This is a genomic window from Eupransor demetentiae (assembly GCF_963930865.1).
Taxonomy (GTDB): Bacteria; Bacillota; Bacilli; order Lactobacillales; family Lactobacillaceae; genus Eupransor; species Eupransor demetentiae.
The window spans coordinates 1-53,974 of record NZ_CAWVOH010000003.1; the positions used below are offsets into that span (position 1 = coordinate 1).

Annotated in this window: 67 protein-coding genes, 1 tRNA gene and 2 pseudogenes (1 of these 70 cut by a window edge); 58 read left to right on the plus strand and 12 right to left on the minus strand. The window is 46.3% G+C overall.

Annotated features, from left to right (window positions below):
* The first annotated feature begins 1 nt into the window (after position 1).
* From ABSY64_RS06200 to ABSY64_RS06220, 5 genes are all read left to right on the plus strand, one after another.
* Positions 2 to 75: transfer RNA gene (locus ABSY64_RS06200), tRNA-Ile, on the plus strand.
* A gap of 322 nt (positions 76 to 397) precedes the next feature.
* On the plus strand, positions 398 to 1,708 hold the full coding sequence (serS, locus tag ABSY64_RS06205; protein ID WP_349642222.1) for a serine--tRNA ligase: 1,311 nt from the start codon (positions 398 to 400) through the stop codon (positions 1,706 to 1,708).
* Positions 1,709 to 1,841: 133 nt separating this feature from the next.
* Positions 1,842 to 4,250 (plus strand): preprotein translocase subunit SecA, encoded by a 2,409-nt coding sequence (gene secA, locus ABSY64_RS06210; protein WP_349642223.1) that lies wholly within the window; start codon positions 1,842 to 1,844, stop codon positions 4,248 to 4,250.
* A gap of 50 nt (positions 4,251 to 4,300) precedes the next feature.
* Positions 4,301 to 5,419 carry a peptide chain release factor 2 gene (prfB, locus tag ABSY64_RS06215; protein ID WP_349642224.1) on the plus strand — a complete coding sequence of 373 codons (1,119 nt, stop codon included), beginning with the start codon at positions 4,301 to 4,303 and terminating at the stop codon, positions 5,417 to 5,419.
* A 119-nt stretch (positions 5,420 to 5,538) separates the two neighbouring features.
* Positions 5,539 to 7,998 (plus strand): ATP-dependent Clp protease ATP-binding subunit, encoded by a 2,460-nt coding sequence (locus ABSY64_RS06220; RefSeq protein WP_349642225.1) that lies wholly within the window; start codon positions 5,539 to 5,541, stop codon positions 7,996 to 7,998.
* A gap of 24 nt (positions 7,999 to 8,022) precedes the next feature.
* Here the strand turns inward: ABSY64_RS06220 and ABSY64_RS06225 are convergent, their stop codons facing one another.
* Positions 8,023 to 8,421: a hypothetical protein gene (locus tag ABSY64_RS06225; protein WP_349642226.1), complete on the minus strand. Its 399-nt coding sequence runs from the start codon at positions 8,419 to 8,421 to the stop codon at positions 8,023 to 8,025.
* 3 nt (positions 8,422 to 8,424) lie between these two features.
* A pseudogene (locus ABSY64_RS07615) lies at positions 8,425 to 8,667 on the minus strand (prepilin peptidase); the annotation flags it as partial.
* A 244-nt stretch (positions 8,668 to 8,911) separates the two neighbouring features.
* Between ABSY64_RS07615 and rpsL the strand changes: the two are divergent.
* The 35 genes from rpsL to rplQ all read left to right on the plus strand — a co-directional run bounded on the left by rpsL (position 8,912) and on the right by rplQ (position 30,137).
* A complete protein-coding gene (gene rpsL, locus ABSY64_RS06230; RefSeq protein WP_349642227.1) occupies positions 8,912 to 9,325 on the plus strand; it encodes a 30S ribosomal protein S12 in 414 nt (137 codons plus the stop codon).
* A 17-nt stretch (positions 9,326 to 9,342) separates the two neighbouring features.
* Complete coding sequence (gene rpsG / locus ABSY64_RS06235) at positions 9,343 to 9,813, plus strand: 30S ribosomal protein S7 (RefSeq protein WP_349642228.1); 471 nt, start codon at positions 9,343 to 9,345, stop codon at positions 9,811 to 9,813.
* Between the two features lie 117 nt (positions 9,814 to 9,930).
* Entirely contained in the window at positions 9,931 to 12,042 is a 2,112-nt protein-coding gene (gene fusA, locus ABSY64_RS06240) for an elongation factor G (RefSeq protein ID WP_349642229.1), read from the plus strand.
* 116 nt (positions 12,043 to 12,158) lie between these two features.
* A complete protein-coding gene (locus tag ABSY64_RS06245; RefSeq protein WP_349642230.1) occupies positions 12,159 to 13,274 on the plus strand; it encodes an ABC transporter ATP-binding protein in 1,116 nt (371 codons plus the stop codon).
* Positions 13,264 to 14,064 (plus strand): ABC transporter permease, encoded by an 801-nt coding sequence (locus ABSY64_RS06250; protein WP_349642341.1) that lies wholly within the window; start codon positions 13,264 to 13,266, stop codon positions 14,062 to 14,064. The genes ABSY64_RS06245 and ABSY64_RS06250 overlap by 11 nt, the downstream gene beginning before the upstream one ends.
* Before the next feature lie 10 nt (positions 14,065 to 14,074).
* Positions 14,075 to 14,899 (plus strand): ABC transporter permease, encoded by an 825-nt coding sequence (locus ABSY64_RS06255; RefSeq protein WP_349642231.1) that lies wholly within the window; start codon positions 14,075 to 14,077, stop codon positions 14,897 to 14,899.
* Positions 14,899 to 15,978 carry an ABC transporter substrate-binding protein gene (locus ABSY64_RS06260; RefSeq protein WP_349642232.1) on the plus strand — a complete coding sequence of 360 codons (1,080 nt, stop codon included), beginning with the start codon at positions 14,899 to 14,901 and terminating at the stop codon, positions 15,976 to 15,978. The genes ABSY64_RS06255 and ABSY64_RS06260 overlap by 1 nt, the downstream gene beginning before the upstream one ends.
* Positions 15,979 to 16,216: 238 nt before the next feature.
* Positions 16,217 to 16,525: a 30S ribosomal protein S10 gene (gene rpsJ, locus ABSY64_RS06265; RefSeq protein ID WP_349642233.1), complete on the plus strand. Its 309-nt coding sequence runs from the start codon at positions 16,217 to 16,219 to the stop codon at positions 16,523 to 16,525.
* A 50-nt stretch (positions 16,526 to 16,575) separates the two neighbouring features.
* Entirely contained in the window at positions 16,576 to 17,259 is a 684-nt protein-coding gene (rplC, locus tag ABSY64_RS06270; protein WP_349642234.1) for a 50S ribosomal protein L3, read from the plus strand.
* A gap of 27 nt (positions 17,260 to 17,286) precedes the next feature.
* A complete protein-coding gene (rplD, locus tag ABSY64_RS06275) occupies positions 17,287 to 17,910 on the plus strand; it encodes a 50S ribosomal protein L4 (protein ID WP_349642235.1) in 624 nt (207 codons plus the stop codon).
* Entirely contained in the window at positions 17,910 to 18,197 is a 288-nt protein-coding gene (gene rplW / locus ABSY64_RS06280) for a 50S ribosomal protein L23 (protein ID WP_349642236.1), read from the plus strand. Before rplD ends, rplW begins: the two co-directional genes overlap by 1 nt.
* 22 nt (positions 18,198 to 18,219) lie before the next feature.
* Positions 18,220 to 19,056: a 50S ribosomal protein L2 gene (gene rplB, locus ABSY64_RS06285; RefSeq protein WP_349642237.1), complete on the plus strand. Its 837-nt coding sequence runs from the start codon at positions 18,220 to 18,222 to the stop codon at positions 19,054 to 19,056.
* A 17-nt stretch (positions 19,057 to 19,073) separates the two neighbouring features.
* On the plus strand, positions 19,074 to 19,352 hold the full coding sequence (gene rpsS, locus ABSY64_RS06290; protein WP_349642238.1) for a 30S ribosomal protein S19: 279 nt from the start codon (positions 19,074 to 19,076) through the stop codon (positions 19,350 to 19,352).
* A 14-nt stretch (positions 19,353 to 19,366) separates the two neighbouring features.
* Complete coding sequence (gene rplV / locus ABSY64_RS06295) at positions 19,367 to 19,723, plus strand: 50S ribosomal protein L22 (protein ID WP_349642239.1); 357 nt, start codon at positions 19,367 to 19,369, stop codon at positions 19,721 to 19,723.
* Positions 19,723 to 20,391, plus strand: a complete 669-nt coding sequence (gene rpsC, locus ABSY64_RS06300; protein WP_349642240.1) for a 30S ribosomal protein S3 — start codon at positions 19,723 to 19,725, stop codon at positions 20,389 to 20,391. The genes rplV and rpsC overlap by 1 nt, the downstream gene beginning before the upstream one ends.
* 14 nt (positions 20,392 to 20,405) lie before the next feature.
* The gene (rplP, locus tag ABSY64_RS06305) at positions 20,406 to 20,819 is read left to right on the plus strand and encodes a 50S ribosomal protein L16 (RefSeq protein ID WP_349642241.1); all 414 of its coding nucleotides are present in this window, start codon (positions 20,406 to 20,408) and stop codon (positions 20,817 to 20,819) included.
* A complete protein-coding gene (gene rpmC / locus ABSY64_RS06310; RefSeq protein ID WP_010691189.1) occupies positions 20,819 to 21,025 on the plus strand; it encodes a 50S ribosomal protein L29 in 207 nt (68 codons plus the stop codon). The genes rplP and rpmC overlap by 1 nt, the downstream gene beginning before the upstream one ends.
* Positions 21,026 to 21,047: 22 nt before the next feature.
* Positions 21,048 to 21,314, plus strand: coding sequence for a 30S ribosomal protein S17 (gene rpsQ / locus ABSY64_RS06315; RefSeq protein WP_349642242.1), 267 nt, complete (start codon positions 21,048 to 21,050; stop codon positions 21,312 to 21,314).
* A 50-nt stretch (positions 21,315 to 21,364) separates the two neighbouring features.
* Positions 21,365 to 21,733 (plus strand): 50S ribosomal protein L14, encoded by a 369-nt coding sequence (gene rplN, locus ABSY64_RS06320; RefSeq protein WP_349642243.1) that lies wholly within the window; start codon positions 21,365 to 21,367, stop codon positions 21,731 to 21,733.
* A gap of 22 nt (positions 21,734 to 21,755) precedes the next feature.
* Positions 21,756 to 22,064 (plus strand): 50S ribosomal protein L24, encoded by a 309-nt coding sequence (rplX, locus tag ABSY64_RS06325; protein WP_349642244.1) that lies wholly within the window; start codon positions 21,756 to 21,758, stop codon positions 22,062 to 22,064.
* A gap of 25 nt (positions 22,065 to 22,089) precedes the next feature.
* On the plus strand, positions 22,090 to 22,632 hold the full coding sequence (gene rplE / locus ABSY64_RS06330) for a 50S ribosomal protein L5 (protein WP_349642245.1): 543 nt from the start codon (positions 22,090 to 22,092) through the stop codon (positions 22,630 to 22,632).
* A 130-nt stretch (positions 22,633 to 22,762) separates the two neighbouring features.
* Positions 22,763 to 23,161: a 30S ribosomal protein S8 gene (rpsH, locus tag ABSY64_RS06335; protein WP_349642246.1), complete on the plus strand. Its 399-nt coding sequence runs from the start codon at positions 22,763 to 22,765 to the stop codon at positions 23,159 to 23,161.
* 24 nt (positions 23,162 to 23,185) lie between these two features.
* Positions 23,186 to 23,722, plus strand: coding sequence for a 50S ribosomal protein L6 (rplF, locus tag ABSY64_RS06340; protein ID WP_349642247.1), 537 nt, complete (start codon positions 23,186 to 23,188; stop codon positions 23,720 to 23,722).
* Between the two features lie 78 nt (positions 23,723 to 23,800).
* The gene (rplR, locus tag ABSY64_RS06345; protein WP_349642248.1) at positions 23,801 to 24,154 is read left to right on the plus strand and encodes a 50S ribosomal protein L18; all 354 of its coding nucleotides are present in this window, start codon (positions 23,801 to 23,803) and stop codon (positions 24,152 to 24,154) included.
* Between the two features lie 20 nt (positions 24,155 to 24,174).
* Complete coding sequence (gene rpsE, locus ABSY64_RS06350; RefSeq protein ID WP_349642249.1) at positions 24,175 to 24,681, plus strand: 30S ribosomal protein S5; 507 nt, start codon at positions 24,175 to 24,177, stop codon at positions 24,679 to 24,681.
* 12 nt (positions 24,682 to 24,693) lie between these two features.
* Positions 24,694 to 24,876 (plus strand): 50S ribosomal protein L30, encoded by a 183-nt coding sequence (gene rpmD, locus ABSY64_RS06355; RefSeq protein WP_349642250.1) that lies wholly within the window; start codon positions 24,694 to 24,696, stop codon positions 24,874 to 24,876.
* A 25-nt stretch (positions 24,877 to 24,901) separates the two neighbouring features.
* Positions 24,902 to 25,336, plus strand: coding sequence for a 50S ribosomal protein L15 (gene rplO, locus ABSY64_RS06360; protein ID WP_349642251.1), 435 nt, complete (start codon positions 24,902 to 24,904; stop codon positions 25,334 to 25,336).
* Positions 25,336 to 26,634 carry a preprotein translocase subunit SecY gene (secY, locus tag ABSY64_RS06365; RefSeq protein WP_349642252.1) on the plus strand — a complete coding sequence of 433 codons (1,299 nt, stop codon included), beginning with the start codon at positions 25,336 to 25,338 and terminating at the stop codon, positions 26,632 to 26,634. Before rplO ends, secY begins: the two co-directional genes overlap by 1 nt.
* A gap of 26 nt (positions 26,635 to 26,660) precedes the next feature.
* Entirely contained in the window at positions 26,661 to 27,227 is a 567-nt protein-coding gene (locus ABSY64_RS06370) for an adenylate kinase (protein ID WP_349642253.1), read from the plus strand.
* Between the two features lie 97 nt (positions 27,228 to 27,324).
* The gene (gene infA, locus ABSY64_RS06375; RefSeq protein ID WP_349642254.1) at positions 27,325 to 27,540 is read left to right on the plus strand and encodes a translation initiation factor IF-1; all 216 of its coding nucleotides are present in this window, start codon (positions 27,325 to 27,327) and stop codon (positions 27,538 to 27,540) included.
* A gap of 51 nt (positions 27,541 to 27,591) precedes the next feature.
* On the plus strand, positions 27,592 to 27,711 hold the full coding sequence (gene rpmJ, locus ABSY64_RS06380) for a 50S ribosomal protein L36 (RefSeq protein WP_349642255.1): 120 nt from the start codon (positions 27,592 to 27,594) through the stop codon (positions 27,709 to 27,711).
* Positions 27,712 to 27,787: 76 nt separating this feature from the next.
* Positions 27,788 to 28,159, plus strand: a complete 372-nt coding sequence (rpsM, locus tag ABSY64_RS06385; protein ID WP_349642256.1) for a 30S ribosomal protein S13 — start codon at positions 27,788 to 27,790, stop codon at positions 28,157 to 28,159.
* Positions 28,160 to 28,345: 186 nt separating this feature from the next.
* The gene (gene rpsK, locus ABSY64_RS06390) at positions 28,346 to 28,723 is read left to right on the plus strand and encodes a 30S ribosomal protein S11 (protein WP_349642257.1); all 378 of its coding nucleotides are present in this window, start codon (positions 28,346 to 28,348) and stop codon (positions 28,721 to 28,723) included.
* Between the two features lie 46 nt (positions 28,724 to 28,769).
* Positions 28,770 to 29,714, plus strand: coding sequence for a DNA-directed RNA polymerase subunit alpha (locus ABSY64_RS06395; protein WP_349642258.1), 945 nt, complete (start codon positions 28,770 to 28,772; stop codon positions 29,712 to 29,714).
* 39 nt (positions 29,715 to 29,753) lie between these two features.
* Positions 29,754 to 30,137 carry a 50S ribosomal protein L17 gene (gene rplQ, locus ABSY64_RS06400; protein WP_349642259.1) on the plus strand — a complete coding sequence of 128 codons (384 nt, stop codon included), beginning with the start codon at positions 29,754 to 29,756 and terminating at the stop codon, positions 30,135 to 30,137.
* Positions 30,138 to 30,203: 66 nt separating this feature from the next.
* Here rplQ and ABSY64_RS06405 read toward each other — a convergent pair whose 3' ends face one another.
* Positions 30,204 to 31,223 carry a polyprenyl synthetase family protein gene (locus ABSY64_RS06405; protein WP_349642260.1) on the minus strand — a complete coding sequence of 340 codons (1,020 nt, stop codon included), beginning with the start codon at positions 31,221 to 31,223 and terminating at the stop codon, positions 30,204 to 30,206.
* 72 nt (positions 31,224 to 31,295) lie between these two features.
* A complete protein-coding gene (locus tag ABSY64_RS06410) occupies positions 31,296 to 32,972 on the minus strand; it encodes an FAD-dependent oxidoreductase (protein ID WP_349642261.1) in 1,677 nt (558 codons plus the stop codon).
* 185 nt (positions 32,973 to 33,157) lie between these two features.
* Between ABSY64_RS06410 and ABSY64_RS06415 the strand changes: the two genes are divergently transcribed.
* From ABSY64_RS06415 to ABSY64_RS06470, 12 genes are all read left to right on the plus strand, one after another.
* Positions 33,158 to 33,979 carry an energy-coupling factor transporter ATPase gene (locus ABSY64_RS06415; RefSeq protein WP_349642262.1) on the plus strand — a complete coding sequence of 274 codons (822 nt, stop codon included), beginning with the start codon at positions 33,158 to 33,160 and terminating at the stop codon, positions 33,977 to 33,979.
* On the plus strand, positions 33,955 to 34,812 hold the full coding sequence (locus tag ABSY64_RS06420; RefSeq protein WP_349642263.1) for an energy-coupling factor transporter ATPase: 858 nt from the start codon (positions 33,955 to 33,957) through the stop codon (positions 34,810 to 34,812). The genes ABSY64_RS06415 and ABSY64_RS06420 overlap by 25 nt, the downstream gene beginning before the upstream one ends.
* Positions 34,805 to 35,608 carry an energy-coupling factor transporter transmembrane component T family protein gene (locus tag ABSY64_RS06425; RefSeq protein WP_349642264.1) on the plus strand — a complete coding sequence of 268 codons (804 nt, stop codon included), beginning with the start codon at positions 34,805 to 34,807 and terminating at the stop codon, positions 35,606 to 35,608. Before ABSY64_RS06420 ends, ABSY64_RS06425 begins: the two co-directional genes overlap by 8 nt.
* Before the next feature lie 8 nt (positions 35,609 to 35,616).
* Positions 35,617 to 36,387, plus strand: coding sequence for a tRNA pseudouridine(38-40) synthase TruA (truA, locus tag ABSY64_RS06430; RefSeq protein WP_349642265.1), 771 nt, complete (start codon positions 35,617 to 35,619; stop codon positions 36,385 to 36,387).
* Between the two features lie 14 nt (positions 36,388 to 36,401).
* The gene (locus ABSY64_RS06435) at positions 36,402 to 36,806 is read left to right on the plus strand and encodes a pyridoxamine 5'-phosphate oxidase family protein (protein ID WP_349642266.1); all 405 of its coding nucleotides are present in this window, start codon (positions 36,402 to 36,404) and stop codon (positions 36,804 to 36,806) included.
* Between the two features lie 160 nt (positions 36,807 to 36,966).
* A complete protein-coding gene (locus ABSY64_RS06440) occupies positions 36,967 to 37,908 on the plus strand; it encodes a hypothetical protein (protein WP_349642267.1) in 942 nt (313 codons plus the stop codon).
* Between the two features lie 15 nt (positions 37,909 to 37,923).
* Positions 37,924 to 38,871 carry a hypothetical protein gene (locus tag ABSY64_RS06445; protein WP_349642268.1) on the plus strand — a complete coding sequence of 316 codons (948 nt, stop codon included), beginning with the start codon at positions 37,924 to 37,926 and terminating at the stop codon, positions 38,869 to 38,871.
* A gap of 137 nt (positions 38,872 to 39,008) precedes the next feature.
* Positions 39,009 to 39,947 carry a hypothetical protein gene (locus ABSY64_RS06450; RefSeq protein ID WP_349642269.1) on the plus strand — a complete coding sequence of 313 codons (939 nt, stop codon included), beginning with the start codon at positions 39,009 to 39,011 and terminating at the stop codon, positions 39,945 to 39,947.
* A gap of 269 nt (positions 39,948 to 40,216) precedes the next feature.
* Positions 40,217 to 40,660: a 50S ribosomal protein L13 gene (gene rplM, locus ABSY64_RS06455; RefSeq protein WP_349642270.1), complete on the plus strand. Its 444-nt coding sequence runs from the start codon at positions 40,217 to 40,219 to the stop codon at positions 40,658 to 40,660.
* Between the two features lie 18 nt (positions 40,661 to 40,678).
* Positions 40,679 to 41,074, plus strand: coding sequence for a 30S ribosomal protein S9 (rpsI, locus tag ABSY64_RS06460; RefSeq protein WP_349642271.1), 396 nt, complete (start codon positions 40,679 to 40,681; stop codon positions 41,072 to 41,074).
* Positions 41,075 to 41,219: 145 nt separating this feature from the next.
* Positions 41,220 to 41,585, plus strand: coding sequence for a hypothetical protein (locus ABSY64_RS06465; protein WP_349642272.1), 366 nt, complete (start codon positions 41,220 to 41,222; stop codon positions 41,583 to 41,585).
* Positions 41,575 to 42,228 carry a hypothetical protein gene (locus tag ABSY64_RS06470; protein ID WP_349642273.1) on the plus strand — a complete coding sequence of 218 codons (654 nt, stop codon included), beginning with the start codon at positions 41,575 to 41,577 and terminating at the stop codon, positions 42,226 to 42,228. Before ABSY64_RS06465 ends, ABSY64_RS06470 begins: the two co-directional genes overlap by 11 nt.
* 36 nt (positions 42,229 to 42,264) lie before the next feature.
* Here ABSY64_RS06470 and ABSY64_RS06475 read toward each other — a convergent pair whose 3' ends face one another.
* Positions 42,265 to 43,038 (minus strand): CPBP family intramembrane glutamic endopeptidase, encoded by a 774-nt coding sequence (locus tag ABSY64_RS06475; RefSeq protein ID WP_349642274.1) that lies wholly within the window; start codon positions 43,036 to 43,038, stop codon positions 42,265 to 42,267.
* A gap of 148 nt (positions 43,039 to 43,186) precedes the next feature.
* Between ABSY64_RS06475 and ABSY64_RS06480 the strand changes: the two genes are divergently transcribed.
* A complete protein-coding gene (locus ABSY64_RS06480; protein WP_349642275.1) occupies positions 43,187 to 43,828 on the plus strand; it encodes a YczE/YyaS/YitT family protein in 642 nt (213 codons plus the stop codon).
* 5 nt (positions 43,829 to 43,833) lie between these two features.
* Here the strand turns inward: ABSY64_RS06480 and ABSY64_RS06485 are convergent, their stop codons facing one another.
* The 7 genes from ABSY64_RS06485 to argF form a co-directional block, all read right to left on the minus strand.
* On the minus strand, positions 43,834 to 44,499 hold the full coding sequence (locus tag ABSY64_RS06485) for a type 1 glutamine amidotransferase (RefSeq protein ID WP_349642276.1): 666 nt from the start codon (positions 44,497 to 44,499) through the stop codon (positions 43,834 to 43,836).
* Between the two features lie 130 nt (positions 44,500 to 44,629).
* Entirely contained in the window at positions 44,630 to 44,803 is a 174-nt protein-coding gene (locus tag ABSY64_RS06490; RefSeq protein ID WP_349642277.1) for a hypothetical protein, read from the minus strand.
* 12 nt (positions 44,804 to 44,815) lie between these two features.
* Positions 44,816 to 45,961, minus strand: coding sequence for an acetylornithine transaminase (gene argD / locus ABSY64_RS06495; protein WP_349642278.1), 1,146 nt, complete (start codon positions 45,959 to 45,961; stop codon positions 44,816 to 44,818).
* 1 nt (position 45,962) lies between these two features.
* Positions 45,963 to 46,700 carry an acetylglutamate kinase gene (gene argB / locus ABSY64_RS06500; protein ID WP_349642279.1) on the minus strand — a complete coding sequence of 246 codons (738 nt, stop codon included), beginning with the start codon at positions 46,698 to 46,700 and terminating at the stop codon, positions 45,963 to 45,965.
* A 2-nt stretch (positions 46,701 to 46,702) separates the two neighbouring features.
* Positions 46,703 to 47,890 (minus strand): bifunctional glutamate N-acetyltransferase/amino-acid acetyltransferase ArgJ, encoded by a 1,188-nt coding sequence (gene argJ, locus ABSY64_RS06505; protein ID WP_349642280.1) that lies wholly within the window; start codon positions 47,888 to 47,890, stop codon positions 46,703 to 46,705.
* A gap of 12 nt (positions 47,891 to 47,902) precedes the next feature.
* Positions 47,903 to 48,931 carry an N-acetyl-gamma-glutamyl-phosphate reductase gene (gene argC / locus ABSY64_RS06510; protein WP_349642281.1) on the minus strand — a complete coding sequence of 343 codons (1,029 nt, stop codon included), beginning with the start codon at positions 48,929 to 48,931 and terminating at the stop codon, positions 47,903 to 47,905.
* Between the two features lie 10 nt (positions 48,932 to 48,941).
* Positions 48,942 to 49,973, minus strand: a complete 1,032-nt coding sequence (gene argF, locus ABSY64_RS06515; protein ID WP_349642282.1) for an ornithine carbamoyltransferase — start codon at positions 49,971 to 49,973, stop codon at positions 48,942 to 48,944.
* Between the two features lie 514 nt (positions 49,974 to 50,487).
* Here argF and ABSY64_RS06520 point away from each other — a divergent pair.
* From ABSY64_RS06520 to ABSY64_RS06540, 5 genes and pseudogenes are all read left to right on the plus strand, one after another.
* The gene (locus ABSY64_RS06520) at positions 50,488 to 50,757 is read left to right on the plus strand and encodes a hypothetical protein (RefSeq protein ID WP_349642283.1); all 270 of its coding nucleotides are present in this window, start codon (positions 50,488 to 50,490) and stop codon (positions 50,755 to 50,757) included.
* Positions 50,758 to 50,850: 93 nt separating this feature from the next.
* Positions 50,851 to 51,327, plus strand: a complete 477-nt coding sequence (locus ABSY64_RS06525) for a DUF805 domain-containing protein (protein ID WP_349642284.1) — start codon at positions 50,851 to 50,853, stop codon at positions 51,325 to 51,327.
* 191 nt (positions 51,328 to 51,518) lie between these two features.
* Complete coding sequence (locus tag ABSY64_RS06530; RefSeq protein WP_349642285.1) at positions 51,519 to 52,322, plus strand: efflux RND transporter periplasmic adaptor subunit; 804 nt, start codon at positions 51,519 to 51,521, stop codon at positions 52,320 to 52,322.
* Positions 52,323 to 52,328: 6 nt separating this feature from the next.
* A pseudogene (locus tag ABSY64_RS06535) lies at positions 52,329 to 52,994 on the plus strand (ABC transporter ATP-binding protein); the annotation flags it as partial.
* Between the two features lie 589 nt (positions 52,995 to 53,583).
* Positions 53,584 to 53,974, plus strand: partial view of an ABC transporter permease gene (locus tag ABSY64_RS06540; protein ID WP_349642286.1) — the 5' portion only. Its footprint extends 791 nt past the window's final position; 391 of the gene's 1,182 nt are visible here — the first part of the coding sequence; the start codon lies at positions 53,584 to 53,586; its stop codon lies off the right edge, out of view.

A 53,974-nucleotide genomic window follows, 5' to 3' on the forward strand; every position in this document is an offset into this window, starting at 1 on the left:
TGGGCCATTAGCTCAGTTGGTTAGAGCGCTGTGTTGATAACGCAGAGGTCCCAGGTTCGAGTCCTGGATGGCCCATAGGTGGGGGAGTGCAAGCTCCTCCTTTTTTGTGTCCTAAAATAAATTACTTGCCTTTTCTCAATGCATGGCATAAGATATAGGCAAGAGCTTATCATAAGTAGGTCATCAAAGAGAGATTGCGGTGCTGTAAGTAATCACGACTGAAACTCCAATAAGTCACGCTTAACAGGTAATGCTGTTCGGTTATCACCGTTACCGATAAATGAGAGCTGCCAATGGCAGAATCTGGGTGGTACCACGGAATGCGTTTTTCGTCCCTGTGTCTTAGTCAATAAGACCGGGCGAGAAACGTTTTTTGTTTGTATAAAGGAGAAATTAAATGTTAGATATGAAGTACCTTCGTAAGAATACGGAAGAAGCACGTCGTCGCTTGCAAGAACGCTATGTTGAACCTGAAAAACTCGATGAATTACTTAAGTTGGATGAAGATCGTCGTACGATTATTTCCGAAGTTGAAGGTTTGAAGGCTCAACGTAACGAAGTTTCTGACAAAATTGCTTTTGCAAAGCGCCAAAAGGAAGATGCTTCTGATGCCATTGCTGAAATGCAAAAGGTTGGGGCAAAGATTAAGGAATTGGATGCTAAGCAAGCTGAACTGGACGCCAAGGTTCAAGAACTTGCTGCGCATATGCCTAATTTGGCCGCAGCTGACGTACCGGTTGGTCCCGATGAAGATGCCAATGTCGAACAGCGCAAGTGGGCGCCCAAGGATTATGGAACTCGTCCTCATGCTCTAGAAAAGCAGCCGGATTGGATTAAGCCTCACTGGGAAATCGGTGAAAATCTTGGTATCTTGGATTTTGAGCGTGGTGCCAAAGTCTCAGGTGCTCGTTTCCTTTACTACATTGGTGATGGCGCTCGTTTGGAACGTGCTGTCTACAACTTCATGTTGGACGAACACCGCAAAGAAGGCTACACGGAAATGATTACGCCAATCGTTGTTAATGATTCGGCGATGTATGGAACGGGACAGTATCCAAAGTTCCAAGATGATGCTTACCGTGTCGAAGGTTTGGATCAGACCTATATTCCAACTGCCGAAGTACCTTTAACGAACTACTTCTCAGGGGAAACGATTCCGGCGGAAGATTTGCCAATTAAGTTTACGGCTTTGTCACCATCATTTCGTAAGGAAGCCGGTGCAGCCGGACGTGACACGCGTGGTTTGATTCGTTTGCACCAGTTCAACAAGGTGGAAATGGTTAAGTTTACCAAGCCTGAACAATCATATGACGAATTGGAAAAGATGACGGCCAACGCCGAAAACATCCTTCAAAAGTTGGAGATTCCTTACCACGTCATCATGCTTTCAACCGGGGACATGGGCTTCTCAGCCGCAAAGACTTATGATGTCGAAGTTTGGTTGCCAGCTCAAAACGTTTACCGTGAAATTTCATCATGTTCAAATACCGAGGATTTCCAGGCCCGTCGTATGCACATCACTTACCGTGATGATGAGGGTAAGTTGCAGTTGGTTAACACCTTGAATGGATCTGGTTTGGCTGTCGGACGTACCGTTGCAGCTATCTTGGAAAACTATCAAAACGAAGATGGTTCCGTGACGATTCCTGAAGTTTTGCGCCCTTACATGGGTGGCGAAGAAAAGTTGCAAGCAACCCCACACTTCTAAAGAATAAAAGCTTGAGAATCTATATTTTTCAAGCTTTTTTTGATATAATTACAATTAGTTTACTGTAAAAAAATTGAGTGAAATTATTTTGAAGGGAGTGCCTCTACCGTAAGGTTTAGGCATTATACACAGCATGGCTAATCCAGTTCGTAAATTACTTGATAATTCGAAGCGACAACTTAAAAAAATTGATAAAATTGCTGACCAAGTCGAGAGCTATGCCGATACCATGTCGGTTATGTCTGACGAGGCCCTACAAGCAAAAACTGCAGAATTTAAGCAACGTATTAAAGAAGCAACAGCTAACTCTAAGGATAAGGAAGCTGAACTTAAGGACTTGAACAAGATCTTGAGTGACATTCTTCCAGAAGCTTTCGCGGTTTCTCGTGAAGCGGCTAAGCGTGTTTTGGGCTTGTACCCCTTCCACGTTCAGATCATGGGTGCCATCGTCTTGAACGAAGGTAATTTGGCTGAAATGAAGACTGGTGAAGGTAAGACTTTGACGGCCACGATGGCGGTTTACCTAAACGCCTTGGCTGGTCGCGGCGTGCACGTTGTCACGGTTAACGATTACTTGTCAAAGCGAGATGCTGAACAAATGGGTCAGCTTTATAACTGGCTTGGTTTGACGGTCGGTGTTAACGTTGGTGACGATTCACCAGAAGATAAGCGCGCTGCTTATGACGCCGATATCACTTATTCAACCAACTTCAACATTGGTTTCGATTACCTTCGCGATAACATGGTTACCCGTGCTGAAGACCGTGTCATGCAACGTGGCCTGAACTTTGCCCTAATCGATGAAGCGGATTCAATTTTGATTGATACGGCTCGTACGCCTTTGATTATTTCTGGACCTGGGTCAGGAATTTCACCACTGTACGAACAAGCCGACCGTTTTGTTAAGACTTTGACTCGCGATGACGATTACAAGGTCGACGAAGAAGCCAAGAACACGACTTTGACTAGTGAAGGGATTAAGAATGCGGAAGTGTTCTTCAACCTTGATAACCTTTACGATGCTGAAAACACTGCTTTGACTCACCACATTGATCAAGCTTTGCGCGCCAACTTTAACTACTTGCGCGATAAGGATTATGTGGTCCAAGATGGTGAAATCAAGTTAATCGACCAGTCAACTGGTCGTATTTCTGACGGAACTCGTCTTTCAGATGGTTTGCACCAAGCCATTGAAGCTAAGGAAGGCGTAGAAATCCGCGAAGAAAACAAGTCGATGGCTCAGATCACTTACCAGAACCTCTTCCGTATGTACAAGAAGTTGTCTGGTATGACTGGTACCGCCAAGACCGAAGAAGAAGAATTGCGTGAAATCTACAACATGGATGTTGTTCAGATTCCTACTAACAAGCCGGTTCTTCGTGTTGATGAAGCCGACGTTTTGTACCCATCGTTGGAGTCAAAGTACAACGCCGTGATTAAAGAAGTTACGGAATTACATGCCAAGGGACAGCCAGTCCTTTTGGGTACTGGTTCTGTTGAATCATCTGAATTGGTTTCTAAGCTTTTGACGGCTCACCACATTCCACATAATGTTTTGAACGCCAAGAACAACGAAAAGGAAGCCGAAATTATCGCCAACGCTGGTCAGCGTGGGGCCGTTACGGTTGCCACCAACATGGCTGGTCGTGGAACCGATATCAAATTGGGACCGGGCGTTAACGAATTAGGCGGTTTGGCCGTGATTGCGACGGAGCGTCACGAATCACGTCGTATTGATAATCAGTTGCGTGGACGTGCTGGACGTCAGGGAGACAACGGTTTCTCAAAGTTCTTCTTGTCCTTGCAAGATGATTTGATGATTCGTTTCGGTGCCGAACGTGTTCGTATGCTCTTGCAACGCATGAACATGGACGAAGAAGACACTGTGATTACTTCGCGTTGGATTACTCGTTCTGTTGAATCAGCACAAAAGCGTGTTGAAGGTAACAACTACGATACTCGTAAGAATGTCTTGCAATACGATGATGTTGTTCGTGAACAGCGTGAATTGATTTACCGCGAACGTGATGAAGTTTTGGATGAAAAGAAGTCCTTGGATGAAGTTTTGATGCCAATGGTTAAGCGCACAATCGACCGTGTCGTTGACGCCCAGACTGAAGAAACTGATCCAGCCAAGTGGCATTTGGATGAAATCACGAACTTCGTTGACAATGCTTTGTCAGTTGGAAGCAATGGTATGGTTCGTTTGCAGAACATGTCCCGTCAAGAAATGAAGGACAAGCTCTTCAGCGTGGCTCAGCAGAGCTTCAACGAAAAGAAGAAGGTTTTGAACGAAGACGACCAAATGTTGGCTTTCGAACGAATCGTTATCTTGCGTGCTGTTGACCAACACTGGACGGATCACATTGATTCACTTGACCGTTTGCGTCAAGGTGTTGGTTTGCGTGGTTATGGTCAGTTGAACCCATTGATTGAATACCAAAACGAAGCATTTGCAAACTTTAATAAGATGATTGAAGATATTGAGTATGATGCGACTCGGACATTTATGAAGTCTGAAATCCGTCAACGAATTGCTTAATAGAAGTTAGGCGAACCGCGTGTTCGCTTTTCTTTTGAGAAAGGAACCAGATGGATCAAGTTGATGTTAAGCATAGCCTTGAAGAAATGCAGGAGAACATTGACCGTTTTCGCGGATCTCTTGACCTCGAGGCGTTAACTGAAGAAATCGCTGATTATGAAAACCAAATGACTGAACCGGCCTTTTGGGATGATCACGAACACGCTCAAGAAATTATTGACGCCAACAACGTTTTGAAAAAGCGTCGTGACTCATTTTTGAACGTGGTTGGTCAGGTAGAAGACTTGCAAGTTTTGGCAGAAATGTATGCTGAAGATCCTGAGGATACGGATACCGCCACAGAATTAGAAGAAGGAATTGCCAAGGCCAAGAAGGACATTGAAGCCTATAACTTGGAGCAATTGTTGACGGGTGAATACGATGCCAACAATGCTATCTTGGAAATTCACCCCGGATCTGGTGGAACGGAATCAACGGATTGGGGCGAAAAGCTCTACCGGATGTATACGCGTTGGGCCCAGCAGCACGATTTCCAAATCGATGTTTTGGATTACAACCCGGGCGATGAAGCCGGAATTGATTCGGCTGCTATTAAGGTGACGGGGCACAATGCCTACGGCTTCTTGCGTAGTGAAAAGGGTGTGCACCGTTTTGTGCGTATTTCACCTTTTGATTCGGCTGGCCGTCGACACACTTCTTTCGTTTCGGTTGATGTCATGCCTGAATTAGATGACTCAATCGAAGTCGATGTGCGTCCTGAAGATATCAAGATGGACGTCTTTCGTTCCGGTGGAGCCGGGGGACAGAACGTCAACAAGGTTTCGACCGGTGTGCGTTTGACCCACGTTCCAACTGGAATTGTCGTGGCTTCAACGGTTGACCGTACGCAGTATGGTAACCGTGATTACGCCATGCGCCTTTTGAAATCAAAGCTCTACCAGCGTGAATTGGAAAAGAAGGAAGCTGAACGTGCTGCCATTGCGGGCGAAAAGCTTGAAAACGGTTGGGGTTCACAAATCCGTTCTTACGTTTTGCACCCTTATCAAATGGTGAAGGATCACCGTACTGGCTACGAAACGAACCAGCCACAAGATGTCTTGGACGGGGACTTGGATCCCTTTATCAACGCCTATCTGCAGTGGCAACTTTCACTTAAAAATCCTGACTAAAAAAGTCGAAACTTAGTTTCGACTTTTTCTGCTTTTTTAGATATTTCTATAAAAGCGTTAATTGCGTTATAATGTATATCAATCTTTCAGCTTTTCCTGCCGAACGTAAGGAGGCTTATATGGAAAATAGTTACACGAACGCTGCACAAAACGTCTTGGTCCTTGCTCAAGAGCAAGCCAAGTATTTCAAGCACCAAGCGGTTGGAACCGAACACCTTCTTTTGGCTTTGGCCATCGAAAAGAACGGTATTGCCAGCCAAGTGCTTTCACAATTTGATATTCAGGCCGATGATATCAAGGCCGAAATTGAACATTTTACTGGCTATGGTATGACGGATTCTTACGAAGCCGGGCTCTACCTACCATATTCACCCAAGGCTGGGGAAATTTTGCGTCAGGCCCAGGAGCAAGCCCATTTGTTAGGACAAAGCGACACTGGGACTGAGCATATTTTACTTGCCCTCTTGCAAGATTCAAGTATCCTTTCATCGCGGATTCTTGCTGCCTTGGATGGCAACTTGAAGGAAATGAATCGTGCTATTTTGCGTAAGCTGGGCATCACCGACCTTCGTAAGCAAATGAAGCAACAGCGTGATAAGGCACCGCAAGGAACACCAACGCTGGATAAGTTGTCACGTGATTTGACTCATTTGGCAAAAGAAAAAGGTTTGGATCCAGTTATTGGGCGTGACGAAGAAGTTCGCCGCGTCATCCAAATCCTGTCTCGTCGCACGAAGAACAATCCGGTCTTGGTCGGGGAACCCGGTGTTGGTAAGACAGCGATTGCCGAAGGTCTTGCACAAAAAATTGTCTTGGGCCAAGTACCAGATAATCTGAAGCAAAAGCGTTTGATGGCCCTTGATATGGGTTCACTTGTTGCGGGAACAAAGTACCGTGGCGAGTTTGAAAACCGCTTGAAGCAGGTGATTGAAGAAATCGAAAAAGATGGGCAAGTTATTGTTTTTGTTGACGAATTGCACACCTTGATTGGCGCTGGTGGTGCCGAAGGGGCCATCGATGCCGCCAACATTTTGAAGCCTGCCTTAGCTCGTGGTGAGCTGCAAATGCTTGGGGCAACTACTTTCGATGAATACCAGCAGTACATCGAATCCGATGCTGCTTTGGAACGTCGTTTTGCTCAAGTAACCGTTAAGGAACCTTCAGTCGAAGAAGCCATCCAAATTCTGCAGGGCCTACGTCCTAGTTTTGAAAAGTACCACCAGGTACGGATTTCAGACGAAGCCATTGATGCGGCTGTTAAACTATCATCTCGTTATATTACGGGTCGTTTTTTGCCGGATAAAGCCATCGATTTGATGGATGAAGCTGCAGCTAAGGTGCGTATTGATGCCGTTGACTCAAAGACGCCATTGATGAAAAATCAAGCGCGCTTGGTTGAAGTCCAAAAGCAAAAGGATGATGCCATTACGGCCCTTAAGTTCGAGGAAGCCGCTCAGTATCGTCAAGAAGAGATGGACCTTCGCAAGAAGATTGACCGTTCATTGGCTCGTAAGCAAAAGGCAGCAGAAAAGGGTGAACAGTACCGCTTGCAAGTGCAAACAGAAAATATCGCCCAGGTTGTTTCCCAGCAAACTGGCGTGCCTTTAACCCAGTTGGAACGCAACGAAAAGCAGCGCTTGGTTAACTTGGAAAAGGTTTTGGGCGACCGCGTGGTTGGTCAACCCAAAGCAGTTTCTGCAGTTGCTAAGGCCATCCGCCGTGCCCGTTCTGGATTAAAAGATCCTAACCGTCCAATCGGTTCCTTCATGTTCTTGGGGCCCACTGGCGTTGGTAAGACTGAATTGGCGAAGGCTTTAGCTGAAACCATGTTTGGTAGTGAAGATAACTTGATTCGTGTCGACATGTCCGAATTCCAGGAAAGTTACTCCGCCAGTCGTTTGATTGGTTCGGCACCGGGCTACGTTGGCTATGACCAGGGTGGACAGTTGACCGAACAGGTCCGCAACCATCCTTACTCCGTTGTTTTGCTTGATGAAGTGGAAAAGGCCCATCGCGACATCTTCAATTTGATGTTGCAGGTCTTTGATGATGGTTATCTCAGTGATTCAAAGGGTCGTAAGGTTGATTTCCGTAATACGGTTATCATCATGACTTCAAACTTGGGTGCTACCCGTTTGCGCGATGAAAAGTCAGTTGGTTTTGGTGCTGTTGATTTGTCAACGGACCACAAGGCTATGGCGGCTAAGATGCGTGAAACCTTGAAGGAAAGCTTCCGTCCAGAATTTATTAACCGTTTGGACGAAATCGTTGTCTTCAATTCTCTTGACCGCCCAGAACTTCACCAAATCGTGAAGTTGATGAGCCGTCGTGTTCTCCAACGTTTGGCTGAACAAGGCGTGAAGGTCAAGATGACACCTGCCGCTGTTGATGCCATCGCTAAGGCTGGTTTTGATCCTGAATACGGGGCTCGTCCAATTCGTCGAGTTCTTCAGTCACAGGTGGAAGATCAACTTTCAGAAAGCTTGCTTTCCGGTGAGATCATGGTTGGCGACACCGTTACAATTGGTGCTAAGCAAGGTAAAATCAAACTATCGGTTAAAAAAGCAGTTACTGCGTAATCTAAACAGGCTTCGGCCTGTTTTTTATTGGCATAAATAACTACAAAAATATCCTAAAGTTAAAAAGGGGATGAAGGGGATGGCTGGTCGTTTCGAAAGATAAATGTAAATTAAGGCCGAACAGGCTGCTGCCAGTGTCGCTGACGCAAACTGGACCACTGTTCCCAAACCGAGGAGCAGGAGGACGGGCAAATCGCCAGCGCCCAGAGCTTTTCGGACATAAATAAAGTAAAGTGAAAGGCAGAAAATACCCAGCACTAGCAGAGGTTCGAATTGCGACCAATTATGCCAGGCCTGCCAGAAGAAGAGGGCCCATAATGGCCAGATGTCAACCTCCCCATTTTGCCAATCCTGGTAAGAGGCTAACAATAGAACAAAGGCGGTCAAGAGGCCCGAACTATCCGTCCCGAGACAGTAAGCCAAGAGAAAGCCGGACAACTCCCAATAAAAATAACGCCAGCCGTATTTTGTCCGGCAAAAGAAACAACGTCCTCGAAGTATTAAAGCTGATAAAATAGGGATTAGTTGCCATGCACGCAAAACCCGTCCGCAGTGAAAACAGTGTGATCGCTTGGCCTTTGAATAGGTGCCGCACCCCTGGCGATCAAGCCGACAAAGGCCAGCTGAAATTAAAATGGTAAAAATCGAAGCAATCAATATTTTTGTCATACTTAATTAGACGAAATTGCCAGACATTTGTCACAAAATTCCTGGGTAAAAGCGCTTGACACCGGCCCAGAATCTGCTATTATATTTGACGTGCTTTTAAGTAATCTGTTTTGTGACTCGGTCACAGAGTGCTGAACGGCGCTGTAAAGGCAATTCACAGCAGATTTCAGGTGAGCACTTTTGTTTAATCGACAAAATGGCACACCTGGAACTGTGTAAAAACAACAATTAAGGAGATCGTAGGATGCCTACAATTAACCAATTGGTTCGTAAGTCACGTAAGTCTCAAGCTACTAAGTCTAACTCACCTGCCTTGAACTTCGGCTACAACTCAATGAAGAAGAAGACGACAAAGAATGTTGCCCCACAAAAGCGTGGCGTTGCAACTCGTGTCGGAACGATGACCCCTAAGAAGCCTAACTCAGCTTTGCGTAAGTACGCCCGTGTGCGTCTTTCAAACTTGTTTGAAGTTACTGCTTATATCCCAGGTATCGGTCACAACTTGCAAGAACACTCGGTTGTTTTGATCCGTGGTGGTCGTGTTAAGGATTTGCCTGGTGTTCGTTACCACATTATCCGTGGTGCATTGGATACTGCTGGTGTTGATGGCCGTATGACTTCCCGTTCAAAGTACGGAACTAAGGCCCCTAAGAAGTAAGAAGGAGAAACTGACTCATGCCACGTAAAGGTTATACTAAGCGTCAGGAAGTTTTGCCTGACCCAATTTACAATTCAAAGTTGGTATCCCGCTTGATCAACAAGTTGATGGTTGATGGTAAGCGTGGAACCGCTTCTACTATCTTGTACGATGCTTTCGATCGTATCAAGGAAGCTACTGGTAACGAACCATTGGAAGTTTTCCAACAAGCAATGGAAAACATCATGCCTGTATTGGAAGTTAAGGCCCGCCGTGTTGGTGGTTCTAACTACCAGGTGCCAATCGAAGTTCGCCCTGACCGTCGTACTACTCTTGGTTTGCGTTGGTTGGTTAACTATGCTCGTTTGCGTAACGAACACACAATGGACGAACGTCTTGCTAAGGAAATCATGGATGCTGCTAACGATACTGGTGCATCTGTTAAGAAGCGCGAAGATACGCACAAGATGGCTGAAGCCAACCGTGCCTTCGCTCACTACCGTTGGTAAGATGACCAAGGTCGCTTAAGACCAAGGTTTGTCCACTATATAACCATAATTAAAAAAGCGCACAATTACTGTGTCGCTTTTTGTTGCAAATAGAAGAAAATCAGGAGAAACTCACAAATGGCAAAACGTGAATACCCGCTTGATCATACTCGTAATATTGGTATCATGGCCCACATCGATGCCGGTAAGACGACGACCACGGAACGTATCTTGTACTATACAGGAAAGATTCACAAGATTGGTGAAACCCACGATGGTGCTTCACAAATGGATTTCATGGACCAGGAAAAGGAACGTGGAATCACGATCCAGTCTGCCGCTACTACTGCGGTTTGGCGTGGATTCTTTGACCAATACGAAAACGACCCATACCGTGTCAACATCATTGATACCCCAGGTCACGTGGACTTTACTATCGAAGTTGAACGTGCCCTCCGTGTTTTGGATGGTGCCGTAGCCGTATTGGATGGTGCCGCTGGGGTTGAACCTCAGACCGAAACTGTTTGGCACCAAGCTACTACTTACAACGTTCCCCGTATTGTTTTCGTTAACAAGATGGATAAGTTGGGTGCCGACTTTGAAATGTCAGTTAACTCAATCCACGATCGTTTGCAGGTTAACTCAGAAGCTATCCAATGGCCAATTGGTGCCGAAGATGACTTCGCCGCTCTTATCGACTTGGTTGGCATGAAGGCCTACTACCCTGATGATGAATTGGGAACTAAGTGGGAAGAACGTGAAATCCCTGAAGATTACAAGGAATTGTCAGCTAAGAAGCGCGAAACTTTGATTGAAGCCGTTGCTGATGTTGATGAAGACTTGATGAACAAGTACCTTGAAGGGGAAGAAATTTCAAAGGACGAATTGAAGGCTGCGATCCGTCGCGCTACTTTGAACCTTGAATTTTACCCAGTTCTTGCAGGTTCTGCCTACAAGGATAAGGGTGTTCAGATGGTCCTTGATGCGGTCGTTGACTACTTGCCAGGACCTTTGGAAGTGCGCCCATACGTTGCCACTGATCCAAAGACTGATGAAGAAGTTGACTTGGTTGCCGATGACTCAAAGCCATTTGCTGCCTTGGCCTTCAAGATCATGACTGATCCTTTCGTTGGTCGTTTGACCTTCATGCGTGTGTACACTGGTACTTTGAAGTCTGGTTCATACGTACAAAACACTTCTTCAGATACTCGTGAACGTGTTGGTCGTTTGCTACAAATGCACGCCACTTCACGTACTGAAATCGAAGAAGTCTTCTCTGGTGATATCGCCGCTGCCATCGGTTTGAAGAACACTACTACTGGTGATTCTTTGACTGCCGTTGACCACCCACTTGTTCTGGAATCAATGGAATTCCCAGAACCAGTTATCGAATTGGCCATCGAACCTAAGACTAAGGCTGATCAAGATAAGTTGGCTACTGCTTTGCAGAAGCTTGCTGAAGAAGATCCTTCATTCCGTGCAACGACTAACCAGGAAACTGGTGATACTTTGATTGCCGGAATGGGTGAATTGCAGTTGGACATCATGGTTGATCGTATGAAGCGTGAATTCAACGTTGAAGCCCAAGTTGGTGCCCCTCAAGTTGCTTACCGTGAAGCCTTCACGAAGACTGTTCAAGCTCGTGGATTCTTCAAGCGTCAGTCTGGTGGTAAGGGACAGTATGGTGATGTTTGGATCGAATTCTCACCAAACGAAGAAGGAGCAGGCTTCGAATTCGAAGACGCCATCGTCGGTGGTGTTGTTCCTCGTGAATACATTCCATCAGTTGAAGCTGGTTTGAAGGAAGCTATGCAAGCTGGCCCATTGGCTGGTTTCCCATTGGTTGACTTGAAGGCCAAGTTGTACGATGGTTCTTACCACGATGTCGATTCTTCTGAAGCTGCCTTTAAGATTGCCGCTTCATTGGCTTTGAAGGAAGCTGCTAAGACTGCCGGTGCCGTTATTTTGGAACCAATCATGGCTGTCGACATTGTTGTTCCTGAAGAAAACTTGGGTGATGTTATGGGACACGTCTCAGCTCGCCGTGGTTTGATTGAAGGACAAGAAAACCGTGGACCTGTTTTGGCCGTTAAGGCTCAGGTGCCATTGTCAGAAATGTTCGGTTATGCAACGACTTTGCGTTCAGCTACGCAAGGACGTGGAACTTTCCAGATGGTCTTCGACCACTACCAGGCAGTTCCAAAGAACGTTCAAGAAGAAATCATCAAGGAACACGGCTCAGAAGCTTAATTCCGATTTCTTTAAAAAGCACTGCGAAAGCAGTGCTTTTTTGCTGCAATAAATTAAACGAAAAGGCCGACATTTGTTGTAAAATGGAAAGCATTGAATAGCTTGAGGTAATGAATGTGACTGCTAAAGAAACACCAATAATTGAGTTTAAGGGCGTGGATTTGTCCTTTGGCGATACCCATGTCTTGGACCACATTGATTTAGAAATTGATGCTGGGAAATTTTATACTTTGCTAGGCCCATCTGGCTCTGGAAAATCAACCATCTTGAAGCTGATTTCTGGTCAGTTGACGGCCGATTCAGGCGACATCCTTTTTGAAGGCCAACGAATTAACAATATGCCAGCCGAAAAGCGCCGAGTCAACACGGTTTTCCAGAATTACGCGCTTTTTCCCAACATGAATGTCTTCGATAATGTGGCGTTTGGTCCTAAGTTAAAGGGCTGGCCTAAAGCCAAAATTAAAGCGCAAGTCGAACACATGCTCGACTTGGTGAAGTTGGGGGCTTATGCCAATCGTGAAATTTCGGAACTCTCTGGTGGCCAACAGCAGCGAGTGGCCATCGCCCGCGCCTTAGCCAATGATCCGGAAGTGCTTTTGCTTGACGAACCATTGTCCGCCCTGGACTACAAGTTGCGTAAGGCTATGCAGCACGAGTTGCGCCAAATTCAAAAAGAACTGGGCATCACCTTTATCTTTATCACGCACGATCAGGAAGAAGCGCTGGCCATGTCGGATTGGATTTTCGTCATGAATGACGGTGTTATCCAGCAAAACGGCACGCCGGAAGATATTTACGACGAGCCAATTAATCACTTTGTTGCGGACTTCATCGGCGAAAGTAACATCATCAAGGGCATTATGAAGAGCGATTATGTCGTGCACTTCGATGGTAAGGATTTCGAAAATGTTGATGCCGGCATGCGCCCGAATGAACGCGTTGAAGTTGTTTTGCGTCCGGAAGACCTTGACCTTACGACGGTTGAACAGGGGAAGTTGGTTGTCACAATTGAAGATCAGTCCTTCCGTGGTGATTTTTATGAAATTGCGGCCATCGATGATGATGGTAACCACTGGCAAATTCAGGTTACGAACCCCGGCAAAATCGGAGAACGTGTTGGCCTGACATTTGATCCGGAAGATATCCATATCATGCGTTACGACGAATCAGAAGATGACTTTGATGCTCGCTTGGACAGTTACGACGATGAAGGTGACCACAATGCGGACTAAGGGACAATTTTCGCAAGGGCTTCTCTACGCAACCTACGGTTTCTGGTTGCTCTTCTTCGTCATGGCACCGTTGGCGCTTTTGCTTTGGCAATCATTGATGAGTATCGATGGGCATTTCACACTGTCCAATTATGCCACCTTCTTTACTTCGGGCACTTACCTAACGATGGCCTTCAATTCGGTTTTTTATGCCGCTTTGATTACCTTGGCAACGCTTTTGATTTCCTACCCAACGGCCTATCTGATTAACCAGCTCAAGTACAAACAATTCTGGCTCTTGCTGGTGATTTTGCCAACTTGGATTAACCTCTTGCTTAAGACTTATGCCTTTATTGGTTTGCTGGGGCACAACGGCATCATTAACCAGGGTTTGGCGATTTTTAACATTGCCCCCAAGCAGCTGCTCTTTTCGGATTGGTCCTTTATGCTGGTTGCGGCCTACATCGAAATTCCCTTTATGATTTTGCCAATTTACAATGCCTTGGCTGAGATTGATCCCGTTTTGTCGGCGGCTAGTCAGGATTTGGGTGCTTCCCGCTGGCAAACTTTGCGCCGGGTCATTTGGCCGCTATCGATGCCGGGTGTAAAGTCGGGCGTTCAAGCCGTCTTCATTCCCAGTCTTTCCCTCTTCATGATTACTCGCTTGATTGGTGGAAACCGGGTGATTACGTTGGGAACAGCCATTGAAGAACATTTCCTCGTGACGCAGAACTGGCAGTTTGGTGCTACTATCGGGATGGTCCTCATCCTAGCGATGGTAATTACCATGCTGCTAACGCGTGAAAAGTAAGGAGGTTAGAATGAAAAAATTTAATAGTGCTAACCTCTATCTCTGGGCGGTCTTTATTCTGCTCTACTTCCCAATCATTTACTTGGTCGTCTACTCCTTTAATGCTGGTGACAGCATGCAGGGCTGGCAGGGCTTTTCCTGGGTGCATTACCAGGAACTCTTCGAAGATAGTCACATCTTGGTCGTTTTCCTGGATACCCTGATTTTGGCTTTGTCTTCAGCCTTGATTGCGACGATTGTCGGTACGATGGGGGCTTTGCTGATTACAAACCAGCGCAAGACGATTGTTAAAAACGTTTTGCTATCCCTCAACAACGTCCTCTTGGTTTCACCGGACGTTATTATCGGGGCATCGTTTTTGATTCTTTTCACTATGATTGGGTTTTCACTGGGCTTTGTGTCTGTCTTACTGGCCCACGTTGCTTTTTCAATTCCGATTGTGGTCTTGATGGTCCTACCGCGCCTGCGAGAAATCGGTTCAACGCTGGTACCCGCTGCTCAAGATCTCGGTGCAAACGGCTGGCAGGTCCTTAGCCGAGTGATTTTGCCGGTTATTTCCCCGGGAATTATGGCGGGCTTCTTCATGGCTTTTACCTACTCGCTAGATGACTTTGCGGTTACCTTCTTTGTTACTGGAAACGGCTTTACCACTTTGGCAGTGGAAATTTATTCCCGTGCCCGCCAAGGGGTTAGCCTTGAAATCAACGCGCTATCAGCTTTGATGTTCGCCATTTCGCTGGTTCTGGTCTTGGTTTATTATGTGATTTCTTCTCGGCCAGCAAATCGCAAGATTGCTAAGAAGGCCGACATGCTTGTACCAAAGGAGCATGGCTAATGAAAAAGATTTTAATTGCTGCGACAAGTCTGCTGGTTATCATTGCTGCGCTTTTTGCTTTTCGGACTTCCTTGAACTGGTCCAGTGACCAGGGGCAAAAGGATGGTAAGATCTTAAACCTTTATAACTGGGGAGATTACATCGATCCCGAGCTTTTGACGAAGTTTACCAAGGAAACCGGTTATCAGGTTAACTATCTAACCTTTGACTCCAACGAAGCGATGTACACGAAAATCAAGCAGGGTGGGACCTCCTACGATTTGACGGTTCCATCGGACTACACGGTCCAAAAGATGATTAAGAACAACTTGGTCGAACCCTTGGATAAGAGCCGTTTGACGGGGATGTCCAACTATGACGCCAACTTCTTAAACCGTTCCTTTGATCCAGGGAACCGCTATTCTGTTCCATATTTCTGGGGAACGCTTGGCATTCTCTACAATAGTAAAAAAATTCAAGCTAGCCAGGTCAGCCACTGGGACGACCTCTGGTCGCCAAACTTGCGCAAACAAATCATGTTGGTTGATTCAGCCCGTGACATCATGGGGATGACCCTGATTTCGCAGGGTAAGTCCGTCAATGACACCTCCCAAAGCGACCTAGCTGCTGCGCAAGGGAAGTTAACTTCTTTGATGCCAAACGTGAAGGCCATTGTTGCTGATGAATTGAAGATGTACATGATTCAGGGCGAAGCCAACGTTGGCGTCACATATTCCGGTGAAGCGGCGCAGGCCATGGCTAAAAATAAGGATTTGCGTTACTTGGTACCGTCTGAAGGATCCAACGAATGGTTCGATAACTTGGTTATTCCAAAGAATGCCAAGCACAAGGCCGCTGCCTATGCTTTTATCAACTTTATGAGCAAGCCAGAAAATGCTGCCCAAAATGCGAACTACATCGGTTATGCCACACCAAACAAAAAGGCTTACCAGTTATTGCCAGCTGATGTTCGAAATAATCAGGCCTTTTATCCAAAGCAAAAGGTCTTGAATCACTTGCAGGTTTACAATAATTTGAATCAAAAAGAAACAGAAGAATATAATGATGCCTTTTTGGCTTTCAAAATGACTCGTCGATAAGACCAAGAAAAAGCCTAAAAACCCTTGCTATGCAAGGGTTTTTTTGATAATATAATCAGGTACGCCTTTCGAGGGGATGGGTTAATAACCCTCCGAAAGACTGGTGTATCAATGTTTAGCGATGATGATTAAGGTTGCGACACGCGCGGCCGCGTTGCCATGGGCGCGCAAACACAACATGTGTTGTCGGTTTTTGATCGGAGTTAGCTGATTTACAAAATCAACGAGGAGGCACAAAATGGCACAAAAGAAGATCCGTATCCGTTTGAAGGCATACGAACACCGCATCTTGGACCAATCAGCAGATAAGATTGTTGAAACGGCCAAGCGTACGGGCGCAGAAATTGCAGGTCCAATTCCTTTGCCAACTGAACGCACACTTTATACAGTGTTGAGTTCACCACACAAGTACAAGGATGCCCGCGAGCAATTCGAAATGCGCACGCACAAGCGTTTGATCGACATTGTGAACCCAACTGACAAGACTGTTGACGCATTGCGTAAGCTTGAATTGCCAGCTGGTGTTGCAATTGAAATCAAGTTGTAATTAAAAATACTAACTCGCTAAGTTTTAGCGACAAATGAAGGAGAATAGTCATGACTAAAGGTATCTTAGGCCGCAAAGTCGGTATGACTCAGGTTTTCACAGAATCTGGCGAATTGATTGCCGTGACTGCTGTTGAAGCTACTCCAAACGTTGTTTTGCAAGTTAAGACTGCTGCAACTGATGGATACAACGCTCTTCAACTCGGTTACCAAGACAAGCGCGAAGTTTTGTCAAACAAACCTGAACAAGGTCACGTTGCGAAAGCAAAGACGGCCCCTAAGCGCTACATTCGTGAAGTCCGTGATGCGGAAGGCGAATTTAACGTAGGGGACAAGATTGCTGTGGACACGTTCCAAGCAGGCGATTACGTTGATGTAACTGGTATCACGAAGGGACACGGTTTCCAAGGTGCTATTAAGAAGCTTGGACAATCACGTGGACCTATGACGCACGGTTCTCGTTACCACCGTCGTCCTGGATCAATGGGAGCTATCATTAACCGAGTATTCCCCGGTAAGCTCTTGCCAGGTCGCATGGGTAACAACAAGCGTACTATGCAAAACATCGCCGTTGTTCACGTTGATGTAGAAAATAACTTGATCTTGCTTAAGGGTAACGTCCCTGGCGCAAACAAGTCATTGTTGACAATCAAGTCAACTGTTAAGACGAACGCAAAGCACCCTGAAATCAAGATGGCCGGCGCAAAGCCAGCTGCTGAATCAGAAGAAGCTTAATATTAATAGAAAGGAGAACAATCAATCATGACGAAAGTTGCTGTACTTAAGCAAGATGGTAGCAAGTCTGCTGACATCGATTTGAACGATGCAGTCTTTGCCATCGAACCAAACAACGCCGTTATTACTGACGCCGTTTTGATGCAACGTGCTTCAATGCGCCAAGGTACTCACGCCGTTAAGAACCGTTCAGCGGTTTCTGGTGGTGGTAAGAAGCCATGGAAGCAAAAGGGAACTGGTCGTGCCCGTCAAGGTTCAATCCGTTCACCACAATGGCGTGGCGGTGGAATCGTCTTCGGACCTACTCCACGTTCATACGCTTACCGTATTAACCGTAAGGCTTACCAATTGGCATTGCGCTCTGCATTGTCACAAAAGGTTGCGGACGGTAAGTTGATCCTTGTTGACGCTTTGTCATTTGACAAGCCAAAGACACAGGACTTCAAGAAGATTTTGGGTAACCTTTCAGTTGACTCAAAGGCTTTGATTATCGTTGACGAAAACAACGAAAACGCAATCCGTTCTGCTCGCAACTTGGACAACGTTCAAGTTATGGATGTTAAGGGATTGAACGTGCTTGACGTAGTCAATGCCGATCAGCTGGTGGTTGTTCAATCAGCAATCGAAGAAATCCAAGGAGGTCTTGCCTAATGGATGCACGCGATATTATCCGTCGCCCAATCATCACCGAAGCTTCAATGGCGCAAACTGAAAACAAGCGTTATGTCTTCGAAGTTGATACTCGGGCCACTAAGCCGGAAATCAAAAAAGCAATCGAAAAGATCTTTGATGTACAAGTTGCTGGTTTAAACACTGCAAACGTACGTGGTAAGAAGAAGCGTCAAGGACGTTACGTTGGCTACACTCGTAAGATGAAGAAGGCCACTGTTACTCTTGCCCAAGATTCAAAAGATATTCAAATCTTTAACGAAGGTTAATTAATAATAGGAGGATAAGACATTGGCTATCAAGAAATACAAGCCAACCTCGAACGGACGTCGTAACATGACTTCTTCTGATTTCGCTGAAATCACGAAGTCAACGCCCGAAAAGAGCTTGTTGGCTAAGAAGTCAAAGACTGGTGCCCGTAACTCAGCCGGTCACATGACTGTTCGTCACCATGGTGGTGGACATAAGCAAGCCTACCGTATTATTGACTTCAAGCGTATGAAGGACGATAAGACGGCTACTGTTAAGGCAATCGAGTACGATCCAAACCGTACTGCTAACATCGCTTTGTTGGTATATGAAGATGGTGTTAAGGCTTACATCTTGGCGCCTAAGGGACTTAAGGTTGGCGATAAGGTTCAATCTGGTCCTGATGCCGACATCAAGGTCGGTAATGCCTTGCCATTGAGTGCTATTCCTGAAGGTACTTTGATTCACAACATTGAATTGAAGAACGGTAAGGGTGGCCAATTGGCACGTTCAGCCGGCGCTTCAGCCCAGATCCTTGGACGTGATGGTAAGTACACTATCGTACGTTTGACTTCTGGCGAAGTTCGTTTGGTACTTAGCGCTAACCGCGCCACAATTGGTGAAGTGGGTAACTCAGAACACTCATTGATCAATTGGGGTAAGGCTGGTCGTAACCGTTGGCGTGGAAAGCGTCCACACGTTCGTGGTTCTGTAATGAACCCTAACGATCACCCACACGGTGGTGGAGAAGGAAAGGCCCCAGTTGGTCGTCCAAGTCCATTGTCACCATGGGGTAAGAAGACTGTTGGTAAGAAGACTCGCGATAAGAAGAAGGCTTCAACGAAGTTTATCATCCGCGGTCGTAAGAAGAGTAAGTAAGGGAAAGGAGACGAATAATGGCTCGTAGTTTGAAAAAGGGACCATTTGCGGACCCACACTTGCTTAAGAAGATTGAAGCGCAAGCTGACAGCGAAAAGAAGTCAGTGATCAAGACTTGGTCACGCCGCTCAACCATCTTCCCAAGTTTTATTGGATATACCATCGCTGTTTATGATGGACGCAAGCACGTTCCAGTTTATGTTCAAGACGATATGGTTGGACATAAGTTGGGTGAATTTGTGCCAACTCGTACGTTCAAGGGTCACAAGACCGACGACAAAAAGACGGCAAAGTAAGGAGGAAATGAAAAATGGCTGAACAAGTTACATCAGCTCGCGCGACTGCCAAGATCGTTCGCGTAGCCCCTCGTAAGGCTCGCTTAGTTCTTGACACTATCCGCCGCAAGAATGTTAACGAAGCATACGCAATTTTGAAGTTCCTACCTAATACTTCGACTGAAGATATTTACAAGGTTTTGAACTCAGCAGTTGCAAATGCTGAAAACAATTTTTCACTTGATCGTGAAGATCTAATCGTAAAAGAAGCTTATGCCAACGAAGGACCAACGCTTAAGCGTTTCCGTCCTCGTGCAAAGGGATCTGCTTCACCAATTAACAAGCGCACTAGCCACATCACGATTGTGGTTGCTGAGAAGGAGGAAAAGTAATGGGTCAAAAGATTAACCCTACTGGCTTCCGTGTCGGCGTTATTCGCGACTGGGATGCCAAGTGGTTCGCTGACAAGGCTGATTTTTCTAACCAACTTCTCGAAGATTTGCGTATTCGTAAGTTTATCGAAAAGAACTTAGCAGATGCGTCAGTTGACCGCGTTGAAATCGAACGTAGCACTAAGTCACGTATTGATCTTGTCATTCACACTGCCAAGCCTGGTATGGTGATTGGTAAGGGTGGTTCAGAAGTTGAAAAGCTTCGTACCCAATTGTCAAAGTTGACTGATAAGGATGACCGTGGCCGCTCAAAGCGCGTGTTCATCAACATCGTTGAAATTAAGAAGCCTGATTTGTCTGCCCACCTAGTTGGTATGCAAGTTGCAGGTGATTTGGAACGCCGTATTGCCTTCCGTCGTGCAATGCGTGGTGCTATGCAACGCGCCCGCCGTGCCGGTGCTAAGGGAATCAAGGTTATGGTTTCTGGTCGTTTGAACGGGGCAGATATGTCACGTGTTGAACAGTACACTGAAGGAACTGTTCCGTTGCACACATTGCGTGCTGATATCGATTACTCATGGGATGAAGCTAAGACTGCCTATGGTAACTTGGGTATCAAGACTTGGATCTACCGCGGTGATGTGTTGCCAAAGAAGAAGAACAAGTAAGGAGGGAAGCAAACATGTTAGTACCAAAGCGTGTTAAGTTCCGTCGTGTCCACCGTGGTAAGATGCGTGGCGAAGCCAAAGGTGGTAAGACGGTAGCGTTCGGTGATTACGGCTTGCAAGCAGTGACTTCAAGCTGGATTACTAACCGCCAAATTGAAGCTGCCCGTATCGCAATGACCCGTTATATGAAGCGTGGTGGTAAGGTTTGGATCAAAATCTTCCCTCACAAGTCATATACTTCTAAGGGTGTCGGTGTTCGAATGGGTAACGGTAAGGGTGCTCCCGAAGGTTGGGTAGCCCCAGTTAAGCGTGGTAAGGTAATGTTCGAAGTTGGTGGCGTGGCTAAGCCTGTTGCCCTTGAAGCATTGCGTCTTGCCTCAAACAAGTTGCCTGTTAAGACGAAGATTATTGCTCGGGAGGCTGAATAATGGCGAAAGCAAATGAATTAAAAGCTTTGTCACTTGCGGATTTGCAAAAGCGCGAAGCCGAATTCAAGGAAGAATTATTCAACCTTCGTTTCCAATTGGCTACTGGTCAATTAGAAAACACGGCCCGCATTTCAAAAGTTCGTAAGGACATTGCACGAGTTAAGACTGTAATTCGTGCGCAACAGTTGGCAGAAGCTAACAAATAAGACGAAAGGAAGAAGCTGAAAAATGAGTGAAGAACGTAATGCTCGTAAGGTTTTGCGTGGACGCGTTGTTTCAGATAAGATGGATAAGACTATTACGGTCGCAATCGAAACTTATGTGAACCACCCCGTTTATGGAAAGCGAGTTCGCTACACGAAGAAGTTCAAGGCCCATGATGAAAAGAACGTTGCCAAGCAAGGTGACCTTGTCGAAATCATGGAAACCCGCGCTTTGTCTGCAACTAAGCACTTCCGTTTGGTAAAGGTTGTTGAAGAGGCTGTTATTCTTTAATCGCTAACCAACCATTCGTCGTAATTAATTGCTTACAAGGAGGATGAACCATGATTCAACAAGAGAGTCGTTTGAAAGTGGCTGATAACTCTGGCGCACGTGAGATCTTGACGATTAAAGTGCTCGGTGGTTCTGGCCGTAAGTTTGCTGGTATCGGTGACATGATTGTTGCTACTGTTAAGCAAGCTATTCCTGGTGGTAACGTTAAGAAGGGTGATGTTGTGAAGGCTGTTATCGTACGTACGGTATCAGACGTTCGTCGTGCAGACGGTTCATACATCAACTTTGATGAAAACGCTGCTGTTATCGTTAAGGATGACAAGTCACCAGTTGGTACGCGTATCTTTGGTCCTGTTGCTCGTGAATTGCGTGACAACAACTACATGCGTATCGTTTCATTAGCACCAGAAGTGCTCTAATACTGACAAGGAGGAGCCTATCATGTTTGTAAAAACAGGTGATAAGGTTCGCGTCATTGCTGGTAAGGACAAGGGAAAGGAAGGAACGGTTACTAAGACTGTTGCTGCCAAGGACCGTGTTGTTGTCGAAGGCGTGAACATCGTTAAGAAGCATCAAAAGCCTTCTAACGAATATCCACAGGGTGGTGTTATCGATGTCGAAGCACCTATCCATGTATCAAACGTGCAATTGCTTGACCCTTCAAACAACCAACCTACTCGTGTTGGTTTCAAGATTGAAGACGGCAAGAAGGTACGTGTTTCAAAGAAGTCTGGTAAGGAACTAGGCTAATTTCTGAAAGGTAGAAATCATTATCATGGCAACTGAATTAAAAGAACAATATGTTAATGAAGTTCAACCTGCTCTAATCAAGAAGTTTGATTACAAGTCATCAATGCAAGCCCCAAAGATCGAAAAGATCGTTTTGAACATGGGTGTTGGTGATGCCGTATCAAACTCAAAGAACTTAGATGAAGCGGTTGAAGAATTGAAGTTGATTGCTGGTCAACAGCCAGTTATCACTCGTGCAAAGAAGTCAATCGCCGGATTCCGTTTGCGTGAAGGTATGGCAATTGGAACTAAGGTAACTTTGCGTGGGGATCGTATGTATGACTTCTTGGAAAAGTTGATCAACATCGCCCTTCCACGTGTTCGTGATTTCCACGGTGTATCATCAAAGGCCTTCGATGGTCGTGGTAACTACACTTTGGGTATCCGCGAACAATTGATTTTCCCTGAAATCGATTTCGATCAGGTTAACCGCGTACGTGGTTTGGACATCGTTATTGTAACGACTGCCAACACTGATGAAGAAGGTCGCGAATTGTTGACACTCTTCGGAATGCCATTTACAAAGTAATCAATTTAAAAATGTTGTCGCTCATATGAGTGACACGTTTTTAACTGTTAAGGACTTCGGTCACTAACAGTTAAGAGCGTGTCATGTTTTTTCATGAATACGTTCAAAATAAAAAGGAGGATATCGATAGATGTCTATGACTGATCCAATTGCTGATTTGTTGACTCGTATCCGTAACGCCAACTTGGCGCGTAAGGATTCAGTTGAGATTCCAGCATCAAAAATTAAGAAGAGCATCGCCGAAATCTTGAAGCAAGAAGGTTTCATCCGCGATGTCGAATACCAAGATGATAACAAGCAAGGTGTTATCCGCGTATTTTTGAAGTACGGGGAAGATCGCTCACGCGTTATCACTGGTATTAAGCGTGTTTCAAAGCCAGGTTTGCGTAAGTATGCCAAGGCCGAAGATATGCCAAAGGTATTGAACGGTTTGGGTATCGCAATCGTGTCAACTTCTCAGGGTGTTATCACTGATAAGGACGCACGTTCTAAGCAAGTCGGCGGCGAAGTGCTGGCTTACGTTTGGTAATATATCTAAGAAAGGAGACTTACCATGAGCCGTATTGGAAATAAGGTAATCACTGTCCCAGCTGGCGTTGAAGTTAAGCAAGACGGTCAACACGTGACTGTTAAGGGACCTAAGGGTGAATTGAACTACTTGATCAACCCTGAAATCACCATGCACATGGATGGTACTGAAGTATCATTTACTCGTGCCGCTGATGACAAGAAGCACCGCGCATTGCACGGTACTACGACTGCCAACTTCGCTAACATGATCGAAGGTGTTACGAACGGATTCTCAAAGACCTTGAAGATGGTCGGTGTTGGATACCGTGCCGCTAAGAAGGGTTCAACTTTGAACCTTAGCGTTGGTATGTCACACCCCGTTGACTTTGAAGACCGCGAAGGTTTGACTGTTGAAGTACCAGATTCTTTGACAATCAAGATTTCAGGAATCTCAAAGCAACGCGTTGGTGATTTTGCAGCCGAAATTCGTGGCGTACGTCCACCAGAACCCTACAAGGGTAAGGGTATTCGTTACGAAGGTGAAGTTGTTCGTCGTAAGGAAGGTAAGACTGGTAAGTAAAATTACCCGTTTTAACCCCGTTAATTTAATTTGTAATTTAAGACTATTATTAGTCGTTAAGAAAAGGAAAGCACAGCTATGATTTCAAAACCAGATAAGAACAAGCTCCGTGTAAAGCGCCACAAGCGCGTTCGCGGAAAGATTTCTGGTACTGCTGCTCGCCCACGTTTGAACGTTTTCCGTTCTAATGTAAACATCTACGCTCAATTGATTGATGACGTAGCGGGTGTAACGCTAGCAAGTGCCTCATCACAAAGTGCCGATGTTACCGGTACTAAGACTGAACAAGCCGTTAAAGTTGGCGAATTGATCGCTAAGAATGCTAAGGCTGCTAACATTGAAGAAGTTGTCTTCGATCGTGGCGGTTATGTTTATCACGGACGTGTTAAGGCTTTGGCCGATGCAGCTCGTGAAAACGGCTTGAAGTTCTAAGGAAAGGAGGAATAAATAAAATGGTTGAATTCGTTAATCCTAAAGCACTTGGTGAATTAGAAGAAAACGTTGTTGCAATTAACCGTGTTACCAAGGTTGTTAAGGGTGGACGTCGTTTGCGTTTCGCAGCATTGGTTGTTGTTGGAGACAAGAACGGACACGTTGGCTTTGGTACTGGAAAAGCTCAAGAAGTTCCAGAAGCAATCCGTAAGGGTGTTGAAGACGCAAAGCGTAACTTGATTACTGTACCTATGGTTGGTACCACTATTCCTCACGATGTCCTTGGACAATGGGCCGGTGGAAAGATTCTTGTTAAGCCTGCCAAGGAAGGTGCTGGAGTTGCCGCCGGTGGTTCTACCCGTTCCGTAATGGAATTGGCTGGTATCAACGATGTGACTGCTAAGTCACTTGGTTCATCAACCCCAGTTAACGTTGTTCGCGCAACTTTCGATGCCTTGACTAAGCTTAAGTCAGCTGAAGGCGTATCATTGAAGCGCGGTGTTTCTATCGAACACTTGGTTGATTAAGGAGCGATAAAAATGGCAGATTTGAAGATCACTTTGATTCGAAGTGCGGCTCATCGCTTGCCTAAGCAACGCGCAATTGTTAAGTCACTTGGACTTAACCGTGTGTCAAGCTCAGTGGTGAAGCCAGATAACGAAGCTACTCGTGGTGCAATTTTCCATATTGCTCACTTGGTTAGCGTTGAAGAAGTAAAGTAAAAAATAAAAAAAGGAGGGACCAAAGATGAATTTGAACGAATTGCAACCAGCTGAAGGCTCACGCTTCGTACGTAACCGTGTTGGTCGTGGTACATCATCTGGAAATGGTAAGACCTCAGGACGTGGTCAAAAGGGTCAAAAGGCTCGTGGTAAGACGCGTCTAGGTTTTGAAGGTGGACAGATGCCATTGTATCGTCGTATTCCTAAGCGTGGATTTACTAACATTTCACGCAAGGAATTCGCCATCGTTAACTTGGAAGCATTGAACCGCTTCGACAATGGTGCAGAAGTTACTCCTGCCCTTTTGATTGAATCTGGTTTGGTAAAGAACCAAAAGTCAGGTATCAAGATTCTTGGTGAAGGCCAACTTGACAAGAAGTTGACTGTTAAGGCAAATAAGTTCTCTGCCACTGCAGCAAAGGCTATTGAACAAGCTGGTGGTTCAACCGAGGTGATTTAATGCTTAGCACGTTATTTAATGCAGTACGTGAAAAAGATATTCGCAAAAAGCTAGGCTGGACATTGCTCATTCTTTTCGTTTATCGAATTGGAATTCATATCACGGTTCCTGGTGTTAACCCATCAGCCCTGACGAGCATGTCAAACTCTGGTTTGATGAACATCTTAAACATCTTTTCCGGTGGTGGCTTGATGAACTTCTCATTGTTCGCAATGGGGGTTTCACCATACGTTACCGCTCAGATTGTTGTCCAACTTTTGCAATTAGATATCGTGCCTCGCTTTGTTGAATGGAGTAAGCAGGGTGAAGTTGGTCGACGCAAGTTAAACAACGCAACGCGATGGATGACCATCATCTTTGCGTTCTTGCAGTCCATCGGTATCACAGCTGGGTTCAACTCACTATCTGCTTACGGATTAGTTAAGCAAACCAATGACGTCACTTCCTTCCTTATGATTGGGTCGGTTATGACGATTGGTACTTTCTTTGCGGTTTGGTTGGGTGAAATGATTACCGAAAAGGGTCTTGGAAACGGTGTTTCTATGATTATCTTTGCTGGTATTATTTCCCAAGCTCCGAGCGGATTTTACGATCTTATCAAAGAAAACATTTTGCAAGCAGATAGCAACCAAATCGTGACGGGTTGGGTCTTCATGGCCGTGCTTGTTGCCGCTATCATCTTGGTAGTCGGTATCACGACTTGGTTTTATGAAGCAACTCGTCGTCTACAGATTCAATACACCCGTTCGGCGTCAACTTATGGAAGTGAAGCTTACCTACCCCTACGACTTAACGTTTCAGGAGTTATTCCGGTTATCTTCGCTTCATCCTTCATTAGTACACCGCAAACAATTTTGTTTGCTTTCCAAAATAAGTATGGTGATGCCCAGTGGTTCCAAGTGCTAAAGCAAGTCTTTAGTCTTCAAACTGCCACTGGTGCCATCTTCTATACCTTTCTAATTATCGTGTTTACTTACTTCTACGCCTTTGTTCAGGTTAACCCTGAAAAATTGGCTGAGAACTTGCAAAAGCAGGGTGCTTACATCATTGATGTTCGCCCTGGTATTGAAACGCAAAAGTTTATCACGTCCATGCTTTTGCACCTTTCCTTCGTGGGAGCGCTCTTCCTTGGTTTCGTCGCCTTGGTACCATTGGTTGCATCCGATGTATGGGGCTTGAACGAAAAGATTGGTTTGGGCGGTACAAGTTTGCTGATCACGATTGGTGTCACCCTTGATTTGATTCGTCAGATTGATGGTTTGATGCAAAAGAAAAATTATGTTGGATTTATTCGCTAAACCTTTAGCTAAATAGGAGGCTATGAATGGCAATGAACTTAATTCTGTTAGGACTGCCCGGTGCCGGTAAGGGAACGCAGGCTGAAAAGATCGTCAAAGATTTTCCTGTAATCCACATTTCTACTGGTGATATTTTCCGTGCGAACATGGCTGAAAAGACAGCGCTTGGAGAAAAGGCAAAGTCCTTCATGGATGCCGGTGAATTGGTACCTGATGAGATTACCAATGCGATGGTTGCCGATCGTTTGCAAGAAGCAGACGTTCAAGAACACGGCTTTATGCTTGACGGTTACCCACGTAACGAAGATCAAGCTCGTTTCTTGGACAGCTTCTTGGCCGATCACAATAGCAAGGTATCCGCTACCTTGTATTTCGAAGTTTCCGATGATATTTTGCGCCAACGCCTACTAGGCCGTGGCCGTGCTGACGATACACCGGAAGTTATTGACAAGCGTATGGAAGTTAACAAGGCTGCTAACTTGCCATTGGTGGATTACTACAAGAAGGAAAACGTCTTGCACACCATCAACGGTAACGGGGACCTTGATGACATTTATGCAAATGTTAAAAAGGTTTTGGAAAGCTTGGCCTAAAGCGGTTAAGCTTGTGAAACATAGTAATTTCTGGTATAATTTGATAGGTTAAGCACTTATCGATTATGTTGTTTACACGGTACATGGAGGTATCTGCGTGGCCAATGATGTCATTGAAATTGAAGGCAAAGTAAAGGAAACTATGCCGAATGCAATGTTCCAAGTGGAACTTGAAAATGGTGCGGTTATCTTGGCGCACGTTTCTGGTAAGATTCGTAAGAATTTTATCCGAATCTTGCCGGGTGATCGTGTCACGGTGGAAATGTCACCATACGACCTTACTAAAGGTCGTATCACTTACCGTTTCCGCTAAAAAGTTTAGAGACGGAACAATAATCAGTTAACCGAATAGGAGGAATAGATTATGAAGGTACGTCCATCTGTTAAGAAGATGTGTGATTCTTGCCGTATCATCAAGCGTAATGGCCGCACTATGGTCATTTGCCCGGCAAGTCCAAAGCACAAGCAACGCGCTGGTAAGTAATTACTAGCAACATTAAGATTGATTGAAAAATAAACATAAATGTTATTTTCAAAATACTAGAAGGAGGTAAATTGTTATGGCTCGTATTGAAGGTATCGATTTGCCCCGTGACAAGCGTATTGTCATTGGGCTAACATACATCTACGGAATCGGTTCAGCCACTGCACAAAAGATTTTGGCAGATGCAGGCGTTTCAGAAGACGTCCGCGTGCGTGATCTTAGCATCGATCAAGAAGATGCTATTCGTAACGCAATTGCCAAGTTGAACTTGCAGTTGGAAGGTGATTTGCGTCGTAAGGTGTCACTTGACATCAAGGGATTGCAAGAAATCGCTGCATACCGTGGTATTCGTCACCGTAAGGGCTTGCCCGTTCGTGGACAACACACGAAGAACAACGCTCGTACTCGTAAAGGCCCAGCTACAGCAATTGCTGGTAAGAAGAAGTAATCACTCCTTCTTTTGCAGTATTCGTTTTTGGAGAATAGCATTTGTAGCAAGAGCTTGCCTTTCGTTATAAGCGTTCGATCCTAATCGATGCGGCACATGATTATCACAACCATAGTTGTGTAATGTTGGTTAGGTTGCACCTAACCCGAGAAATTATAAAAAAGTATTGAAAAGGAGGCAAACATTATGGCAACACGCAAGCGTCGTGTAAAAAAGAATATTGAAAATGGTGTGGCCCATATCCACGCAACTTTCAACAACACTATTGTCATGATCACTGATGCCCAAGGTAACGCCGTTGCCTGGTCATCAGCCGGTGCACTTGGCTTCAAGGGAAGTCGTAAGTCAACACCATTCGCTGCTCAAATGGCAGCCGAAGCTGCAGCAAAGACCGCCATGGATATGAACATGCGTTCAGTTGCAGTTACTGTTAAGGGTCCTGGTTCAGGTCGTGAATCAGCAATTCGTGCTTTGGCAGCAGCTGGTCTAGAAGTAACTTCAATCAAGGATGTTACCCCAGTTCCCCATAACGGATCACGCCCACCAAAGCGTCGTCGTGTTTAATTGAATTTCATTGCGCTTGCTTTGAAAGAGGGGGTCAGAATTACTGATGATTGAATTTGAAAAGCCAGATATTCACAACATCGAAGAGGATGCCAACTACGGTAAGTTCATCGTAGAGCCTCTTGAGCGAGGTTATGGTACTACGCTTGGTAATTCCTTGCGTCGTGTCATGCTATCATCGCTTCCTGGCGTAGCTATCAACACGGTTCAAATCGATGGTGTTGTTCATGAATTTTCAACAGTTGATGGTGTCGTAGAAGATGTTACTCAGTTGATCTTGAATTTGAAGAAGGTTGTTTTGGCAACTGATTCAGAAGAAGAACACAGTCTTGAGATTGATGTTCAAGGACCAAAGGATGTAACTGCTGCCGACTTGCAAGGTAGCTCCGATATCGAAGTCCTTAATCCCGACTTGCACATTGCAACCTTGGCAGCAGGAAAGTCATTACACATGACGGTTACTGCTGTAAAGGGTCGTGGTTATTCTTCAGCTGATGAGAATAAAAAGTTACGCGATGAAATGCCAATTGGTGTTTTGACCGTTGATTCAATTTACACACCAATTGACCGCGTTAACTTCCACGTCGAAAACAAGCGCGTTGGCTCTCGTGATGATTACGATAAGCTAACGATGGAAGTTTGGACAAATGGTTCAATCAAACCCAGTGATGCTTTAAGTCTTGGTTCAAAAATTCTAACCGAACATTTGAACTTGTTTACGGATATTTCACCCGTCGCTTCAAACACGAACGTGATGGTCGAATCCGAACCAGTTGTGGCTAGTTCAAGTGACTCAGCTCCAATCGAAGATTTGGATTTGTCAGTTCGTTCATACAACTGCTTGAAGCGAGCAGGTATTAATACCATTACCGAGTTAACTGATCGTACTGAACCTGATATGATGAAGGTTCGTAACTTGGGTCGTAAGTCATTAGACGAAATCCAAGAGAAGTTGACCGAAATGGGCTTAGGCTTCCGTAAAGAAGATTAATTGATTTCTGAAAACTATTGAAAAAAGGAGGATTCACCGATGTCATACCGTAAGTTGGGTCGTACATCTTCACAGCGTCGTGCAATGTTGCGTGATTTGACTACTGATCTTTTGATCAATGGCCGTATCACGACTACTGAAGCGCGTGCGAAGGAAATTCGTAAGACCGCTGATAAGATGATTACGCTCGGTAAGCATGGCGACTTGGCCTCACGTCGTAAGGCAGCTACTTTCGTTCGTAACGAAATTGCTGACGTTAAGGAAGATGGCGATAACATCAAAGTTCAAACTGCTTTGCAAAAGTTGTTTGAGGATGTTGCTCCCCGTTTTGCAGAACGTAATGGTGGTTACACCCGCATTCTTAAGACTGTGCAACGCCGTGGCGATGCCGCACAAATGGTTATCTTGGAGCTTGTCGACTAATTCGACGAGTTGCAGTAATTGAAAAAGCCAAGGACGAAAGTCCTTGGCTTTTTTGTATGCTTTAAATTAATTTTGGCGATTCATCAAAAGCTTAGCAAGCTGTTGAAGATCATCCTGTAGTTCTTTTGATGGTAATTGATTGAGCAAGTCGTTTAATTGCTGCTGATAGTCAGCCAGCAAGTCGGAGAGGGATTGCATCCCACCAGCTTCAATGATTAGTGCATGTAACTTTTGCATGTCATCGTTGCTAATCTCATCACGTTTTTCAAGATAGCTGCGAATTTGAGGGCTGTAACCGGGCTGCTCTAGAGCAAACATCACAGGAGCAGTATAGATACCGTTGCGAATGTCCTGGCCTACTGGCTTACCTAACTGAACCTCTTGGCTGATGCTTTCAAAGTCCAAGTAGTCATCGAGTAACTGGAAGGTTACGCCAAGGATACCGGCAAAGCGGTCAACAGTGGTGGCAAGGCCTTCATCAACAGCTTCGTGACCAGATGCAATTCCGAACTTGGCAGCCAACTGGAAGAGGGCGCCAGTCTTACCCTTAATTCGTTTTAAATAACCGTTAAAATCATCATCAATGACGTAGCGTTCTTGCTTTTGGGCTAACTCGCCATAAAGGATGGCTTGTAGCGCAGTAATTACGTCAGAACTTAGCTTAGGACGGTCTGCCTGGGTAATTAAGGAAAACATACCCGTCAGAAGATAGTCACCAGCATACACGGCAGTGTCTTTGCCAAATGCAGCCTGAATGGAGCTAGTACCGCGGCGTAGCTTGGATTCGTCGATCACATCGTCGTGAATTAAAGTGGCCAAGTGTAAGAGCTCGACTGAAGCAGCCAGCTTAATCATGCTGTCGTGACTCTCAGCGTCATTACCCTTTGCTAAACGGGAAAAAATAATGGTTAGGGCAGGGCGAACAAGCTTGCCTGCGTTTAGTTGCGACCTGATCGCGTGATCAATATCAGTGAAACCAATCTGCCAACTTTCATTGATGGCGACTAACACTTCCTGTAAGTCAGCCTTTACTCGGGGAAAATCGTCCCAAATTGTTGGCAAGGATTGGGTCTTGGACTGGTCCATGTAAATTCAAGTCTCGTTTCATTCTATGTACAAAAGTGCGGATTCGAACAATCCGCACTTTTTTATTATAACTTATTTTTTAAGATCATCGTATTGTGATTTAGCTTTACCGTACCAAGCCAAACCAAAGACCTTTTCCATCAAAGGAACAAGGGCGATATCGACACCAAAGTTACGTCCAGCACCGTTCATCAAGGCGATTGAACCGAAGATGACGAAGAGTTGGGTAATGTCGAAGCCGTTGAAAATCCAGGCGAAGATTGCGAGGATAATCGACAAGGCAGCGGCTGGCCAAGTAAAGATTCCAACCAAGAGGAAGGCACCCGTCAAAATTGAAAGGAATGGCATCAAACCACCTTGCCAGTAAGCAGCGTCGTGGACACCTAAGCCGCCCAAGGCCGTCATCATCCAGAAGACACCGAGGAAGATACGCAATGGCAAGGCCCACAAAGTGTTTCCTTGGTGTGAAATGGTACCACGGAATGGGTTACGGCCGTTCTTCGTACGGAAAAATTCATCCAACATGTAGTGGAAAATGGCGAAGGCCGACTTGATTTGTGAGTAGAAGTAAAGGTTGATACCGTGCTTTGCCAAACTTGCGAAGAAGCCAGAGAAGTTCATCCAGCCCATCAAAGCGGCAACGGTGTAATGTGAACCAATTGAAACGGCGTAACCGTGGAACTTAGCAACTTGGTCAAAAGTCTTAGCTTCCTTGGCCTTACCCAAGTCGTTCAAGATGTTGTTGGCAACGGCCTTGGCTGCGTTTTCAGCACCTTCAACAGTTTGTGGTACGGGACCAGTCTTTTGTGAAACGTAGTTCATCGTATCACCGGCAACGTAAACGTTAGGGTTAGTCTTACCGTCTTCGTTGATGGCGTGCATGTAGTCATCAACGTCGATACGACCAGCGTGGCCAGCTTGGAATCCCCAAGTTGAGATAACCTTCTTGGCACAAACACCGGCAGTCCAAATCAAGTTCTTCGTTGGCAAGTGGGAACCGTCAGCGAAGATCACGCTTTCAGCATCAACACCAGTAACCTTTGAGTTCTTGCGGATGTCAACGCCGTGACGAGTCATGTACTTTTCAGCACGGTCAGCCAAGGAACGGTCTGACAACATCTTCAAAACCATGTCGCCGGCTTCCATCATGACAATCTTGATTTCGTCTTCGTCCAACTTGTAAGTTTGAGCCAAAACCTTGCGTTGGTCGATGAATTCACCAACCAATTCAGCTCCGGTGAAGCCAGAACCAACGACTGCAATCGTCAAAAGTTCTTGACGCTTCTTAGGGTCGCTTTCAGCGGCCCCGGCAGCGATGTTATTTTCGATGGCTTCGCGGATACGCAAAGAGTCTTCGATTGACCACAATTCGTAGCCGTATTCCTTAACACCGGGCGTACCGAAGTCGTTGGAGGCACCACCGACTGAGATCACCAACTTTTCGTAAGGAATGTCCCCACGAGTGGTTGAAACAACTTGCTTGTCATGGTCAACTGAAGTAACTTCAGCAGTGACCAACTTGACGTTCTTTTCACGACCGAAGAGGTGTTGCAAGTCATCCTTAACGTGTTCAGGTTCAACACGCTGGGCAGCGACCTCGTGAATTTCGGTCATATAAGTCATGTAAGAATGCTTATCGATCAAAACGATTTGGTAGTCAGAATTGTGCTTTAATTTTTTAGCCAATTTCTTAGTGGCAAAGACACCACCGAAACCAGCCCCAACAATCACAATGTTCTTTTTAGGCATTATTCTTTTCCTTTGTGAAATATTAATCGACGTAATTCGATTTACCCTTCAATTATAGACCTCTTTAGCGATTTTTGGAACGGTTATACCATGATAAGATTGTGCAAAATCACGTCGAAAAGTCACTAACTGTCGGCTAGATTGGCCCTAAGGGACAGGTTGCTTTTGTGGTAAAATATTTCATAATGAAAAGCGCAATTGAACTAGACAATTTAAGCTATCACTACGATGAGCAAGCCGCTCTTTTTGACGATTTCAGTCTCAAAATCGAAGCGGGCGATTGGGTTGCTTTGGTTGGTCATAATGGATCGGGTAAGTCGACCTTGGCCAAGCTTGTTTTAGGCTTGCTCGAGGCCTCCGCTGGCCAAATCAAAATTTTCGGTCAGGAACTAAGTGAAGCGACTTTGGACCTGGTTCGCGGTCAGATCGGCATGGTTTTCCAGAATCCGGATAACCAGTTCGTTGGTGCAACCGTAGCCGATGACGTCGCCTTTGGTTTGGAAAACTTGCAGGTGCCATCTGAAGAAATGCCAGCGAAGATTCAAGCCGCGCTCGAGCAAGTCGGCATGCTGGATTTTGCTGACCGGGAACCCCATCATTTGTCCGGTGGGCAAAAGCAGCGGGTAGCCCTGGCTTCTGTTTTGGCCTTGCAGCCTAAGATTATTATTCTGGATGAAGCAACTGCCATGCTGGACCCTGAGGGGCGACAAGCCGTTATGGCAACGTTGCAGGATTTGAAAGAGCGTTATGGCCAGGAACTGACTTTGATTACCATCACGCACGACATGGACGAAGCGGCCCTGGCGGACCGAATTGTGGTCATTGATGATGGTCAATTAGCACTCGATGGCCGTCCGGATGAAGTTTTCACCCAGGGTGAACGATTACACGAATTGGGGCTGGATTTGCCCTTTGCCGCTCAGTTAAGCCAAGCACTGCGCGTCCGTCCAGATCACTATTTGAACCAAGAGGAACTAGTATCGTGGCTATTGAATTCCAGCAAGTAAACTTTGCCTACGGGCAGGGATCATTGGCCCAGCCTGTTTTACATAACGTTAATTTAACCATTCCAGCTGGTCAAATTACGGCCATTGTCGGGCAGACCGGTTCTGGAAAGTCGACCTTGGTCCAGCACATTAATGGCTTGTTAAAGCCCACTGCCGGTCAAGTGAAGGTCGACGATTTTGTGCTGTCTGCTGAGACAAAAGAAAAAGATTTGCCCAAGTTGCGGGCACAGGTGGGAATGGTGTTTCAATTCCCTGAAAGTCAGCTTTTTGCGGCCACGGTGCTCGAAGATGTGATGTATGGACCATTGAATTTTGGCCAGTCCAAGGTGGCTGCTCGCCAAGCTGCAGAAAAGGCCTTACAGCGTGTTGGTTTAGCCGAGGAGTTCTGGACGAAGTCGCCCTTTGCTTTATCGGGGGGGCAGATGCGTCGTGCAGCCATTGCGGGGACTTTAGCAGTTGACCCAGCTATTATGGTTTTGGATGAACCGGCAGCAGGCTTGGACCCTCGGGGCCAAGCGGAACTTTTGGATTTGGTCCGTTCCCTAAAAGATGAAGGCAAGACAGTGGTCTTGATTTCCCACCAGATGGATCAAGTTATGGCCTTGGCTGATCAGGTCGTTGTGATGGCCCATGGCGAAGTTCAGGCTGTTGAAGACCCAGTTACGCTCTTTAACCGACCCGCAGCATGGTTCCAGCAGGAACATTTGGAGCTGCCGACTGCTGGTAAATTTGCCTTGGAATTGGAGCAGGGTGGTTGGCACTTTGACCAGCGTCCCTTGACGCTAGAGGCTTTGGCTGCCGCCATCAACGCAAAGGAGGTCGAGCATGAATAGTATCGTGATTGGCCGCTATATTCCTGGTAATAGTTGGATTCATCGCTTGGATCCACGTACCAAGATTGTTTTGACCTTTGTTTATATTTTCGCTCTGCTATTTGCGAATTCATGGGCATCCTATGGTGTTGCGACCTTATTTTTGTTGCTGACTTTGTACCTAACGAAGCAGCCTTGGTCACTCTACTGGCAGGGAATCCGTCCCATTTTGGGCTTGATTGTATTTACGGTTATTCTACAAATCTTCTTCACAGCGGGGACTCCTATTCTTTTTCAATGGGGCTGGTTGAAAATTACGCAGCCGGGACTGCTGAATGCCGTCCTGGTCGTGATTCGCTTTGTGCTGATTATTTTGATGTCGACCGTCATGACTTTAACGACGGCTCCCACCAGCATTGCCTCTGCTCTGGAATCGCTTTTGGCACCACTTAAAAAAGTAAAGGTGCCGGTTGCTGAATTGGCCTTGATGCTTTCGATTGCCCTGCGCTTTGTCCCTCTCTTGATGGATGAAACGGTGAAGGTGATGAACGCCCAGAAATCGCGGGGGATGAGCTTTTCGACCGGTGGCTTGATTAAGCGGGCCAAGGCGATTGTGCCGCTTTTGATTCCGCTCTTTGTCGGCGCCTTGCAGCGTGCCCTCGACTTGGCGAACGCCATGGAAGTTCGTGGTTTTAAGGACCCCGAACAGCGAACGCGCTACCGTGTCTTGAAGTATGGCAAGCTGGATTACCAGGCGGCGATTGCCATGCTGATTTTCCTAATTATTTTTGTCACTGCCCGGTTAATCTGGGGATAGGAGTTTTTATGCCACGTTACATGGCAGTCGTTGCTTACGATGGTTCTGGCTTTGCCGGCTTTCAAATTCAATCAAAACACGGTGTCGAACGGGAACGCACGGTTCAAGGAGAACTCTTCAAAGCCGTCAACCAGATGGCTAAAAATCCAGACCCTGCTATCAAAGTGGTCGGCGCATCGCGGACGGACACCGGCGTGCATGCCTTTGGTCAGGTGATCCACTTTGACTTGCCCTTTGACATCCCCGCTGAGGGCGTCCGCAAGGGCCTCAATACGATTTTGCCCCGCGATATTTTGTTGAAAAAAGTGAAGAAGGTCAGCGATGACTTTCACGCCCGTTTTTCCAGCCACTCCAAACGCTATTTCTACCGAGTTTCCACCCAGGATTATGTGGATCCCTTTAAGCGCAAATACACCGGCCACTTCCACTGGCACCTCGATCCAGCGCGAATTGAAGCGGCCTTGCCTGATTTAATCGGGGAGCAGGACTTTGCGACCTTTGCTGCTTCTGGAAACGAAACGGCAACAACGATTCGAACGATTACGCGAGCCGAAGTCGAAGTGAAGCCCGACGAGCAGGAACTGGTTTTCACTTTTGAAGGGAATGCCTTTCTTTATAACCAGATTCGAATTATGGTCGGGGTGCTACTCGAAATTGGAACGGGCCGTCGCCCCGTCGATGCCATTCCTGCGCTGATTGCAGCTAAGGATCGTGAACAAGCACGCTACACGGCACCGGCCGCTGGTTTATATCTTGATGAAATTGAGTATAATGAATAATTGGAGGTATACCAATGACATTATTTGAAGAGTATATTCAGGCTGCAAAGGGTTTGGTGGTGGTATCCACTGCCGAAAATAATCAGCCATCATCCCGCATTATGGGCTTCGCGGCTGACCCTGACCATCCCAATCACTGGTACTTGGTGAGCCAGCCCGACACGGCGAAGATTAAGCAGTTGGCTAGCAACGATAAGGTTGCTATCTTGACACCCTTGAACGAAAATGGCGCCCGCATTGAATCGAACCAAGCAACCATGCAACCTTCTGAAAAGAAGTGGGCCGATGTTGCTTCATACTTCAAGGCACCGATTTTCTCGAAGATGCATCCTCATCCAGAACAAGAAGTATTGTTGGAGTTGACGATTAAGTCAGCCCGCTTGGCTTCCTTCGCTGGCCAGGAAAACGTAACCTTTTAATAATTTATGCACCCAGTTTGGGTGCTTTTTTATTACAAAAATCTGGCATAATCTGTACTTTGTAATTCTAAGGTTACAAATTGGTTACAAAGCCTATAAGTCGCCCCATCAAGGCCTTTTCTTCGATACACTGTGAGAAGAAACTGACTTTGGAGAAATCATGCTAAACGACATTTGCATCCAAATTGTGCTCTTAGGTGTGACTTGGCTTTTAATCTATGCTTCGATGAGCCTCTTAACGGTTATTTTTGGGACGCTCTCTTGCTCAAAGTATCGCTTAATCAACTTTTTAGGTTTAGCCTACGACCTTGAACGTAAAAAATTCTGCTTCCATCCCATCTACAATCTTTATGGCCACGCTGTTCTAATGGATTTTAAGAGCCAAAAGGACATGAACCGTTATTTGAATTCACGGGCCATTGCTGCCACGGTCGTTTTTGTCGCTGTTTCGGTTTGGCAAACGATTGACCACGTGGATGATTTTTACTGGGTGATTGGCCCTTCGACCATGTCCTTGATTTCCTGGATGATAGCCCTTTATTATTCGGGGACGGAAGCTGGCCAAACCAAAAACGGTAAGTTACGCGTCGAAAATCGCAACCTCGCCATGCAAGTCTGGAGCAAGCTCTTGTTGGCCAAGGACCAGCACAGCTATGACCGGGTTGATTTGGTTCTGGATTATCTTGAACAAAAGGAACCTAGGGAAGTGGCCTATTTGGCCATCTTCTTCGCTTACATGAACTCCTCCTTACTTTCGAAGGGCATCACGCCTGAACAGCATGCGCGGATTGAAGCCATTTATAACCGCTATAGTCGGGCCAACATAAACGATGGCTTCGGCCTCTTCGATTACGGCGATTACCCAGGTGAGCTGGCCAGTATGAAAATCATTTTGACCAACGCGGGCTTGGATTACGACTTTATCCGCCATGCTCCTCGGGCCTACCGCCGGCGGCTCTTTTACATGAGTGACCCGCGCAATGTCTACTTCGAATCGGAATATGCCCGCCAACTGTCGCTGGTGCACCGCTCATTGAGGGATGAATCCTTCTTGATGAAAAGCTGTGCCGCCTATTGGCAGTGGGGACAGGACCGGAAATAAGAAAGGGAGAGAACAATGAATTGGCTTAATAGTGTCGTCTTATGGATTTTGGGAATTTTGCTGGCGCAGTTCTTCTTGGAGCTGGTCCAGATTGTACTGGGCTACGCCGTGAAGCTGCCGTTTCGTTCCTATAACTTAATTGGTTTTCGTTACGATCGTAAAACGAAGAAGTTAACCTACCGACCGCTGACTTTTGCCTTTCCAAACTCGACCTTGATGGACTTCCCGGCTAAGTTTTCCTATAACAAGTATTACTTTGTAGCCTTGATGGGACAAACCTTACTGGCACTGACTTGGGTCTACGTCACTTTTATACCATCTGCGCCGAAAAATGATTTCGTTACGGGCTGGTCATTTGCTTGCTACCTCTTGGTCCTAGGAAATATTTTTCCAATTCCTTACGGTTACAACTTAGGTCGGAAGCTGCAGCTAACTTTTTCAAATTCCAGTGAATTGAAGGTGGCCTTCCTGCTTTCCAATATCAAGGCCAAGCTAGTCGAAGACCAGGATGATCAATCCTTTATTTGGGTCAAGGACAGCTTACATTTGCTTGAAACTCATCACGAACTCAGTCCCATTTACCTGAATGTGGTTTTGCCTTATCTGAACGCCGCCTTTTTGGCCAATGCCATGGATGAAAAGGAGCGGGAGCGCTTGTTAGGCATTTACAACTACTATCAGGAACATGGGATTAGTTCGGATACCAGCAAACGCACAGAATGGCGTTTTACCGGTGAATACGAATCCCTCGCCATCCTCTTAGGTCAAAAACCGGATGATCTCGATGAAATCGAAGCTAACCGCATCACGTCGAACTACTTGAAGCGCTTGAATTACCTAATGCATCCCGATAATGCAGCGGACAAGGCCGCCTACCAAAAAGTGGTTAGCAGGTGCCAACGTCATTTGGGCGCTGAATCGGTCATGGCCAAGAGTGAAGAAAACTACCTCAATTGGGCCTAAAAAAAGCACCGCAAGGTGCTTTTTTATTACATAAAATTACGAAGCTTACATCTCCTTTACAATGCGGCCGGAAGGCTAGGGGCAGAACCATTCTTTCTGTAGAATAAGAGCATTGAATCAGTTTAGGAGAGAATGATATGTTCAATAGTTTTTGGGGCCAGGTAGGGCTCTGCCTGTTAGGGTTGCTCGGCGCCATCGTCTTTTTGGAACTTTGTACGGATTTATTGGCGTTAATTTTTCGCGTGAAGAGTCGCAAGATTAACTTTTTAGGCTTTTCTTATGACCGTAAAAGCAAGAAGGTACGCTATCAGCCGCTTGCCAATATCTATGGCATGCGCTTGATGCTGGGCTTCCCGACGGATCGTGATTATCTAATCTTTGGTTGGTTACGTCTGCTTGTGGGAGTGGTTCTTTATGTGTATATTTCCTGGGCCATTATCTGGACTGATAACTTGGCAGGTTGGGCCACAGGACCGGCCTATTTTGTTGAGTACATTACGCTTTATGTGATGATTCTAGGTGGCAACCAAACCAGTCGGCTTAAGCCTGGCAAGAGCAATACCTATTACTACCGCTATGGCATTCGTGATCGCGCCTATGGAAAGCTCAATGCCCCACTTGATGAATATTCCTTCATCTACTTGAATCAGGTCTTGGACTTTCTTTTGAAGCAAAACGAAGCGGTTCCCAATATCTTGGCACCATGTTTTGCCTACATCAACGCTGCCTTGAATTTTAAGGAGCTGAGCGCCGATGAAAAAGAAAAGATTGAACAAGTTTTTGATATTTATCACACCTGGAATTTTCACCGCGATACTTATGCAATCACGCCCATCAGCTATCAAGGCGAATTAGCTACGACTGCCATTTTGTTGGGACGTCCGGCACCAGAAGATAACGTTATCGCGGGCCTTTCCCAGCGCCGAGGCTACCAGCAACGTTTGAATTATCTGACCAATCCCAATGAAGCCAACCGTCTTGCTTATCAAAAAGCCATGCGTAAGCTGATTCGCATCGCCGGCGTCGACAGTGTGACGACGGCTAGTGCTGAAAAGTATTTTGAGATGGGGCAATAAAGCATTGGATGATGAACAAAAATTGAAGAATTATACTAGGAAATTGATAAAGGATTAGCCGATTATCATTCCGGACGGGTTAAGACTTTAGCAGATGTCTTTTCTCGATATGAAAGTAAAAATTAAGTCGCTATCGGTTGACACTCCGCACCCAGCTGGGTACAATAGTAAGCGGTATTGTTTACCTCACGATAAGCCCCGGAAACTTATTGTAAATTGTTTGGTAAGGAACGACCAAACCTGTAAACAACTAATCAAAGGAGCGCGCTATGCGTACAACATTTTTAGCAAAGCCAGGCGAAATCGAAAAGAAGTGGTACATCATTGATGCAAAGGACGTCGTAATGGGACGTTTGTCAACTGTTGTTGCTTCAATTTTGCGTGGTAAGAACAAGCCTACTTTTACCCCTAACGTTGATATGGGTGATCACGTTATCATCATCAACGCTGGTGAAGTAGCATTCACTGGTAAGAAGGCCACTGATAAGATCTATTACCACCACTCAAATCACCCAGGTGGTTTGAAGGAACGTACTGCAGGTAACTACCGTCAGTACAACCCTGAAAAGTTGTTGGAATTGTCTATCAAGGGTATGTTGCCTAAGACTTCATTGGGTCACAAGCAAGGTTTGAACTTGCATGTCTTTGCAGGTCCAGAACACGACCACGCTGCCCAAAAGCCTGAAGTGCTTGACATCAACAAGTTAGTTTAAGGAAAGGAGTAAAGAGATATGACTGCATCAGTACAATATGCCGGAACCGGTCGTCGTAAGAACTCAGTTGCCCGTGTACGTTTGGTACCAGGTAAGGGTCAAATCATGATGAATGGTAAGACTATCGAAGACTACATTCCTTTCCCTAACTTGCGTGAAGTTGTTTTGCAACCATTCAACGCTACTGAAACATTGGGTAACTACGATGTTTTCGTTAACGTTAACGGTGGTGGATTCTCAGGTCAAGCTGGCGCAACTCGTCACGGTATCGCCCGTGCCTTGTTGACGGTTGACCCTGACTTCCGCGCAGCCTTGAAGACTGCTGGTTTGTTGACTCGTGACCCTCGTATGAAGGAACGTAAGAAGCCAGGTTTGAAGAAGGCCCGTAAGGCATCACAATTCTCAAAGCGTTAATATTCGAATATTTTATGTTTTGGAACAGCGACCGTTTGGTGGCTGTTTTTTTGTGTCTGAAAAGCAGTTTTAATCTGACTGTTACATGGTTGCAAAATCCCTTTGTTATGCTATTTATAATAAGAACTTAAGGGAGTTTTGGAAAATGAAACCGGGAATTAAGGAACGATTTTCGAATTGGGCTAGTAATTTTGCTTTTGCCGTCCTAATCGCAGTTGATGGTTATGTAGCCCTTAGTGATAATTCACAGAATGTTTTGGCGAGTGCACTCAGTTGGATTGGATTAGTCGGCATTGTTTTTATCTTTTTCCGCTACTTCACGAAGTACTTTGTCGATGTTTTGTGGGCATTAATTGGTTTATCTATGATTACGAATATATCGGACCATCCCAATATTTTTGACTGGATATTTGTAACACTTTTTTTGGTCGTTTATCTGATTTACCTCATCACTTATCTTTGGAGTGGTCGTAATCTATTTAAGAAGAAGGGTGAACAGTATGAAGACTGAGTTCAAAAAACGATTCTCTAATCTATGTCTTGCCTTCTCTTTCGCCGTCATGATTGCCATGACAATTTCGATGCTCTATGACGATACCAAGGTTTATATGAAGATCTTGGCTGGATTCGGCGTGCTTGCAATTGCCTTTTTAGTTTCGCGTTTTGGGCAAAATTTGGTGACGTTAATGGTCTGGGGCACATTGTTGATCTTGGATGTTGTGACGATGATTGACGCCTATGATATGAAGGCGATGATTATGCCAGTTGCCTATCTTTTCTTTATGGTGGCTTACTTTGGCATGTATCTTTTCAAGGGTATCGACCTCTTCGATAAAGGAAATCGCATTAATGCGCCGATTGGGAAAGCGAATCCAAAGGATAAGAACAAGTATCGGATTGCCTATGCCAGTCTGGGACTCGCACTGCTTTCCTTCTTGAGCTGGTTCACCTTACCGCACTACGGGCAGTTATTGCATATCTTCGGCTTCGGTGCTGATGATTATGCTTGGGCTTTTCTTCCTCTGATGGTAAGTCTTGCGGTATATCTTACGATGCGCAGCCAAATTGCTTTGACCAAGAATTTGAGGCTGGCTTTGTACGTCGTAGTTGCGGTTGGTTGTGTGTCTGTGGTTACGATGTTGGTGTTTGGTTGAAAATAAAAAGCTTCCCAGAAGGGGAAGCTTTTTTCATTACTTAATTGTATCCGCATTAATCTTGCGGACAATCGCAGACTTTTTCTTGGTAACTAACAGATAAATGATTGGAATGACAATGACTAGAATCTTTAATATCGCGAATCCCTGGTTAAGGTGTCCGGCCAGGATGGCGTTGCTCATGACTGCCTCGGCGATGACGTCATCGAGGAAATGTAAGGCGATGGCGGGCCAAATTGATCCGAAGGTGACATAGGCAATGGCGTAGGAAATACCGGCCCAGAAGGCGATGAAGCACTGCAAGAGGGTAATGCCAAGCGACGCATGGCTCAAGTTGGTCAAGTGCATTAAGGCAAAGATCAAGTTGGAATAGAACACGGCGCGGAAGGCGCCTTTTTTACCATCAGACTGTTTGAGGAAGTAGGTCAAAAACATGCCGAGTAGGACGCCGCGGGCCAAGAATTCTTCGGAAAAACCACCCATGGCGCCGGTCGCAAAGGAAGCGACTGGGTTTTGAGCGGAGAAGTAGGGGATGGCCAGGGCGATGACGACAATCCAGAAGGCTAGGCCCGACCAGGTGAAGCTTTCCTTGAAGTATATCTTTTGCTTGGTCAGGAAGTAATTTAGTCCTAGAACGACGGCGACTTCGACCATTTTAAAGATGAAGTTGGCTTGCAATTGAGTCAGATGGAAATGGTAAAAAGACCAGTTCACGATGGCGTGAACGAAAACTTGCTGAATCAACAGTTCGAGGACAATGAAGGCGGCCGTTAGATAGAGCAAGCGCTTCAATTGTGGATTTTTAGTCATGTGAGCTCCCTTGAAAATTTATTTTTCTAACTGGTAGTATAGCACGCTGAAGCCCTTTATTTTGCATAATTGACGGAAAATTTTGCCGCCTTATCATGTGATTTTTTGAGCCCGAAAAAAGCGCTAAAATAATCGGCAGGAGTCATTTATGAAGACAAAATTCAAACAATTTAGCCTGCGACTTTTGCTATCGGCAGTGGGGACGACCATCATTGCCTTTGGCATCGTTTGCTTTCGCTTGGCAAAGTTGGGCATTGATCCGGATACTGCTGCTAACATTGGCGTTTCGAGTACCTTTCATTGGTATCTGGGGAACTATCAGTTGGCAGTTAATCTGATTTTGTTTCTGCTTGTGGCGGCCTTTGACCGGACGCAATTTGGCCTGGGGACCTTGATTAACATGTCCTTGCCGGGCTATATCATTGCGGAACTGACGCCGATTTTGATGGCGCGGACGGACCGTTGGATTATCCACGGTGGCTTGCTGATTCAATTGGCCATTTTTGTTTTTGCCATCTTTTGCTTTTCGCTGGGCATTAGCATTTACATGAGCAGTCGGATGGGCGTGTCGCCCTATGATTCGGTGGCGGCCCTGTTTGAGAAAAAAGGCTGGCTGGCCTATCGCTGGGTTCGGACGATTCAAGATGTTTTGTTTTGCATTATTGCTTTTATTTTCGGCGGACCGCTGGGTATTGGAACCGTTTTGATTGCGTCCTTATCGGGCTATTCGATTCAAGCCTGGTTGCGCCTATATCGTTATGTTAAAAAGAGCCACCGCTCAGCACGGTGACTCTTTTATTTTGTGATGTAATCGAAAATCTTGAAGATGGCAGCCTTGTTGTCGGGTGAAATCTCGGCATCCAGAATATCCTGGGCATTTTGCCCGAGGACGGAGCCTTCGATGTAATCGCCGTCGTTGACGACCATTTCACGGATGTTCGTTTTTTCTGGCTCTAAATGACATTGTAGGCCAACAATTCGACCATTCATGACAAATCCCTGGTTGCGCAGCACTTCGTTGGAATACAATACTTCTGCATCCTGTGGAATTTCAAACATTTCTTCGTGCCAGTGAAGGACGTTGAGCTGCTTGGGTAGTCCGGGGATGGTGTTGGTTTGCAAATCAACGGGACCCCAGCCAACTTCCTTGGCGGGCGCCTTGCCGATTTTGTAACCTAGCACTTTCGAGATCATTTGGGCACCGTAGCAGGCGCCGTAGACGGGCTTGTCGGCTTCAATAATCTCTTTGACAAGGGCCCTTTCCTGGCGAATCCAAGGTAAATCGTCGTTGGGACTCATCGGTCCACCGAGGATGACGAGTAGGTCTGTTTCTTCGGCCTTGGGTAATTTACCGAACTGGTAGGGGTGGTAAATGTAGACCTCGTGCTGGTGCTTATCGGCCCAGTCCAAAATGGCTCCGGGCCCTTCGTTAGGCGTGTGTTGCAGAATATTAATGCGCATTAAAAAACCCTCCTGCACTTGCGTGCCAACGGCAATTTGATACGGGTTTCGCCTGCATATGCCCTTAATAGGGATAGTATAACACCATGTTTTTCTTATACAAATAAAAAAGCTCCTAGCGGAGCGTCTATTATGATTGATCTGCCAAGGCCGTTACAAGGGAAGCTAGCACGTCTAAAGCTGAGATTGACGGGATTTCGGGTTGATTGGCTGAACCGAAATAATTGAATTCCGTGCTTTGGCCAATGACGAGTGGGCCTGAACTAGTGGGTAGGATTTCTTGGATGGATGGTTTCTTTGACATAAATTCTCCTTTCTAAGCAGGGCTTAGTTCCTGGATTGCAATGGCAATACTTTCTACTGCAGTTTTGAGCGCAGTTTCATCAATAATCAAGGGCGGTAAAAGACGTAGGGTGTTGCCACGGGCCGATAGGGTCAAAATACCCTTTTCCTGTAGCTTGCTGATGACATCTTTGACGGGTAGAGCGGCATCTAGATGAATGCCGACCATGAGGCCAAGGCCGGAAATTGAAAGCACGGCGGGCAGTGGCTTGATTTTGGCATCTAACTCGGCGAAAAGCTTTTCACCTTTTTCTTGAACGGTTGCCAAGAAAATAGGCGTTAATTGTGCCAAAACTTGATTGGCGGCCGCCATGACGACTGGATTGCCACCGAAGGTATTACCGTGATCACCGGGTTTGAAGTGGGCCGCGACTTCGGCTTTGGCGAGCATGGCGCCAACTGGTAAACCATTGCCGAGTCCCTTAGCAACCGTGATGATGTCAGGCTGGAGGTCGAAGGCTTCATGGGCGAACTTGTAGCCGGTCCGGCCCATCCCCGACTGCACTTCGTCAATAATCAAGAGGGCACCGGCGGCCTGACACTGCTTTTGAATGGCTTGTAACCAGTCTTTTTTACCAGTATTGACGCCCCCTTCACCCTGGACGACTTCTAAAATGACGGCAGCGGTTTCAGCATCGATGGCTTTTAGAGCGGCCTGGTCGTTATAGTCCAGTAGCTGAACGTCTGCGATTAGGGGGCCAAAGCCTTCTTGGATATGGGGATAACCCGTTACGGATAGGGAACCAATGGTACGCCCGTGAAAGCCTTCCTGAAAGGCGATGACCTTGCTTTTGCCCGTTGCCTTGTGGGCGAGTTTCAAAGCGGCTTCGTTGGCCTCCGTTCCGGAATTACAAAAGAAGGACTGATAGCCTGCTGGATTTAACTTTTCAGCGACTGCGGTTGCCATGGCGTTCGGGTACAAGTTTGACAAGTGCCAAACCTTCTTCAACTGAGCAGAGACAGCCTCGTATATTGGCTTGTTCGAGTATCCTAAATTGCAAACGCCAATCCCCGAAGTGAGGTCGAGATAAGTTTTGCCGGCCTTATCGACTAGATGAAAGTCGTGGCCGTCGACCAATTCGATGGGGAAGGGCTGATAGGTATTCATAATGGGATTCATCTTAGGCTCCTTTCGATTGAGCGAGTAATGTGCCAGGGTGGTTGATTTGGTCAGTAATGCGGACACTTTGGACGCCGGCATGGAGGACTTCGCAAGCGGCCGTGACCTTGGGAATCATGCCGCCAGTAATTTCCTTAGCTGTGATAAAGTCCTGGATGTCGCTTGGCGATGCTTGCTTAAGGACTTGACCATCAATCTTTAGCCCAGCTACATCGGTCAGCAAAATCAATTCTTCTGCTTTTGCCAAAATTGCGACTTCCTGTGCCACGGCATCGGCGTTGATGTTTAAAATCTGCCCGGCAGGTCCTTGGCCAAGCGAGGCGAGGAGGGCAATCTTTCCAGCAGGTAATTTGGTAAAGACGTCTTCGTCCCATCCCGTCACTTTGCCAACCTCGCCATACAGTGCTTGGTCCAAATAATCGGCTTGCAGCGGGATTTTCCCCTTTGAGTTCAAACGAGTGACTTCCAGCCCGTGTGCCTCCAATTGACTGGCAAAAAAGGGTTGCACCAGATCGGCCAAAACCCCCTGGGTGAGTTCAAGCATCTGAGCATCTGTCTTTCGGATGCCGTCGATTTTTTCAGTAACTTGATGAAAAAAATCTGCCACTTGGCTAATCAAGAGTCCCCCGCCGTGAACGATGAGCACGCTTTGACCAGCGGTAGTCCACTCGGCTAATTGCTGATAAAATTGTTCATTTAAAGCGGGGATGGCGTTTCCACCAATCTTGATGACATTCATACTTAATCCTCGTAGGCGGCATTGATTTCAACGTACTTGTAGGTCAGGTCGCAGCCCCAGGCGAGGCCTTTGCCCTGGCCGACGTTTAGGTCGACACTAATTTTGATTTGATCTTGATCGAGCCACTTGGCTAAGGCAGCGCTGTTAATTTTTTGTAGCTCGCTATTTTGAACAAGGACTTGGTCGCCAACTTGAATGGAGAGGTGACTGGGATCAACAGCGGCTTGGGTTTGCCCGATTGCTTGGACGATTCGGCCCCAGTTGGCGTCTTGACCAAAAATCATGGCCTTAATCAAATTGGAGCCAACGATGGCCTTTGCGACCTGTAAGGCCTGTTGATTATTGGCAGCGTGCAGAACTTTAGCTTCAATTAATTTCGTAGCGCCTTCACCGTCGGCAGCCACCATTTTGGCCAACGTAACCAACACGGTTTTGAAGGCTTGGATGAAGTCGGCTAACTGGGGATGTTTGGCGTTCAAAACTTGATTACCGGCCACTCCGTTTGCCATGACCAAAACCATATCGTTGGTCGACATGCAGCCATCGACCGTGATTTGATTAAAGGAGGTCGTGATTTCTTGACTCAGAATTCCTTGCAAAACGCCAGGATCAACTGCTGCATCAGTACTAATGAAGGTTAGGGTAGTGCCCATGTTGGGGTGAATCATGCCCGATCCTTTGGCAAAACCAGTTAGGGTAACCATCTTGCCATCGAGCTCCAATTGGACTGAAATCTTCTTGGCATGGGTGTCGGTGGTCAAAATCGCTTCGGTGGCGGTTGTCTTATCGGTCAGCTTTAGATGGGCGAGACCGTTTTTGAACTTAATCATGTTGAGCTGCTTGCCGATGATGCCAGTTGAGGCGACTCCGGCCAAACTTGGGTCAATATCTAATTTTTCTGCGACCATATTCGCTTGGCTAGTAGCATTGCGAAGCCCTTCAGCCCCCGTAAAGGAGTTGGCATTACCGGAATTAATGACGACGGCCTGGAGTTGGTGTTTAAGGTTGATTTTGTACTTGGTTAGCTGCAGGGGTGCGGCTTGAAACTGGTTTTTGGTGTATACCCCAGCTGCGGCAGCCGGCACATCCGAAACTAGCCAGGTTAAATCGAGCTGATGGTCAGGCTTAAAGCCCGCTGTGGTGGCGTCGGAGTGGAATCCCTTTGGCCAAGTAAATGGAATTTCTTTCATATTAAATACCTCCTAAAAGGCTAATGGCTGTAAATGCAAACCAGCCGTGCTGGAAAAGTCAAAGAGTTGGTTGAAGTTTTGGACGGCCTGTCCGGATGCCCCCTTGAGCATGTTGTCAATTACCGAAACGACGAGTAGGTACTTCGTTTCAGGATTGTAAGCCAGGCCAATGCGGCAGTTGTTTGTGCCAACGACGGACTTTAGGTCAGGTAGCCCTTCTTCTTGAATGAAAACAAAGGGTGCGTTGGCATATTGTTCTCGGAAGGCTTGTTCGAGTTTTTCCTCCGTAATGCCAGCTTTAACCTTGACGTAGATTGAAGCCATAATGCCACGGTCAACCGGAACGAGGGTCGTCATGAACTGGAGCTGTTTAACATCAGGATTCCAGCTTTGCAGCATCTGTAGAATTTCTGGAATGTGCTGGTGCTGATTGGGCTTGTAGACTTGGAGATTTTCATTGGCTTGGACGAAGTGGTTCGCCTTTTTCAAAGCTTTACCGGCACCGGTTAAACCGGACTTGGCATCGACTAAAATACTGTCAACTTCAATCAAGTTCTGCTTCACCAAGGGCGCCAAACCAAGCAAAGTGGCGGTGGGGTAGCAGCCAGGATTGGCTACATAGTGCTGACCTGGATTTTCTTTGAGGTCGGCCAAGCCATAGTAGGCCTGGGCCAGAGCATCCTTGCTAGCGGCATCCTTTTGATACCACTTTTCGTACTGGGCTGGATTTTTTAAACGAAAGTCACCCGATAGGTCAATGACAGGGAAGTTGGCGGCCAAATAGGGTTGCGCCCAGTGGCTGCTCACGCCGGCGGGCGTTGCCAGGAAGAGGACGTCGTTTTCTTCCATGATGGCCCCGCTGTCATAGGGTTTGGCCAGAGCAGTAACTTCACTCAAGCGTGGGTTTAACTTTGCTACGTGTTCGGGCTTTTCCAAATCGTGTTGGTAAATCTGGATGGCCTCAACCTTGGGATGTTGGCTGAGCAAGTAATAAAGCTGTAGGCCGGCATAACCGGTAATTCCTGTCAGGGCGACTTTCATAATGATCTCCTTAAATCTTTGGTATAAATTGGCTGCCAAGGGTGGCGGCCATGATGGCTTTGATGCCGTGCTTACGATTTTCAGCTTCGTCGAATTGACGGCCGTACTTTGAGCGGAAAACTTCGTCAGTAATTTCGAGTTCCTTCAAACCAAATTCGGCATAAATCTTCTGGCCGACCTTGGTTTCCAAATCGTGGAAGGCGGGAAGACAGTGAAGGACAATCAATTTGCCGTCGATGTTGCCAGTCTTTTCCAGTGCGGCTTGGTTAAGTTGGTAGGGCAGCAGGGCCTTGATTCGTTCCGCCCATTTGTCTTCGCCCATTGAAACCCAAACGTCGGTGGTGACGACGTTGGCCTTAGCTAGTCCTTCGGCTAAGTCCTCCGTAACTTCGATTTTGGCACCGGATTCTTCTGCATATTGTTGCGCGAGTTCCACAACTCCGAAGGCCGGCTGCAAATCTTCGGGCGCCACCATGGCGACGTTGAGACCAACCATGGCCGCACCGACCAACAAACTGTGGGCAACGTTGTTGCGGGCATCCCCGAGGTAGGTGAGCTTGATGCCTTCGAAAGTACCGAAGTTTTCCTTGATGGTCATCAGGTCGGGGATGGTTTGAGTGGGGTGCCAGTCATCCGTTAGGCCGTTCCAAACCGGGACGCCGGAATACTTGGCCAAATCTTCAACCGTTTCCTGCTTGAAGCCACGGTATTCGATGGCATCGTACATGCGGCCCAGCACCTTGGCCGTGTCCTCCAACGATTCCTTGTAGAAGAGGTGGATGTCATCCTTGCCAAGGAAAACTGGATTCGCCCCAAGCTCGAAGGCTGCCGTCGTGAAGGCTGAACGGGTTCGCGTGGAACCCTTTTCGAAAAGAAGGGCGATGTTCTTACCCGCCAATAGCGGCGTGTGGATGTTTTGCTGGGCTTCTGCCTTGAGGTGCAAGCCGTAGTCAACTAGGTAGTTGAGCTCAGCGGGTGTTAGGTCGCTTTCGGCGAGTAAGCTGCGACCGTGAAATTGGTTTGAAAAAAATGTCTTTGTCATGATGAAATCCTCCTGAAAGTAAAAAAACGTCCTCTTGAAAATTAATTCAAGAGGACGTCGTTACGCGGTACCACCTCAGTTTCCATCCAGCTCACGCATAGACGGCTCACAAAGTTCACAAAAAGAACTTTAAGCGATAACGGGCTAGACCGAGCCCTTCTACTCGTTTCGAAGGGTAACTCACGGGTACGATCAAGTCAGTTTGTTTGGCCGGTTCTCACGAATTAACATCCAGCTTTTCTGTGAAAACAAATCCAACTTGAATTCCCGATCATTGCTTTAGATTAGATTGGGTAAATCTGATTGGCACAATCATAAGCGATGTAAAATAAGCTGTCAACGTTTTTATTAAAATATGCTCATAATTATCTTAATTTAACAAAGTAATAAATGCATCAGGCCTGAGGTCAGTGGGGATTTATTAGATTTTGAAATTATGGCCATAAAAACCACCCTTAGCCATAATATGCTATCCTGATAGCACTAGTTTGAATCCATCTCGAAAGGTTAATCCATGAAACCCGAAAGCAAATTAAAACTAACCTATTCAGCATTATTAATCGCCATCATTGAAGGGATTACTTATATCCATTGGCCCCTCATCGGTGGCATCGCCAACCGCTTAGGCTTGCCATACTGGCCCATGACAGGACTTTTCATTCTCTGCATGATTATTTATGGCGTTTGTGCGCCAGCCTTTCGCACCGATCGAATCATGCTACGTTTGCAGACCATACTTGGTTATACGATGTTCGCCGTCTTTATCTCACAGATTTTTTTCTAAATTTGTCATAAAAATGTAAATTGCCTGTTATCGCAGCTTCACATTCTCTCGGTAGACTTAGAATGATTAAAAATTATCTACAGGGAGAGAATTATGATTACAGCGTATGTCGATTTTTGGAAGCGTTACTTTGATTTTAAGGGTAAATCGTCTCGTAGCGATTTCTGGTGGGTGTTCTTGGTTAACACCGTGCTTGTGATTGCTTGGGTAGCTATTTCGATTGCTACAAAAGCAAATGTTGTGTTTTATGACGTGACGCAGCATAAAGCAGTATCGGGTGTGACAGGTTTTGCACTGTATTTTGACTACTTTTGGGTTGGCATCGGCTTTATCTATTACTTGGCTTCCCTAATCCCTAACTGGTCACTAAGCTTCCGTCGTTATCGTGATACGAATATGAATATCTGGGCAGCAGTAATTTTGCTAGTTTTCCCAATTGTAGTTGGTGGACTAGGTTACCTCGGTATTACGAACACAATTTTGACTATCGTCAATTGGCTTGTTCAACTTGTTGCCTTCGTCGTCACATTATTGCCATCAAACATTATGGGCGATGACGACGAATACTAATCGCCAACCCATTTTTCGCCAGACCGACCGCGTGTCGGTCTTTTTTTATGAAAAAATTCCGGATGTGAAGATTTTATTATTTACATGTGAAAAATTAACGGTATTATAAATATTGGTACATATAAGTTAAAAATGTTTCGTTATATGAGGAAACATTTGTCATTTCACTGTTGATTTAAAGGAGAGAGATTGTGAAAGCAGATAAGCAAGGAATCGTTGCCTTAGCAGGCGTGATTGCGTTTTTTGTAGTTGTTATTGGTGTCTTTGTGGCCGGAAGTGTCCAAAAGACCAGCGCTGGTAACTCAAAGAGCGGTTCAGACTCAAGCTACACCACCAAGACCTTGACCGCACAAACCCTATCAATCACTGGTAAGGTCGGCGCTGCTAACAGCCAAGATGTTAACAAGCCTGACGGTGATCTTGTTAAATTGGCCGTTAAGAACGGTGACCAAGTTAAGATGGGCGACATTTTGATGACGACCAACGATAACGGTACGCAAAACGTTGCTACGGCACCTTTTGATGGCACTGTCGTTGTATCCGGTGGCAGCAACCCAACCGTAACGGTTAACTCAAACGACCACGTGGTTAACGCTTCCGTTTCTGAATTTGATTACGACAAGGTTCACGTTGCTGACGATGTTAAGGTAACGACCTTGGCTGGTGACCAAACCAAGCAATACCAAATCACCTCATTGGCTCAAGACCCATCCGACAGCAAGTCATCACAGTATCCTTTGACTATTAATGTTGGTCGCGACTTCCGTAACGGTCAGTCAGTGAAGATCAATTTGCACGTTACTCGTGTAGCTGTTCCTAAGTCAGCTATCGTTGGTGACCACGTATTCGTAGTTCGCGACGGTAGGGCTTACAAGAAGCACGTTGAATTCTACACGCAAGACGGCAAGGTATTGGTAACTGATGGCGTTTCCGCTGGTGATAAGATCGTGACAAACCCTGGCAAGAAGCTAAGCGAAGGGACAAAAATTGGGTAAACGCTTATGATCCACTTGGAAAATATCAATAAGTACTATCGGCAGGGGAAGGAACGCTTCCACGCCTTGCACGATATGAACTTAGATGTCGACCAGGGCGAGTTTGTGGCCATCATGGGGCAGTCCGGTTCTGGTAAGTCGACCTTCATCAACATCATCGGTTTCCTCGATGAAGAATTTGAAGGAACTTACATTTTCGATGGGATTAACATTGGAAAAACCACGCGCGCCCAGCACGCTAAAATTCGTAACCAAAATGTCGGCTTTGTCTTTCAAAATTTCAAGTTGATTAACAATGAAACCGTGGCGCAAAACGTCATGGTTCCTTTGCTATATGCTGGCTTAACTAACACGGAGGCCCGTCATAAGGCCGAAGAGGTCCTTGGCGAAGTCGGTCTGCAAGGGTATGGTGACCAGCTGCCCAAGAATCTATCCGGAGGCCAGCAACAGCGTGTTTCCATCGCCCGGGCCTTGGTGACTCGGCCTAAGTTTTTGATCGCTGATGAACCAACTGGGGCCTTGGATTCAAGGACTTCAGAAGAAATCATGCAGCTTTTCCGTGACTTGAACAAGCACGGTATGACCATCGTCATGGTGACCCACGATCCCAAGGTGGGCCACGAAACGAACCGCATCATCCACATCATGGATGGGCGCATCGTTTCCGATAACCCAGTCGATCACGAAAATGGCGCGGTGCAAGGCACCGAAGAGCCTTCGACCTTGTCAAAGAGCGAGAGTACGAGCTCGACCAGCCAAGTGACTAGCGAAGCGGAGATCCAACCGGTTGAAGATTCTAAGAGTGCGCTTTCTGAGGTACCAGCATCGACCTCGGCTGTTTCGCAGTCGATGGCCTCTGAAACTGCTGAATCTGAAGCTTCCGAATCCGAAACGCTGGAATCCCTTTCAACGACTTTGAAGTCTGAATCCGAATCCTTGGTTCGGGTTGGTTTTGAAGCCGCTGTTTCAGAAGAAGTGCCCCGGATGAGTTTCAAGGAATCCCAGGCGAAATTGCTTGCTGACCTCGACCAATCAACGTCGGAGTCGATTGCAGCCAGTGTGCAGAGCCAAACCAATTCCGCTATGCTAGCGGCTGCTCGTGCTTTTTCAACTAGTGAAGAAGTTCAGCAAAGTAAGGCTAGCGAAGCCGAAGTAAATCAAAAGGCTGACGCTGCATCCGAAACGCCAGCTAGTCCGAACCGCCACCGTACGGCAGCCGAAGCCGCCCTGGCAGAGCAAGCAGCGCAGAAGGAGGAGACCGATGCGTAATGGTGAATTAATCCGTACGGCACTACAATCTTTGCGTTCCAACCGGAAGCGTTCCTTCCTAACTATGATTGGTATTATCATTGGGATTGCCTCTGTGATTGCCATCTTGGCGCTTGGAAAGGGTGTTAAGGTTAAAATTTTGTCCTCCTTGCAAGCCAACCAAGCCGGTGAACAGACCGCGCTTTTGACTTACAAGCCGGATGACAATACGGATATGGAACCCGGTTTGAACCAGGACGATGTCGAAATGGTTCGCAACGCCGGCTTTAAGGATGTCCGCAACGTTTATATCAAGCAGGAAACGGAAGATACCAACATCCCCGTCAACGTGCTGGGTTATGATCACCCCTTGCGAACCACGATGCAGTCATCTGCGCCAGATG

What these genes read in the sequence shown, in the direction of transcription:
- rpsE (WP_349642249.1), top strand. Translation starts at nt 24,175, where the DNA reads ATGGTTGAATTCGTTAATCCTAAAGCACTTGGTGAATTAGAAGAAAAC.
- prfB (WP_349642224.1), top strand. Translation starts at nt 4,301, where the DNA reads ATGGATCAAGTTGATGTTAAGCATAGCCTTGAAGAAATGCAGGAGAAC.
- fusA (WP_349642229.1), top strand. Translation starts at nt 9,931, where the DNA reads ATGGCAAAACGTGAATACCCGCTTGATCATACTCGTAATATTGGTATC.
- rpsS (WP_349642238.1), top strand. Translation starts at nt 19,074, where the DNA reads ATGGCTCGTAGTTTGAAAAAGGGACCATTTGCGGACCCACACTTGCTT.
- truA (WP_349642265.1), top strand. Translation starts at nt 35,617, where the DNA reads ATGCCACGTTACATGGCAGTCGTTGCTTACGATGGTTCTGGCTTTGCC.
- rplQ (WP_349642259.1), top strand. Translation starts at nt 29,754, where the DNA reads ATGTCATACCGTAAGTTGGGTCGTACATCTTCACAGCGTCGTGCAATG.
- ABSY64_RS06220 (WP_349642225.1), top strand. Translation starts at nt 5,539, where the DNA reads ATGGAAAATAGTTACACGAACGCTGCACAAAACGTCTTGGTCCTTGCT.
- rpsG (WP_349642228.1), top strand. Translation starts at nt 9,343, where the DNA reads ATGCCACGTAAAGGTTATACTAAGCGTCAGGAAGTTTTGCCTGACCCA.
- rpmD (WP_349642250.1), top strand. Translation starts at nt 24,694, where the DNA reads ATGGCAGATTTGAAGATCACTTTGATTCGAAGTGCGGCTCATCGCTTG.
- rplD (WP_349642235.1), top strand. Translation starts at nt 17,287, where the DNA reads ATGACGAAAGTTGCTGTACTTAAGCAAGATGGTAGCAAGTCTGCTGAC.
- ABSY64_RS06485 (WP_349642276.1), bottom strand. Translation starts at nt 44,499, where the DNA reads ATGCGCATTAATATTCTGCAACACACGCCTAACGAAGGGCCCGGAGCC.
- rplF (WP_349642247.1), top strand. Translation starts at nt 23,186, where the DNA reads ATGAGCCGTATTGGAAATAAGGTAATCACTGTCCCAGCTGGCGTTGAA.
- rpsJ (WP_349642233.1), top strand. Translation starts at nt 16,217, where the DNA reads ATGGCACAAAAGAAGATCCGTATCCGTTTGAAGGCATACGAACACCGC.
- ABSY64_RS06465 (WP_349642272.1), top strand. Translation starts at nt 41,220, where the DNA reads ATGAAACCGGGAATTAAGGAACGATTTTCGAATTGGGCTAGTAATTTT.
- rpsC (WP_349642240.1), top strand. Translation starts at nt 19,723, where the DNA reads ATGGGTCAAAAGATTAACCCTACTGGCTTCCGTGTCGGCGTTATTCGC.
- ABSY64_RS06470 (WP_349642273.1), top strand. Translation starts at nt 41,575, where the DNA reads ATGAAGACTGAGTTCAAAAAACGATTCTCTAATCTATGTCTTGCCTTC.
- ABSY64_RS06490 (WP_349642277.1), bottom strand. Translation starts at nt 44,803, where the DNA reads ATGTCAAAGAAACCATCCATCCAAGAAATCCTACCCACTAGTTCAGGC.
- rplM (WP_349642270.1), top strand. Translation starts at nt 40,217, where the DNA reads ATGCGTACAACATTTTTAGCAAAGCCAGGCGAAATCGAAAAGAAGTGG.
- rplE (WP_349642245.1), top strand. Translation starts at nt 22,090, where the DNA reads ATGGCAACTGAATTAAAAGAACAATATGTTAATGAAGTTCAACCTGCT.
- secA (WP_349642223.1), top strand. Translation starts at nt 1,842, where the DNA reads ATGGCTAATCCAGTTCGTAAATTACTTGATAATTCGAAGCGACAACTT.
- ABSY64_RS06395 (WP_349642258.1), top strand. Translation starts at nt 28,770, where the DNA reads ATGATTGAATTTGAAAAGCCAGATATTCACAACATCGAAGAGGATGCC.
- rpsQ (WP_349642242.1), top strand. Translation starts at nt 21,048, where the DNA reads ATGAGTGAAGAACGTAATGCTCGTAAGGTTTTGCGTGGACGCGTTGTT.
- rplR (WP_349642248.1), top strand. Translation starts at nt 23,801, where the DNA reads ATGATTTCAAAACCAGATAAGAACAAGCTCCGTGTAAAGCGCCACAAG.
- rplW (WP_349642236.1), top strand. Translation starts at nt 17,910, where the DNA reads ATGGATGCACGCGATATTATCCGTCGCCCAATCATCACCGAAGCTTCA.
- rplC (WP_349642234.1), top strand. Translation starts at nt 16,576, where the DNA reads ATGACTAAAGGTATCTTAGGCCGCAAAGTCGGTATGACTCAGGTTTTC.
- ABSY64_RS06410 (WP_349642261.1), bottom strand. Translation starts at nt 32,972, where the DNA reads ATGCCTAAAAAGAACATTGTGATTGTTGGGGCTGGTTTCGGTGGTGTC.
- rpsH (WP_349642246.1), top strand. Translation starts at nt 22,763, where the DNA reads ATGTCTATGACTGATCCAATTGCTGATTTGTTGACTCGTATCCGTAAC.
- ABSY64_RS06435 (WP_349642266.1), top strand. Translation starts at nt 36,402, where the DNA reads ATGACATTATTTGAAGAGTATATTCAGGCTGCAAAGGGTTTGGTGGTG.
- argF (WP_349642282.1), bottom strand. Translation starts at nt 49,973, where the DNA reads ATGACAAAGACATTTTTTTCAAACCAATTTCACGGTCGCAGCTTACTC.
- rplV (WP_349642239.1), top strand. Translation starts at nt 19,367, where the DNA reads ATGGCTGAACAAGTTACATCAGCTCGCGCGACTGCCAAGATCGTTCGC.
- ABSY64_RS06415 (WP_349642262.1), top strand. Translation starts at nt 33,158, where the DNA reads ATGAAAAGCGCAATTGAACTAGACAATTTAAGCTATCACTACGATGAG.
- ABSY64_RS06425 (WP_349642264.1), top strand. Translation starts at nt 34,805, where the DNA reads ATGAATAGTATCGTGATTGGCCGCTATATTCCTGGTAATAGTTGGATT.
- argB (WP_349642279.1), bottom strand. Translation starts at nt 46,700, where the DNA reads ATGAATGTCATCAAGATTGGTGGAAACGCCATCCCCGCTTTAAATGAA.
- ABSY64_RS06250 (WP_349642341.1), top strand. Translation starts at nt 13,264, where the DNA reads ATGCGGACTAAGGGACAATTTTCGCAAGGGCTTCTCTACGCAACCTAC.
- ABSY64_RS06260 (WP_349642232.1), top strand. Translation starts at nt 14,899, where the DNA reads ATGAAAAAGATTTTAATTGCTGCGACAAGTCTGCTGGTTATCATTGCT.
- rplX (WP_349642244.1), top strand. Translation starts at nt 21,756, where the DNA reads ATGTTTGTAAAAACAGGTGATAAGGTTCGCGTCATTGCTGGTAAGGAC.
- ABSY64_RS06440 (WP_349642267.1), top strand. Translation starts at nt 36,967, where the DNA reads ATGCTAAACGACATTTGCATCCAAATTGTGCTCTTAGGTGTGACTTGG.
- ABSY64_RS06255 (WP_349642231.1), top strand. Translation starts at nt 14,075, where the DNA reads ATGAAAAAATTTAATAGTGCTAACCTCTATCTCTGGGCGGTCTTTATT.
- rplN (WP_349642243.1), top strand. Translation starts at nt 21,365, where the DNA reads ATGATTCAACAAGAGAGTCGTTTGAAAGTGGCTGATAACTCTGGCGCA.
- rplP (WP_349642241.1), top strand. Translation starts at nt 20,406, where the DNA reads ATGTTAGTACCAAAGCGTGTTAAGTTCCGTCGTGTCCACCGTGGTAAG.
- ABSY64_RS06445 (WP_349642268.1), top strand. Translation starts at nt 37,924, where the DNA reads ATGAATTGGCTTAATAGTGTCGTCTTATGGATTTTGGGAATTTTGCTG.
- ABSY64_RS06370 (WP_349642253.1), top strand. Translation starts at nt 26,661, where the DNA reads ATGGCAATGAACTTAATTCTGTTAGGACTGCCCGGTGCCGGTAAGGGA.
- ABSY64_RS06520 (WP_349642283.1), top strand. Translation starts at nt 50,488, where the DNA reads ATGAAACCCGAAAGCAAATTAAAACTAACCTATTCAGCATTATTAATC.
- ABSY64_RS06525 (WP_349642284.1), top strand. Translation starts at nt 50,851, where the DNA reads ATGATTACAGCGTATGTCGATTTTTGGAAGCGTTACTTTGATTTTAAG.
- argJ (WP_349642280.1), bottom strand. Translation starts at nt 47,890, where the DNA reads ATGAAAGAAATTCCATTTACTTGGCCAAAGGGATTCCACTCCGACGCC.
- rpsL (WP_349642227.1), top strand. Translation starts at nt 8,912, where the DNA reads ATGCCTACAATTAACCAATTGGTTCGTAAGTCACGTAAGTCTCAAGCT.
- rplO (WP_349642251.1), top strand. Translation starts at nt 24,902, where the DNA reads ATGAATTTGAACGAATTGCAACCAGCTGAAGGCTCACGCTTCGTACGT.
- secY (WP_349642252.1), top strand. Translation starts at nt 25,336, where the DNA reads ATGCTTAGCACGTTATTTAATGCAGTACGTGAAAAAGATATTCGCAAA.
- rpsM (WP_349642256.1), top strand. Translation starts at nt 27,788, where the DNA reads ATGGCTCGTATTGAAGGTATCGATTTGCCCCGTGACAAGCGTATTGTC.
- ABSY64_RS06450 (WP_349642269.1), top strand. Translation starts at nt 39,009, where the DNA reads ATGTTCAATAGTTTTTGGGGCCAGGTAGGGCTCTGCCTGTTAGGGTTG.
- rpmJ (WP_349642255.1), top strand. Translation starts at nt 27,592, where the DNA reads ATGAAGGTACGTCCATCTGTTAAGAAGATGTGTGATTCTTGCCGTATC.
- serS (WP_349642222.1), top strand. Translation starts at nt 398, where the DNA reads ATGTTAGATATGAAGTACCTTCGTAAGAATACGGAAGAAGCACGTCGT.
- argC (WP_349642281.1), bottom strand. Translation starts at nt 48,931, where the DNA reads ATGAAAGTCGCCCTGACAGGAATTACCGGTTATGCCGGCCTACAGCTT.
- rpsK (WP_349642257.1), top strand. Translation starts at nt 28,346, where the DNA reads ATGGCAACACGCAAGCGTCGTGTAAAAAAGAATATTGAAAATGGTGTG.
- ABSY64_RS06405 (WP_349642260.1), bottom strand. Translation starts at nt 31,223, where the DNA reads ATGGACCAGTCCAAGACCCAATCCTTGCCAACAATTTGGGACGATTTT.
- ABSY64_RS06475 (WP_349642274.1), bottom strand. Translation starts at nt 43,038, where the DNA reads ATGACTAAAAATCCACAATTGAAGCGCTTGCTCTATCTAACGGCCGCC.
- argD (WP_349642278.1), bottom strand. Translation starts at nt 45,961, where the DNA reads ATGAATCCCATTATGAATACCTATCAGCCCTTCCCCATCGAATTGGTC.
- ABSY64_RS06480 (WP_349642275.1), top strand. Translation starts at nt 43,187, where the DNA reads ATGAAGACAAAATTCAAACAATTTAGCCTGCGACTTTTGCTATCGGCA.
- rpsI (WP_349642271.1), top strand. Translation starts at nt 40,679, where the DNA reads ATGACTGCATCAGTACAATATGCCGGAACCGGTCGTCGTAAGAACTCA.
- rpmC (WP_010691189.1), top strand. Translation starts at nt 20,819, where the DNA reads ATGGCGAAAGCAAATGAATTAAAAGCTTTGTCACTTGCGGATTTGCAA.